This window comes from Pseudomonas fluorescens, from assembly GCF_018614775.1.
In the GTDB taxonomy this organism is placed as follows: domain Bacteria; phylum Pseudomonadota; class Gammaproteobacteria; order Pseudomonadales; family Pseudomonadaceae; genus Aquipseudomonas; species Aquipseudomonas fluorescens_BY.
The window spans coordinates 1-56295 of the sequence record NZ_JAGGOF010000040.1 but is presented as its reverse complement, the minus strand read 5'-3'; the positions used below and the strand labels follow the sequence as shown (position 1 = coordinate 56295).

General features: G+C 61.6%; 50 protein-coding genes, 5 tRNA genes and 1 pseudogene (1 of these 56 only partly in view). 45 read left to right on the top strand and 11 right to left on the bottom strand.

Annotated elements, in window-relative coordinates; translation table 11 throughout:
* From sctT to J7E36_RS11110, 16 genes are all read left to right on the top strand, one after another.
* On the top strand, positions 1-515 hold the 3' portion of the coding sequence (sctT, locus tag J7E36_RS11185) for a type III secretion system export apparatus subunit SctT (RefSeq protein ID WP_215002773.1). It extends 289 nt beyond the left edge of the window; only the last 515 of its 804 coding nucleotides appear in the window; its start codon lies off the left edge, out of view; it ends in the stop codon at positions 513-515.
* On the top strand, positions 490-1524 hold the full coding sequence (locus J7E36_RS11180; RefSeq protein ID WP_215002771.1) for an EscU/YscU/HrcU family type III secretion system export apparatus switch protein: 1035 nt from the start codon (positions 490-492) through the stop codon (positions 1522-1524). Before sctT ends, J7E36_RS11180 begins: the two co-directional genes overlap by 26 nt.
* A gap of 136 nt (positions 1525-1660) precedes the next feature.
* Positions 1661-2143: a type III secretion system translocator chaperone SicA gene (gene sicA / locus J7E36_RS11175; RefSeq protein WP_215002769.1), complete on the top strand. Its 483-nt coding sequence runs from the start codon at positions 1661-1663 to the stop codon at positions 2141-2143.
* A 2-nt stretch (positions 2144-2145) separates the two neighbouring features.
* Positions 2146-3906 carry a type III secretion system translocon subunit SctE gene (gene sctE / locus J7E36_RS11170; RefSeq protein WP_215002768.1) on the top strand — a complete coding sequence of 587 codons (1761 nt, stop codon included), beginning with the start codon at positions 2146-2148 and terminating at the stop codon, positions 3904-3906.
* A gap of 27 nt (positions 3907-3933) precedes the next feature.
* Positions 3934-4986: an IpaC/SipC family type III secretion system effector gene (locus J7E36_RS11165; protein ID WP_215002766.1), complete on the top strand. Its 1053-nt coding sequence runs from the start codon at positions 3934-3936 to the stop codon at positions 4984-4986.
* A 13-nt stretch (positions 4987-4999) separates the two neighbouring features.
* Complete coding sequence (locus J7E36_RS11160) at positions 5000-6091, top strand: IpaD/SipD/SspD family type III secretion system needle tip protein (RefSeq protein WP_215002764.1); 1092 nt, start codon at positions 5000-5002, stop codon at positions 6089-6091.
* Positions 6092-6383: 292 nt separating this feature from the next.
* On the top strand, positions 6384-7667 hold the full coding sequence (locus J7E36_RS11155) for a methyltransferase domain-containing protein (RefSeq protein ID WP_215002762.1): 1284 nt from the start codon (positions 6384-6386) through the stop codon (positions 7665-7667).
* Between the two features lie 352 nt (positions 7668-8019).
* The gene (locus tag J7E36_RS11150) at positions 8020-9201 is read left to right on the top strand and encodes a winged helix-turn-helix domain-containing protein (protein ID WP_231286515.1); all 1182 of its coding nucleotides are present in this window, start codon (positions 8020-8022) and stop codon (positions 9199-9201) included.
* Positions 9198-9662, top strand: coding sequence for a transglycosylase SLT domain-containing protein (locus J7E36_RS11145; RefSeq protein ID WP_215002758.1), 465 nt, complete (start codon positions 9198-9200; stop codon positions 9660-9662). Before J7E36_RS11150 ends, J7E36_RS11145 begins: the two co-directional genes overlap by 4 nt.
* A 264-nt stretch (positions 9663-9926) precedes the next feature.
* The gene (locus J7E36_RS11140) at positions 9927-11093 is read left to right on the top strand and encodes a PrgH/EprH family type III secretion apparatus protein (RefSeq protein ID WP_215002756.1); all 1167 of its coding nucleotides are present in this window, start codon (positions 9927-9929) and stop codon (positions 11091-11093) included.
* Between the two features lie 7 nt (positions 11094-11100).
* Positions 11101-11361 carry a type III secretion system needle filament subunit SctF gene (sctF, locus tag J7E36_RS11135; protein WP_215002754.1) on the top strand — a complete coding sequence of 87 codons (261 nt, stop codon included), beginning with the start codon at positions 11101-11103 and terminating at the stop codon, positions 11359-11361.
* A gap of 58 nt (positions 11362-11419) precedes the next feature.
* Entirely contained in the window at positions 11420-11728 is a 309-nt protein-coding gene (gene sctI, locus J7E36_RS11130; protein WP_215002749.1) for a type III secretion system inner rod subunit SctI, read from the top strand.
* Positions 11725-12447 carry an EscJ/YscJ/HrcJ family type III secretion inner membrane ring protein gene (locus J7E36_RS11125; protein ID WP_215002747.1) on the top strand — a complete coding sequence of 241 codons (723 nt, stop codon included), beginning with the start codon at positions 11725-11727 and terminating at the stop codon, positions 12445-12447. Before sctI ends, J7E36_RS11125 begins: the two co-directional genes overlap by 4 nt.
* The gene (locus J7E36_RS11120) at positions 12434-13000 is read left to right on the top strand and encodes a secretion system protein (RefSeq protein WP_215002745.1); all 567 of its coding nucleotides are present in this window, start codon (positions 12434-12436) and stop codon (positions 12998-13000) included. The genes J7E36_RS11125 and J7E36_RS11120 overlap by 14 nt, the downstream gene beginning before the upstream one ends.
* On the top strand, positions 12972-13664 hold the full coding sequence (locus J7E36_RS11115) for an oxygen-regulated invasion protein OrgB (protein ID WP_215002743.1): 693 nt from the start codon (positions 12972-12974) through the stop codon (positions 13662-13664). Before J7E36_RS11120 ends, J7E36_RS11115 begins: the two co-directional genes overlap by 29 nt.
* A complete protein-coding gene (locus J7E36_RS11110) occupies positions 13654-14079 on the top strand; it encodes a hypothetical protein (protein WP_215002742.1) in 426 nt (141 codons plus the stop codon). Before J7E36_RS11115 ends, J7E36_RS11110 begins: the two co-directional genes overlap by 11 nt.
* A gap of 45 nt (positions 14080-14124) precedes the next feature.
* On the opposite strand, the gene J7E36_RS11105 is transcribed toward J7E36_RS11110, so the two are convergent.
* Positions 14125-15627 (bottom strand): hypothetical protein, encoded by a 1503-nt coding sequence (locus tag J7E36_RS11105; protein WP_231286514.1) that lies wholly within the window; start codon positions 15625-15627, stop codon positions 14125-14127.
* 221 nt (positions 15628-15848) lie between these two features.
* On the opposite strand from J7E36_RS11105, the gene J7E36_RS11100 reads away from it, so the two are divergent.
* Positions 15849-16868, top strand: a complete 1020-nt coding sequence (locus J7E36_RS11100) for a quinone-dependent dihydroorotate dehydrogenase (RefSeq protein ID WP_215002740.1) — start codon at positions 15849-15851, stop codon at positions 16866-16868.
* A gap of 304 nt (positions 16869-17172) precedes the next feature.
* Here J7E36_RS11100 and rmf read toward each other — a convergent pair whose 3' ends face one another.
* A complete protein-coding gene (gene rmf / locus J7E36_RS11095) occupies positions 17173-17388 on the bottom strand; it encodes a ribosome modulation factor (protein WP_003223300.1) in 216 nt (71 codons plus the stop codon).
* 532 nt (positions 17389-17920) lie between these two features.
* On the opposite strand from rmf, the gene rlmKL reads away from it, so the two are divergent.
* From rlmKL to J7E36_RS11055, 8 genes are all read left to right on the top strand, one after another.
* Positions 17921-20191 carry a bifunctional 23S rRNA (guanine(2069)-N(7))-methyltransferase RlmK/23S rRNA (guanine(2445)-N(2))-methyltransferase RlmL gene (gene rlmKL, locus J7E36_RS11090; protein WP_215002738.1) on the top strand — a complete coding sequence of 757 codons (2271 nt, stop codon included), beginning with the start codon at positions 17921-17923 and terminating at the stop codon, positions 20189-20191.
* Between the two features lie 144 nt (positions 20192-20335).
* Positions 20336-22720 (top strand): sensor domain-containing diguanylate cyclase, encoded by a 2385-nt coding sequence (locus J7E36_RS11085; RefSeq protein ID WP_215002736.1) that lies wholly within the window; start codon positions 20336-20338, stop codon positions 22718-22720.
* A gap of 274 nt (positions 22721-22994) precedes the next feature.
* On the top strand, positions 22995-26228 hold the full coding sequence (locus J7E36_RS11080) for a transporter substrate-binding domain-containing protein (RefSeq protein ID WP_215002734.1): 3234 nt from the start codon (positions 22995-22997) through the stop codon (positions 26226-26228).
* A 158-nt stretch (positions 26229-26386) separates the two neighbouring features.
* On the top strand, positions 26387-26824 hold the full coding sequence (locus J7E36_RS11075; protein ID WP_215002732.1) for a response regulator: 438 nt from the start codon (positions 26387-26389) through the stop codon (positions 26822-26824).
* Positions 26825-26937: 113 nt separating this feature from the next.
* Positions 26938-27552, top strand: coding sequence for a response regulator transcription factor (locus J7E36_RS11070; protein WP_215002730.1), 615 nt, complete (start codon positions 26938-26940; stop codon positions 27550-27552).
* 217 nt (positions 27553-27769) lie between these two features.
* Complete coding sequence (locus tag J7E36_RS11065; protein ID WP_215002727.1) at positions 27770-28633, top strand: pirin family protein; 864 nt, start codon at positions 27770-27772, stop codon at positions 28631-28633.
* 148 nt (positions 28634-28781) lie between these two features.
* Positions 28782-30224: a mechanosensitive ion channel family protein gene (locus J7E36_RS11060; protein WP_215002725.1), complete on the top strand. Its 1443-nt coding sequence runs from the start codon at positions 28782-28784 to the stop codon at positions 30222-30224.
* 129 nt (positions 30225-30353) lie between these two features.
* Positions 30354-30794: a carboxymuconolactone decarboxylase family protein gene (locus J7E36_RS11055; protein WP_215002723.1), complete on the top strand. Its 441-nt coding sequence runs from the start codon at positions 30354-30356 to the stop codon at positions 30792-30794.
* A 150-nt stretch (positions 30795-30944) separates the two neighbouring features.
* Here the strand turns inward: J7E36_RS11055 and J7E36_RS11050 are convergent, their stop codons facing one another.
* Entirely contained in the window at positions 30945-32096 is a 1152-nt protein-coding gene (locus J7E36_RS11050) for an MFS transporter (RefSeq protein WP_215002721.1), read from the bottom strand.
* Positions 32097-32278: 182 nt separating this feature from the next.
* Here J7E36_RS11050 and J7E36_RS11045 point away from each other — a divergent pair, with 182 nt between their 5' ends.
* Positions 32279-33268 carry a diaminopimelate epimerase gene (locus tag J7E36_RS11045; RefSeq protein WP_215002719.1) on the top strand — a complete coding sequence of 330 codons (990 nt, stop codon included), beginning with the start codon at positions 32279-32281 and terminating at the stop codon, positions 33266-33268.
* Between the two features lie 169 nt (positions 33269-33437).
* Here J7E36_RS11045 and codA read toward each other — a convergent pair whose 3' ends face one another.
* From codA to J7E36_RS11025, 4 genes are all read right to left on the bottom strand, one after another.
* On the bottom strand, positions 33438-34685 hold the full coding sequence (codA, locus tag J7E36_RS11040) for a cytosine deaminase (protein WP_215002717.1): 1248 nt from the start codon (positions 34683-34685) through the stop codon (positions 33438-33440).
* A 12-nt stretch (positions 34686-34697) separates the two neighbouring features.
* Positions 34698-35969, bottom strand: a complete 1272-nt coding sequence (gene codB / locus J7E36_RS11035; protein WP_215002716.1) for a cytosine permease — start codon at positions 35967-35969, stop codon at positions 34698-34700.
* 293 nt (positions 35970-36262) lie between these two features.
* Entirely contained in the window at positions 36263-36619 is a 357-nt protein-coding gene (queD, locus tag J7E36_RS11030; RefSeq protein WP_003203918.1) for a 6-carboxytetrahydropterin synthase QueD, read from the bottom strand.
* A gap of 83 nt (positions 36620-36702) precedes the next feature.
* The gene (locus tag J7E36_RS11025; RefSeq protein WP_215002715.1) at positions 36703-37782 is read right to left on the bottom strand and encodes a patatin-like phospholipase family protein; all 1080 of its coding nucleotides are present in this window, start codon (positions 37780-37782) and stop codon (positions 36703-36705) included.
* A 246-nt stretch (positions 37783-38028) separates the two neighbouring features.
* On the opposite strand from J7E36_RS11025, the gene J7E36_RS11020 reads away from it, so the two are divergent.
* The 8 genes and pseudogenes from J7E36_RS11020 to J7E36_RS10990 all read left to right on the top strand — a co-directional run bounded on the left by J7E36_RS11020 (position 38029) and on the right by J7E36_RS10990 (position 45515).
* Entirely contained in the window at positions 38029-38337 is a 309-nt protein-coding gene (locus J7E36_RS11020; protein WP_215002714.1) for a PepSY domain-containing protein, read from the top strand.
* Entirely contained in the window at positions 38337-38648 is a 312-nt protein-coding gene (locus tag J7E36_RS11015; protein WP_215002713.1) for a PepSY domain-containing protein, read from the top strand. The genes J7E36_RS11020 and J7E36_RS11015 overlap by 1 nt, the downstream gene beginning before the upstream one ends.
* A complete protein-coding gene (locus tag J7E36_RS11010) occupies positions 38648-39316 on the top strand; it encodes a response regulator transcription factor (RefSeq protein WP_215002712.1) in 669 nt (222 codons plus the stop codon). The genes J7E36_RS11015 and J7E36_RS11010 overlap by 1 nt, the downstream gene beginning before the upstream one ends.
* A gap of 10 nt (positions 39317-39326) precedes the next feature.
* A complete protein-coding gene (locus tag J7E36_RS11005; RefSeq protein ID WP_215002711.1) occupies positions 39327-40640 on the top strand; it encodes a sensor histidine kinase in 1314 nt (437 codons plus the stop codon).
* Between the two features lie 256 nt (positions 40641-40896).
* Positions 40897-42213 carry a Na+/H+ antiporter family protein gene (locus J7E36_RS11000; protein WP_215002810.1) on the top strand — a complete coding sequence of 439 codons (1317 nt, stop codon included), beginning with the start codon at positions 40897-40899 and terminating at the stop codon, positions 42211-42213.
* 101 nt (positions 42214-42314) lie between these two features.
* A pseudogene (locus J7E36_RS25535) lies at positions 42315-43265 on the top strand (cache domain-containing protein); the annotation flags it as partial.
* Positions 43266-43301: 36 nt separating this feature from the next.
* On the top strand, positions 43302-44123 hold the full coding sequence (locus J7E36_RS25530; protein WP_406822828.1) for a methyl-accepting chemotaxis protein: 822 nt from the start codon (positions 43302-43304) through the stop codon (positions 44121-44123).
* A gap of 330 nt (positions 44124-44453) precedes the next feature.
* Entirely contained in the window at positions 44454-45515 is a 1062-nt protein-coding gene (locus J7E36_RS10990; RefSeq protein WP_215002707.1) for an AI-2E family transporter, read from the top strand.
* On the opposite strand, the gene J7E36_RS10985 is transcribed toward J7E36_RS10990, so the two are convergent.
* From J7E36_RS10985 to J7E36_RS10970, 4 genes are all read right to left on the bottom strand, one after another.
* The gene (locus J7E36_RS10985) at positions 45512-45694 is read right to left on the bottom strand and encodes a hypothetical protein (RefSeq protein ID WP_042728350.1); all 183 of its coding nucleotides are present in this window, start codon (positions 45692-45694) and stop codon (positions 45512-45514) included. The two genes, J7E36_RS10990 and J7E36_RS10985, sit on opposite strands and share 4 nt — an antisense overlap.
* Positions 45695-45782: 88 nt before the next feature.
* Positions 45783-45977, bottom strand: a complete 195-nt coding sequence (locus J7E36_RS10980; protein WP_215002705.1) for a hypothetical protein — start codon at positions 45975-45977, stop codon at positions 45783-45785.
* 249 nt (positions 45978-46226) lie between these two features.
* Positions 46227-46302 (bottom strand) — tRNA-Asn (locus J7E36_RS10975).
* A 164-nt stretch (positions 46303-46466) separates the two neighbouring features.
* On the bottom strand, positions 46467-47663 hold the full coding sequence (locus tag J7E36_RS10970) for an amino acid aminotransferase (RefSeq protein ID WP_215002703.1): 1197 nt from the start codon (positions 47661-47663) through the stop codon (positions 46467-46469).
* A 332-nt stretch (positions 47664-47995) separates the two neighbouring features.
* Between J7E36_RS10970 and uvrB the strand changes: the two genes are divergently transcribed.
* The 11 genes from uvrB to J7E36_RS10915 all read left to right on the top strand — a co-directional run bounded on the left by uvrB (position 47996) and on the right by J7E36_RS10915 (position 56212).
* Entirely contained in the window at positions 47996-50011 is a 2016-nt protein-coding gene (gene uvrB / locus J7E36_RS10965; protein WP_215002701.1) for an excinuclease ABC subunit UvrB, read from the top strand.
* 231 nt (positions 50012-50242) lie between these two features.
* The gene (gene gltX / locus J7E36_RS10960) at positions 50243-51724 is read left to right on the top strand and encodes a glutamate--tRNA ligase (protein ID WP_215002699.1); all 1482 of its coding nucleotides are present in this window, start codon (positions 50243-50245) and stop codon (positions 51722-51724) included.
* A gap of 146 nt (positions 51725-51870) precedes the next feature.
* Positions 51871-51946, top strand: a tRNA-Ala gene (locus J7E36_RS10955).
* Positions 51947-52025: 79 nt separating this feature from the next.
* Positions 52026-52101: transfer RNA gene (locus J7E36_RS10950), tRNA-Glu, on the top strand.
* Between the two features lie 53 nt (positions 52102-52154).
* Positions 52155-52230, top strand: a tRNA-Ala gene (locus tag J7E36_RS10945).
* A gap of 76 nt (positions 52231-52306) precedes the next feature.
* Positions 52307-52382, top strand: a tRNA-Glu gene (locus J7E36_RS10940).
* 183 nt (positions 52383-52565) lie between these two features.
* Positions 52566-53105: a TetR/AcrR family transcriptional regulator gene (locus J7E36_RS10935; RefSeq protein ID WP_215002698.1), complete on the top strand. Its 540-nt coding sequence runs from the start codon at positions 52566-52568 to the stop codon at positions 53103-53105.
* 28 nt (positions 53106-53133) lie between these two features.
* Positions 53134-53967 (top strand): alpha/beta fold hydrolase, encoded by an 834-nt coding sequence (locus J7E36_RS10930; protein WP_215002696.1) that lies wholly within the window; start codon positions 53134-53136, stop codon positions 53965-53967.
* A gap of 45 nt (positions 53968-54012) precedes the next feature.
* A complete protein-coding gene (locus J7E36_RS10925; RefSeq protein ID WP_215002694.1) occupies positions 54013-54471 on the top strand; it encodes an acyl-CoA thioesterase in 459 nt (152 codons plus the stop codon).
* A 209-nt stretch (positions 54472-54680) separates the two neighbouring features.
* On the top strand, positions 54681-55640 hold the full coding sequence (locus J7E36_RS10920; RefSeq protein WP_215002692.1) for a tRNA dihydrouridine synthase: 960 nt from the start codon (positions 54681-54683) through the stop codon (positions 55638-55640).
* Between the two features lie 119 nt (positions 55641-55759).
* A complete protein-coding gene (locus J7E36_RS10915) occupies positions 55760-56212 on the top strand; it encodes an Hsp20 family protein (protein WP_215002690.1) in 453 nt (150 codons plus the stop codon).
* Positions 56213-56295 lie beyond the last annotated feature (83 nt).

Sequence of the window (56295 nt, the reverse complement as noted above, 5' to 3'; positions counted from 1 at the left end):
CCATGGGCAACCTGATCGACAACCAGCGCGGCGCCATGCTCAGCAGCACGGTGGACCCGGCCAATGGCGTCGATACCTCGGAACTGGCGAACTTTCTCCAGCTGTTTGCCGCAGCGGTTTACCTCGAAGGCGGCGGCCTGTTGTTGATGCTCGAAACCGTCGCCCACAGCTACCGCCTTTGTGCGCCGGCCAATGACTGCGCGATGCACCTGTCGGCGATCCACCCGTTGCTGGACGCACTGGTGAGCAAGACGTTGGTGATCAGCGCGCCCGTTGTCGCGACCTTATTGATCAGTGAGGCTTTGCTCGGTTTGCTCTCGCGCTATGCGCCGCAGATGAACGCCTTTTCCGTGTCGCTGACCGTCAAGAGCCTGGTAGCGCTGGTGGTGCTGATGCTGTATTTCGGCGTGCACCTGCCGGACGAGGTCCTGCGCCTGGGCACGACGTCCGAAGCGTTGACCGATTACCTCGGCGAGGAGGAGGGCGAGCATGTCATCCAGCGCCACGAAAAGTGAAAAGCCCACCGCCAAGCGGCTCCGGGATGCGGCCCGCAAAGGGCAGACCTTCAAGGCCAAGGACCTGGTCATCACCTGCCTGACCCTGTGCGGCATCAGCTACATGGTCTTCAACAGCTCGCTGATCGAGGTCATGGAGGTCTACCGGCGGATCATCGCCAGCGATTTTGACGCGGACCTGCAAGCGTACTCGACGATGTGGGTGCTGATCGGCCTTGAAGCCTTGCTGCCGTTGTTGCTGGTGTGCGTGCTGACCAGCGCCGTGCCGGCGCTGCTGCAAAGCGGTTTTGCCCTGGCCAGTGAAGCGTTGAAGCTGAATGTTGGCGCGTTGAATCCCATCAATGGCTTCAAGAAACTGTTCAGCCTGCGCACCGTCAAGGACACGCTCAAGGCCCTGTTGTACCTGGGCAGTTTCGCCATGGCGCTGTGGATCGTCTGGGTCACCCAGCGGCAATTGCTCTTCGCCCAGCTGTTCGCCCAGGCGCCAGGGCTGTTCGCGATCTGGGGGCACCTGTTGCTGGTGCTGGTGCTGGCGTTCCTGGCCTGTGTGCTGTTGATCGTGGTGCTCGATGCGCTGTGCGAATACGGGCTGTTCATGAAAGACCAGATGATGGACAAGGACTCGGTCAAGCGCGAACACAAGGAGCGGGACGGCAACCCGCAGATCAAGGGCCGCCGCCGCGACCTGCACATGGAGCTGCTGTCGGAGCAGGTCAAGTCCGACGTGCGCGGCTCCCGGATGATCATCGCCAACCCAACCCACATCGCCATCGGCGTGTACTTCCGCCCGGAAATCACCCTGTTGCCGTTCATTTCCCTGATGGAAACCAACCAGCGCGCCCTGGCCGTGCGCGCCTACGCCAAGGAAGTCGGCGTGCCGGTGATCAACGACATCGCCCTGGCCCGACGGATCTTCAAGACCCACCAACGCTACAGCTTTCTCCAGGTACAGGAAGTGGAAGAAGTGCTGCGGCTGCTGATCTGGCTGGAGCAGGTGGAGCAGGCGTGAGACCGGCGCATTGGTCGATCGCCTGGCGAGGGAGCATCCGCCACGCCCCGATGAGCGCAATTTGGCAGCGCCCCCACCGGCGATTTGGCTCAATGCACCTGTCAGCAACGCTGACGCTTTTTCAGGAGTGTGGCCGATGAGTCGCAACAACAAACAAGACGAGCAAGTGGCGCTGGACGTCGTGGATGCGGTGCTCGCTGGTGCGGCGTTGAAAGACGTGCAAGGTATCAGCGACGAGCACATGGACAGCCTCTACGCCTTCGCCTTCGAGTTCTACGAACAAGGGCGCCTGGACGATGCGGAGAAGTTCTTTCATTTCCTGTGCATCTACGACTTCTGCAACAGCCATTACTGGATGGGACTGGCGGCCGTGCACCAGCTCAAGCAGAACCACCAGAAGGCGATCGACCTGTATGCAATCGCTTTCGCCCAGGGCAAGCACGACTACCGGCCGATGCTCTACACCGGCCAGTGTCACCTGGCCCTGGGGCGGTTCGGCAAGGCCCGGCTGTGTTTCGAATACGTGCTTGAGCGGGCCACCCAGGACGATCTGCGCGCCCAGGCCGAGGTGTATCTCGACACCCTGGCGCACATGGAACAGCAACGTTCGGAGGACTGAACATGAGTGAGATCACCCGCCCGGCCTACCCGGGCGCAACAACGAACCGCGCCGAGGCGTTTGAACGCTACGACGACGCGGCCAGCAAAGCCGCCAGGACTACCCAGTACCGCGAGGCCGGGCAGAAGGCGCTGGAAGCGTTGATGTCGGTGCGCTACGACGGCCGAGGCGCTCCGTCCACCGCCAGCCCGGGCAGGCCGGTGCTGCATCCGCCGCTACAGGCCGACGGCAACAGGCAAGAGGCCAATGGCGACCTGTTCACCTTGTTGATGGCGATGATCAGCGAGCTGATCGGTGAAGTCGACGTCAACAAACTGAAGAACCGCCTGGCGATGTTGCAGAGCATGGCCAGTGCCCGGCAGCAGGGACTGGAAAACCTCTCGGCCGAATACGCCGCCGCGCTCCAGGCCTGGGAGGCGGCCGAAGGGCAGGTCGGTGGCAGCCAGGAACACCTTGAGCAATTGCACGAACGAGTCATGCATTTCCAGGGACTGTTGGCGCAAAGCGAAGCCCGGCTGGCGCAATTGGACCCTGAGTCCCCCGAGTACGCCGAGGAACTGACCCGTCGCGACCAGCTCAAGAGCGAATTGGCGGGCCACACCCAGGCTTTTAACGCGGCGACTGTTGCTCACCTGAAGCTGATCGAAGTCGCCAATGCGGTTGCCAAAGCGCTGGCCGAGGTGGTCGCAAAGGTCCGGTTCTCCGCCGTCAGTAGCCAGGCTGTCAAGGAAACCGACGAAAAAGCCCTCAGCAGCAGCGCACTGGCCTTGCTCAATCGCCTGAAGATCATCGAGTTGCTCGGCGAGGCGGCGCAGAACAAGGAAGAACTCAGCCAGGAATTGTTCCAGGAGCTGCAGGCCAAGCTTCAGGAGCATATGAAGCGCGAGTCGGACAAGTACCTGGAGGAAGTCCGCAAGGCTGAGGCGTTGCAGAAAACCATGGGCTGCATCGGCAAGATCGTCGGGGCGATAGTGGCCGCTGTCACCATCGTTGCCGGGGTCATGACCGCCAATTTGCCGTTGATCGTGGTCGGGGTGGTTGGCATCGCAGTCATGATCGCCGACGTGGCGGTGGAGGCAAAAACCGGCAAGTCGTTCATGGCCGAGGCCATGAAACCGCTGACCATCGTCATGCAGGAAGCCATCAAGCGGTTTTCCGAGATCTATACCCAGCTATTGATCGATTTCGGCGTTGATCCTGAAAAAGCCAAGGACATCGCGCAGATCGCCGGCATGATCCAGGGCGTGATCTCGACGCTGGCAGCGGTGGCTCTGGTAGCCATGGTTGGGGCGCAGGTGATCGGGCCGATGATCAGCGCTGTCGCCTCCAAGCTCGCGTCGGTAGCCGCCCAGGCGGCGCCCGGCGCCATGCAAGTCATGAAGCAGATGGCGTCATCGATTGGTAACACCCTGACGCAAGCGCTTGCCCAACTACGCGGGTTCATCACCCACGGTGCCGACCCGGTGTCGCTGGCCCGGTACGCCGCCAACCTGGAGATCGCCCAGGCCGTCACCGAGTTTGGCAACGTGGTAGTGCAGGGCGGGTTGCAGATCCAGAGCGGCAAGCACCAGGCCCAGGCTGCGGTGCACCTGGCCGATGTCCGGGTGCGCATGGCGATCAGCGAGGAAATCAGCCGGTACCTCACGCAACTGGTCGAGGACTACGGGCAAGCCATGCAGTACCGGACCCGACAGATCGAACAGGTCTTCGCCGACCTGCAACGCAGCCATGCCGTGAGCCTGCAAATGGTTCGGCATGTTTGAAATCAATCACTGATCACAGGTACCAAGATGATCGCAATTCACGCTACGACGCAGATGGCTCCCGCAGCTGTCGATTCCAACCAGGAGCACCCGACAAAAGAGTATCGCTCCGGTTCAGCGCTTTTCGACAATGCCACTGTCCACCAGGTACTGGAAAACGACAGCTTCATAGCGGCAACTGAACTCGAACGTAGAATCAACGCCTACCAGCCCACCGAAGCGGATTGGCAAGACTTTCTGGCGGCGTCGACGACCCTCACCGATGAAGCACGCAACGAACTGATCTTCGACCCGGGCGCCTGGGAAAAGCACGCCAACGTACTGGTGGCCGCGATCATCGCGCTCAGTATCGCGCGTGTCGCCAATGCGCAACTGCGCGGTCATTTCACCGTCATGGCGTCCGATGCGGCCAAGGCCCAGGGCAGGGCCATCGTCGAGTCCGGCCAGGCGGCGCTGCACAGCGCCATTACCGCCGCCGTGGTGTCTGGCGCCGTCGCCGGGTTCGCCATGGTCAAGACCCTGCATGGTCAGACCCTCAAGCACGCCGACATCGACCTGCACAAACGTAACGCCCTGGACGCCGGCAATCTCGAACGCGACCTCAAGCTGGAGCGCAACCGCGAGGACTGGGACCCGAAGACCACCTACAAGATAAACACCCTGGATGACTTCGCCCGCCCGACGACCGTCGATTTCCAACCCAAGGGCGCGATCCTGACGCCCCAGGAACAAGCCTGGTTCGACGGTGAAATCCTCAAGGCCCAGAAGGTCGGCCAGACCTCCGACTGGCTGAGCCAGATGGGCAGCAAGGGGATCGAGAAAAAACTGGAAATCGGCCGCGCCCTCAGCGCCATGTCGACGAGCCTGAGCCAGGTGGTGGCGAATGTGGTGCGCCTCACCGAGCATGCCGCGCGGGAGCAGGAAGTGTTGCAGCAAAGCGCGCAAAACAGCCAGAAAAGCCTGGCCGAGGAAGTCGCCCAGAAAGACGCGGCCGAAGCGGCGTTGTTGCAGAAATTCATGGACATGGTGATGCAGCTTTTCCAATCGCGCGCCGACGTCATTCGTGCCGTGACGGCTTGAAGGAATTCCCAAGATGGACATTCAAGGTTTCACACCCACGAGTCGGCCACAGACCAACGCCGACGTTGCAAACCCCATTCCGGCCCCTCCTGAAGTGAGCGCCGCGACGCCACCGGCCTTTCATCCGAAGCAGGCATTGGAGCGTTCATTCAAAAGTCTCAATCGCCACCTCGACCGAATGCTCGATTGTTCGACGGACATTACCAAGGCGTTGAAGCGGCTGGCTGCCGACGGCGTGGAGAACATCACCCTCGCAGACCTCGTCGAGCAGATCCAGGCCAAGCGCACCCGCTCACAGATGTGGGCGTTGCAGCTGCGTCAGTGCGGCGGCGCAATGGCCGCCTGCATGAACGCCCTGGACGAAACCCGGCGTCGCCAGCTCGATGGCAAACAAGAGGAAATCCTGCGCTACCTCAAGACGTGCCTGGACAAGGACAAGCCCGTCGAGATCGCAGAAGCCCTGGATGCCTCGATCAATTCTTCGAACGACTTCTTCGAAAAACTCCTTGAACTGATCGACCTGATCAAGAACGGCTACCTCGCCGGCTACGAACACATCATCGCCGCCTATTCGGACTTCTTCGCCGACTTCAACGCCGAAATCACCGCGCAGATGAAGGACTGGGTCGAAGGTGCGAACGACGGCAAGGACGTCACGCTGGATGCTGGCGCGTTACGTGCGGCATTGACCCGCTTGATCGAAAAATACAGCCATCCCAACCCCGCATCTGTGTTGTTCCCGAAACCCGGCGAAGGCGGCGCCAGCAAGGATGAAGCCGAGAAGTGGCTCAAGGCTTTGAGCCTGCCCGCCAGTTGCCTCAAGCAAAACACCGACGGCACCTGGTGCGTGGTCATCGACCTCGGGCCGCTCACGACGATGAAGAACTGCCTGCCGGCGAGTGGCGGCACCGTGACCTGGGACACCGCCAAATACAACCAATGGCAAAACGGCTTCAACGCGCAGGAAGAGCGCATGAAGAACCTGTTGCAGTCATTGACGCAGAAATATTCGAATGCCAATTCGTACCATGACAACTTCAACAAGACGTTGTCGGCGCATTTGAATCAGTTTGCCGATATGTTGCGGGCGATGTTGAATTTTTAAGTTGGTGATTAAACGCTTTTTTGCGCGCATCAGGATGGAATGAGATTGATGGTTGTATTTCATCGTACCTGTACTTTCTAATGATGCCTTGAATGAGGAGATCTGATGTCGATCCGCCGGAGGTCGGTGTCGGGTATGTAACACTGTTTAGGGTGTTTGCCATTCGGTCGAAAGATACAAGGGCATGATTTAATGGATGTCTGTGAAAGTCGTCGTCTATCAGACTAGGCGGATCTTTATGTAAAGAGGGTTGACTGGTGCTTGGGTGGGCAGAGTTTGCGTGTCTGAGTGAATGTTGTTTTATAGCGCTAATAGAAGTGGAGGGTTTGTTGTGGTCGCGAATGCAAGCTTAAGTTCGCCAATTGTAGCTGCCTTTGATCGCAGCTTTTCGATGGCAGCGAAGTCCGATGTTGAAAGGAATTTAGAGGAGCGGCTCAACGTCAAAAGTGAGTACTTTATAGGGGATTTTTTACGAATACATGGCGCAAGAATTGAACGGGAGGGCGATGTAAGGCAGATTGTTACTTATCACTCTGATAATAATGATTGGTCTATAGCCCCTGAGTGCAAAGATCAATTGCTGGCTAAGCTTATGAAGGTTGTGAGGAGCGAAGGAGAACAAATCCATAATCGTGTATTTTTGGACGTGATTCGTGATTGGTACCATGGTTTAGACGCGACCAGTAAAATTGAAAACACCGCGGTGGCGGCAGATCACCTGAATTCGAAAGGGCAAAGTATCGCCAGGATGATCATGGAAGCTAATCACAGGCTTGGTCAAGGATCCGAGTTTATTCGGTTGCTGGACGTCGGTGGCAATGATGGAAAACTCACTTCGTATGTCGCCTCTCATATTGCCGATTACCAGAATTCTCCTGTGCATCCATACGTACTTGAGGTGGAGACGGGAATTAGCTGGGACCATAACAGTCATGAGGTGGTTGCCGCTCCTAATGGTAGAAATCCCTCTGTCAAGACTATTTATTACGACGGCGGCGATATGGCGTCAGGCAGAGTGTCAGGCGAGCATGGCAGTAATCCGTTGTTGGATGGCATTGGCTTTGATTGTGTCATGTATCAACATTCTCTTCATCATTTCCCAAGTTCGGAAGTACAGCAACAAAGTCTTATTCAGACGGCTGGCCTTTTAAAGGAAGGTGGCGTATTGACTGTTTCTGAGCATAGCAGCGCACTGGGTGGTGCGGAGCTTGATTTAATGCATATGGTAACGGAAATTTATTCTGATCTTCATCGCGACCCTGATATGTCAGGGGATGAACTCGAGGCTCGATATAATGCGTATGTTGAGAAGGAAACACCGGCTAACTATTTTTCTAAAACGAATTTAATGGACATGGCCCAGAAGGCTGGGTTAACCCCCGTTAGCGCTACGGCCATCAGCATGAAAGCCGAAAGGACCTACTCTATTACGTTTGTGAAATCGTCGGCTGAGGGTCTCGATCGTGATCGTTCATTGGATGCGTTGATAGATTCGGACGCCTTGAAGGCTGGAGTTCCAAAATACGTTACTGCACCTGTAAGTGGCTTGGCGAGGTCGTTGGATGGAGGGTTCTAACTTTTAGGGTTATCGATGGACTGGGAAGGTTCCTGGGCCCAAACTACATGAAAGGTTTTTGATGCTTGAATAGTTGCCTTGGATCTTGGATGCAAGGCATTTTTTTGCGCGATGGTTTTTCCTACAGCTTATGTCGTATTTTCTCAGGATCTTGGGTGCATCTACCTACGGAATCCCTTCACAAATCTTCCCTATAGTCACGCCCTTCATCATCCCGAGCCTGCCCCGGCAGGCTCAATCGCCTCAGTAACTTTCTATAGAGAAGTTTCCGATTATGGACAGTGCAGCTGATCAACCGCCGCTCGGGTCATTCATTTTTGACCACTGGCAACTGCAAAGCGATGGAACGCTGATGCGAGATGGACAAGGTGTCCATGTTCCCCCTAAAGAATTGCACGTATTACGCCTGCTGCTGGGTTCGGCGGGTAGGGTCCTCGGCAAGGACTATCTGCTGGACCATGTCTGGCCGCGCATGGACACCGCCGAGGAGTCGTTGACCCGCTGCATCTATGCACTGCGCAAGTTGCTCAAGGACAACAAGGATTTCATCGCGACGGTGTATGGCCAGGGTTATCGGTTCACTTGCCCGGTAGTTGAACTCGATGTGCCGACCCCAGCCGGGTTGGTGGCACCGTCCTTGGCCGTGTTGCCTTTTCGCAATCTGGACGAAACCGCAGCGCTGGACCTGCAGGATCTCATCATCCGTCAGCTGACCGTGGCATTCGGCGAGGCCTTGCGTGTCATTCCCTCGGGATTGATCACAGGTTGCGGAGACGCGGTTGGTGTGCGTTCGTGGGTCGGGCAGTTGTCGGTGGATTATTGCCTGAGTGGGCGTTCTACCGGTTCGGGCGGGGCGCGACTCTGGTCGGTCGAGTTGATCCGCGGCGGTGACCAGGCGCTGCTCCATGGGCAGACGCTGGACGCCAGCGATGCCGGCGAGGCGCTGGGTGCATTGACCTGCCTGGTCGCCCAGCGCGTCCCCGGTCTGCGCCCGGTGGGTGATCGCTGTAGCTCCTACCCGGTGGCGGTGGCTTATCTCAATGGGCTGTGCAGTGTGCAACAACACACATCGCAAAGCCTGCGCGATGCCGCCGTACTGTTCAGGCAGTGCTTGAAACTCGACGCCGGGTACGCGCCGCCGTGGTGCGGTCTGGCGGATGTCTGGTTGGGGCAGGCGATGATCGGCCTGGTCGATCAGGAACGGGCCATCGAAGAGGCACACGGGGCGGTATCCAATGCCTTGGCGCTGGACCCTGGCAGCCTCGCGGCGTTGACGCGACTGGCCTTGCTCACCAGTTTGCGCGGCTGCGAGCAGGCGGCCGAGGTGCTGTTTCGGCGCTGCCTGTTGTCGGCGGATCAGGCCGACGTGCTGTATTTTCACGCCTGGCACCACTGGTTCTGGCGGCGCAACGAGCTGGCGGCGCGCACGATCGACCACTGCCTGGTGCACGATCCCGGCTGTGTCCGGGCGCAGCTGTTGCAGGTGCGCATTGACGAGCAACTGACCTGGGCTGGCGAGCGGCGCCTGGCATGAAGAGGCGTCACAGCCTTTGGTTAGGTTGGCCGGTGTACCTCGGCCTGGGGCTTGGCATGGCCGAGGCCCACGCCTGGTGCTGGAGCCAGGCCGGACGGTTGCACGCCATCGAACCCGAGCTGCTGCAAGCGATTGCCGATGTGGAATCGGGACAGCAGCCGGACGCCATCCACCACAACCGCGACGGCACCCGCGACATCGGGCTGATGCAGATCAACAGCAGCCATCTGTCGCGATTGAAAGACCAGGGCATTACCGAGCAGCGTCTGTTGGACGAGCCTTGCCTGTCCGTGGAGGTCGGCGCATCGGTGCTGGCGGAGTTCATCGGCCGTTACGGTTACAACTGGACGGCGGTCGGCGCTTACAACGCCGGCAACTCACCCCATCGGCAGGCCGCGCGCCTGCGCTATGCGCGCAAGGTCTGGCAGCGTTATCAGGTGCTCACCCGGGACCGGCCGTGAGGCCCAATGCTGTTCACCCAGAAAAGCGAATGGGCCAGTGGGAGATGAGCCTGTGGGAGCAAAGCTTGCTCGCGATAGCGGTGGACCCGACAACTTTTTATCAACTGACCAGCCGCAATCGCGAGCAGGCTTTGCTCCCACAGGGTGATGCGGCCTGGCTCGAATTCTGATCCTTGCAAGGCACCATCGGCAGATTTCGATCAGGAACGCGGCGTTCGTGATTTCTACCATGGCCGCTCATTTGACTGCCCTGGAGTTTGGACGGTGACAGTCCCGACGGCACCCACGCCACAGCCCTGTGTCCTGCGGATACTCAATGGTCCGTTGCAGGGCTGTGAGTTCGCGCTTGGCGCAGGCACCACCTTGTTTGTGGTTGGGGCGATGGCGTCGCTGGGGGATGGGGCGCTTTCAGTGAGCGTTCCTGCCGAGGCGATCTTCATCCCTCTGGAAGAGGCGGGCTGCAACTTTGAGGTGCTGGCCGATCAGGCTACGGCAGACGGCGTGCCGTTGCGCCTGCTTGGCGAGTCGGTCGAGGTGCGTCACTGCGCTTTTCAGACCAGGGCCCAGGTCGGTGGCTTGCACATCGCCCTGCGTCCTGCGGGCCAGTGCTGGGCATCCGATCTTTTCCAGCCACCAACCGGCATGCCCGTCGATGCTGCGCTCATCCCATGTCACAGCCTGCGTACCCGATGGTTCGGCGGCGCCCTGGCGCTGTTGGCGTTGCTCGTTGCGGTCAGCTTCTGGTGGATGCCCGGGCCGGCGCCTGAAACCGATGTCCGTGCGCTGATCGCCGGGGTCAGTGCCCAGGTGCTGGCTGGACGTGACGGGACGGTTTACGCCTTTGTGTCGTCCGAGCGCGATGCCGGTTGGAGCCGACAAGTGCTGTCGCGTCATCACAGCCTGAACGGCGAGGTGCTGTTGGTAGACCACGAGCGTCGTCGGCTGGAGCAGGTACTGATCGACCACGACCCGCAACTGGCCTGGCATTACCTCGATCTCAAGGACCCCTCGCTGCCGCGCCTGTTGCTCAGCGCGCAACGCAATCTGCTGACGCCCGACCGCCAGGCGAGCCTGCTCGAAACGCTGCTGGCAGCAGCGCCCTATGCCCGGGACGTCGTGGTGCAGATGCAGGATGACGAGGTGCTGGCTGATCTTGCCCAAGGTGGTTTGCAACGCCTTTCGCTGGCCTTCAGCCGGGTTGATTACCAGGACAGTGTCACGTTTGCCGTCGAGGGTGATCTGCAGGATGCCGAGCTGGCCGCCGCTCGCCGGTACGTCGACGGTTTCTACCGGCAGTGGGGTGATCGCTACGTGCAGTTCACCGTCGCGCTCAAGGACGACGCGCTCAAGGGCAAGTCGTTTCAAACCGGCCCCCAGGGCTACGTCAAGACGAGTGCTTCGTCCTGGCATTTCTCAACACAGACAGAGTAGGTGACGCATGGCAGGTATCGGACTCCCCATCACATTCCCCGATGATTTTCTCGGGGAACAAGCCGCCGCATTCGAGGCCGGCGCCCAGAATCTCAAGATGGCCTTGGACAAGGCACTTGAAGAACTCAAGAAGGACGCTTCGGACCCCGGGCTGCTGGCGGCCTACCAGACCGCATTTTCCTCGTACACGGTCTTTCGCAACGCCCAGACCAACACGATCAAGGGGTTCAAGGACATCGACATGGCGATCATCCAGGCGGCTCGCTGAGCCTTTTTCCTTTGGCCGGCCATCGTCCGTGACGGTGGCCGTTTCATGAGTGCACCGTATGCCCATCCTAGATATGTCCCCGACCGCCGTTGCGCGGTCGGCCTTCATCGAATTGCGCGGCCCCCAGGAAGGTCCGATCGTTTCACTGGAATCGCGATTGATCGAAACCTTTGCCCGGTCAGCCGTCGACAGCGGGCAAGACGTCTCGGCGATCAGCCAGCTGCTGCGACGCCCGGACATCACCAATCCCGACGTATTGACCCAGTTGCAGGAGCTCACCGGGCAGTACAACGTTGACATCAACTTGCTCAACGTGATGGTGCGCAAAGCCGTGGGCACGGCTGAAACCTTGTTGCGTGCGTCATGAAAACGGCGGTGTGGGGGTTGCTGTTGTGCCTGGCGCTGGCGGGGTGTCGCCAGCCGAGCCTGCTGGAAGGGCTGGATCAGCAGCAGGCCAATGAAGTGCTGTCGGTGCTGCAGCGCAACAACATCGCGGCCGTGAAGGTCGACACCGGCAAAACCGGCTACGCGGTGAAAGTCGATCCGCTGGATTTTTCGGCGGCTGTCGATCTGCTCAACCTTTATTCATTGCCGTCTCGACCCCGGTTGCAAGTGTCGGAAATGTTTCCCAGCGATTCCCTGGTGGCATCGCCACGGGCTGAAAAGGCCCGGTTGTATTCGGCGCTGGAGCAGCGGGTAGAGCAGTCGTTGGGCGTCCTCGAAGGTGTGGTGTCGGCGCGGGTCCATGTCAGTTACGACCTGGATGCCGGCGAGGGCGGGCGTAAGCCGGCACCGGTGCACCTTGCGGCGGTGGTGCTGCATGAGCGCGACGTGGAACCGCAACTGCTGATCAGCGACATCAAGCGCTTTCTCAAGAACAGCTTTGCCGAAGTGGACTACGAAAACGTGTCGGTGGTGCTGTCCAGGCGGTCACCTATCCAGCACGTTGCGCCGTCGGTGGTTGCCACACCGTCGTATTCGCCCTGGCCGTGGTTGCTGGGGGTGATGAGCGGGGTGCTGGTGGCCGGCGGTGCGACATGGGTCTACCACTCGGCGGGCGTGAGGCGGCGTGATGTCGGACGTTGAATGCCTGCGGCGAATCTTCGCGGAGCCTTTGGGTTATCTGCACCCTCAGCGTCTGCTGATCCCAAGGGAATTCGAAGGCGCCGAGGCCCGGAGTCTGCTCAACCGAATGCTGCTCGACGGATTGTCGATGCCGGTGTGGTTGCCTTCGGTGCGGCTGACCGGCGTGGCGAAACAGTGGGTTCGTCATTGGCGACAGCTGCCCTTTATTGCCTTGCTGATGGGCGCCTATCGCCTGATGCCCGAGCTGGCGCGGGGCGCTGCGTTGCGGTGCCTGCCGGCGTCGGTACGCCGGTTCGCCGGCTATCACCTGGGCGCTCGCGGCGATCTGCCGATCGACCGCTTGCCGATTTCAATGGAACAGATCGAAGCGGCCGGCCTCAATGCGCTGTGGAGCTGGCATCAACAGGTGCCGCCCTGGCTGCTGGAGCGCCTGGCCCTGCAATTCTCCGAGCCGGTGGTGCGCTTGCACCGGCAATGGCCGGTCCCGAAACCGGTCCCGACGCTTTTTCTCCTGGCGGTGCAGCATGCTCGACTCGATCCGATCCCTGGTTGACTTGCCCGATGACGAAGAGGTGCGCCTGGCGCGCGAGGACATCGCCGCGGCACGCCGTCGTCATGCCTTGCAACGGGAGGCCCAGCGCCGCGCCCGCGAGTGTGTTGAACAAGCCCAGCGTGAAGCCGAGGCGGTACGCGCCCAGGCGTTTCAACAAGGCTATGGCGAAGGCATCCTGCGTGCGGCCGGGCATTTGGCGCAGGGCTTGTCGAGGTCGCAAAGCCTGGGGCTGCAACTGCGCAATGATCTGGCCCAGGCCGCGGGTGACTTGCTCAGGCAAGCCTTGAGCTGCCCGCAATGGCTGGAGGAAATGCTGGAGCGCTGGCTGGCCGGGCAACCCAGCGACGCCGGCGCAGTGTTGCAACTGGTGTTGCCGCAGCACTGCCGCTCCCGTGGTCCTGAACTGCGGGAGAACCTGCGCAAGCGCTGGGCCGGCGAACTGATCCTGGAATATCACCCCCAGGACCGCTACGTGCTGCGGCTCGCGGACCAGTTGCTGGAGTTCGACGTTGAAACCATCCGGGAGCGGCTGGCGCCACGGTTGTTGGCGAGCCTCGCCGATCTGCCGGCGTCGGTTCGGGCCCTGGACCAGGCCTCTTTGCAGGCGCTGACGGCGCTGTGTGCGAGCTTCAGCATTGCGGGCGATGTTCGTCATGAAGATTGAATCCTCATCCGCTTCCAGTGTGCAGGATCCCGGTGCGGCCCCGCCGGTTGAGACGCTGGAGTCACGCTTGCTGGCCGCGCCTGACAACAAGCGCCCGGACCTTGAGTTCGAACAGCTTTATCAATGGCTTATGGCGATGGAAGGGCAGGGCGAGAAGGCCATTTATGAATTTTTACGAGGGCTGCGTGGGGCTGATGGGGAAGCAGCGGCGTACCCGACCGCCAGCGCGTTGAAGGCGATCACGTTGCAGGTTCTGTTTCGGTTGAAGGATGAGGGGCTGGAAAAGTCGCCGCTCTATAAGGAGGTCAGCGGCGCCAACGGGTTGGCGTTTGCCATGGAGGTGTTTGTCACGGGGTGGATGCGTGATGTGTTTCAGCCGATGGCGGATGAGGCTTGGGAGAAAAGTGAATGGTGAGGGGCGCCTTGGCAGGAAGACAAGGCGCATGCAGCTTGAGAACATCTATGTGGTCTTGGGATTACGCTCGTTGATGTAGGTGCTGCCGGGACGTAAAGCGAACACCACGGCGGCGACGAGAAAATTGGCGATATGGTCAGCCGTACGTTTATCGACCAGATCCGAAAAGTACCGCGAAGCCGAGATGACCACGGCCATGATGACTTGCCCTACGGAGGTTCGTATCGCATTCGTGGACAGGAGTTGATTGCCTGTTTGCTCGGCAGTGGGCAGTCGCCAAGTGACAGGGTTGACCCGATAGCCCTTGTCAGAAGGATTTGCCTGGAGGGCATGCATCGCTTCGCCCATGAACAGTTGGCCCAGGAAATCGGCCAGGCCATTGTAGGTTCCTCGCCACACATCGTGCTCAAGGACTGGACCCAGGGATTCGACAATCTGGTTGGCTCGGGCCTCTGGTGACAGATTTACATCAGGTGCGGTTGCCTCCTGTTGTTCCATCCAGGCCAGAAGTTGAGAAGCCAGCCCTTCTCCTTCAGGTGAAGAAGGCTTGTTAGCTTGCCCCATGACATACCCGGGACCGGAGTGCGGGGCGGTGTAGTTCATTGCGGTGAACGACAGGAACTGGAGAATGCCATTAATCAGGCCTGCGGCTGCCGTACCGCCGGGGTTGGCTTTTGCATTGTCGCCGGCAGGGCAGAACAGGCTCACCAGATCCTGGGCAAATGTGTAGAAGGCCATTTGCGAGCCAAACGAAGCCAATGCCGGCAGCGCCGATGGCACGGTTGCCGCAGCGGCGAAGGCTAAGCCCGATAATGTGAGTGTAAGGAGGCGGGCCAGGCGCGTTTCCTGGTTCGCCGTGCCATTGCACTCGTCCCTGATCGCGCCGAGGATGTTCAGCAGTGGGCCGATGCTCTGGGCAACCGCGCCGATCACACTGCGGGTCAATGGCGAAGCCGCATTGGATTGGAGGGTTTTTTCCAGGGCGAACCCGACCAGTTGCCTGATCACCGTGAGGGTGCCGGTGACCAGGCCAGTGCGTAAAGCGGAGTGGGTCATGTTGCCGGCCCAGCGTCCAAGATCGCCTTCGAGTTCATTACGGGCCAGTTTGCCCAGTTGTTCGCCGAGGTACTCCAGGATGATTTGGCCGCGTTGTATGAAGGTGTCGGTATCTGACGAGTGACTTGAGCCTTCGAACAGCGCCAGGTCGGGAATGTTCAGAACGAAATCGTTGGTGAGCGTTGGGACGTCAGGGCCGCCGTCTATCTGCACGGCGATGGCGTCGATGAGCTGCTGAGTGAGGTTGTCGGCGCTATTCCTTTGTTCGGTAATGATTGTATCGAGCGCTTCCCCGGCGTTTATCAGCCTGGACTCCACGTCTTGGGATGGAAACGGGCTTCTCTGCCCGGCAGGGATGCTTTCACAGAGCATCTCTATAACGGTGTCGGTAGAGCTCCGTTCAATCTCGATGACGGTGTGCGGTTCCTTGGCGCGAATGGAATCGTTTGGAGTGTGTTGAGCGATAGAGGCGCCTGAAAATGAGACAGTCATTTTTTTATCCTGCGTGGCGAAGGGCTACTGGGTTGCTGCCGTTGCAGCTGCATCGGTCTTTTGCAGGCTTTTGGCATTTGCAACTATCAAATAACGCTCCAAGGCAAAGGGAGCGGCGCGTCGCCGCAAAGAGGGAGCCCGGAATCAAGCCGGTTCTCGCCGCTGGCCTTCCTGCCCGGTATACTCGCGTCACTTTTTATTGCCCAGAGTCAAACCCACCCATGTACACCCTGGCCCGTGAGCTGCTGTTCAAACTTTCCCCGGAAACCTCCCACGACCTGTCCCTGGACCTGATCGGCGCGGGTGGGCGGCTGGGGCTTAACGGTTTGCTGTGCAAGGCCCCGGCGAACTTGCCGGTGACGGTCATGGGCCTGCCGTTCCACAACCCGGTCGGGTTGGCGGCGGGGTTGGACAAGAATGGCGCGGCCATCGACGGGTTCGCCCAGTTGGGCTTCGGTTTCGTTGAAATCGGCACCGTCACCCCGCGACCGCAGCCGGGCAACCCCAAGCCACGGATCTTCCGCCTGCCGCAAGCCGAGGCGATCATCAACCGCATGGGCTTCAACAACCTCGGCGTCGATCATTTGCTGGCCCGGGTGGCAGCGGCCAAGTACAAGGGCGTGCTGGGTATCAACATCGGCAAGAACTTCGACACGCCGGTGGAGCTTGCCGTCGACGATTACCTGATCTGCCTGAACAAGGTCTACGCCCACGCCAGCTACGTGACCGTCAACGTCAGCTCACCCAATACGCCGGGGCTGCGCAGCCTGCAATTCGGCGATTCCCTCAAGCAACTGCTGGCTGATCTGGCCCAGCGTCGCGCCGAGCTGGCGGTGATTCATGGTCGGCACGTGCCGCTGGCGATCAAGATTGCCCCGGACATGACCGACGAAGAAACCACCCAGGTCGCCCAGGCGCTGATCGAGACCGGCATGGACGCGGTGATCGCCACCAACACGACCCTGGGGCGTGAGGGTGTCGAAGGGCTGGAACACGGTGACGAGGCGGGCGGTTTGTCCGGCGCGCCGGTGCGTGAAAAGAGCACCCACACTGTGAAAGTCCTGGCCGCCGAGCTGGCGGGGCGCTTGCCGATCATCGCCGCGGGCGGGATCACCGAAGGCCGGCATGCGGCCGAGAAAATCAGCGCCGGGGCGAGCCTGGTGCAGATTTATTCGGGCTTCATCTACAAGGGGCCGGCGTTGATTCGCGAGTCGGTGGATGCGATTGCGGCGTTGGGTTGATCGAGGGCCTGCACAGACCCATTGAAGTGGACAGATCCACCGTGGCGGGCAGATTTCCCGTGGGAGCAAAGCTTGCTCGCGATACAGGCGCCTCGGTTTCAGGTAGACCGCATTGCCTGCATCGCGGGCAGGCCTTGCTCCCACAGCATCTCAACAGCGTTGACTGGCAATAACCTGGGATTCCGGCATTAAAAAGGGCTCCTCAAAGGAGCCCCTGGGCCGTAGCCCGCCGTCCGGATGGGACGCGCGTGGTTAAATTGATTGGCACATCAGTTTGTCGAGTTCTTGAGTATTGAGCCCTGTGTCAGCCGACGGCGTGAAGTTCGTTGAGTCTATGGATACCCGCAGTGCCGGTCATACCGTCCCAGTTGTCGCCGCGTCCTTCTCGCCAGCCATTGATCCAGGCTTGACGTACCGACGGTAGAGTAAAGGGGCAAAGCTCACGGGATTTACCACCAACGCCATATTGGTAACCGCGTAAAAATGCTCTTTCCAACGGATCACGCTTAAGTCTTCTCATAGGGTGTTGCCCTCACTTGTTGACTGTTTCTTTAGCGTCGACCTCTCGCGAGGTCGGGGCAGAATCATTCTGCCGTTGGTGGCTCGTTGCCGGCGTGACGAGCCAAGGTGTTGGCGCCGTGGCGACGTCAACCTGTGTTGAGTTCTAACCAAAGCGTCACACGGATGGAATGATCGTTTTGTCATAAGCACGTAACAATAAAGACGCTAGGGCGATAAGTAACTTGATGTTCGGCGTCCGCTTTTGAGCAAGACCCCTGTATGATCGGCCCTGCGCTGAACGGCGCCATCCTCGCCTGGATGAGAATGTCCTCCGGTTGCACTCGGGTACTATTCGACGAAAGGGACGAGTTTTCATAATTTGTTGCACAGAATTTTTTATCTGCCCCCGCATCCAAGCTCTTTTAACCTGAGCAGCGAGGGTGGAACGGCACACGTTCGTGCCCCGCGGGTGTTCTTGAGAAAAGCACCTGATCGAACCCGACCCGGCAATGCGTTGCCCGGTCCACTTAGCCAAAGGCGCTGGAAATCCCATGTCCGACCGTTTCGAACTCTTCCTCACTTGCCCCAAGGGCCTCGAAGGCCTGCTCATCGAGGAAGCCGTCGGGCTTGGCCTTGAAGACGCGCGCGAGCACACTTCCGCCGTGCGTGGCATGGCCGACATGGAAACCGCGTATCGCCTGTGCCTGTGGTCGCGCCTGGCCAACCGCGTGTTGCTGGTCCTCAAGCGTTTCCCGATGAAGGACGCCGAAGACCTGTACCACGGCGTGCTGGACGTCGACTGGCAAGACCATATGCTGGCCGACGGCACCCTGGCGGTGGAGTTCAGCGGCCACGGCTCGGGCATCGACAACACCCACTTTGGCGCCCTGAAGGTCAAGGACGCCATTGTCGACAAGCTGCGCACCCCGTCGGGTGAGCGGCCTTCTATCGACAAGCTCAACCCGGATCTGCGCATCCACCTGCGCCTGGACCGTGGCGAAGCGATCCTTTCCCTGGACCTGTCCGGGCACAGCCTGCACCAGCGCGGCTATCGCTTGCAGCAGGGCGCCGCGCCGCTGAAGGAAAACCTTGCCGCCGCGATCCTGATCCGTGCCGGCTGGCCGCGCATTGCCGCCGAAGGCGGGGCGCTGGCCGACCCGATGTGCGGCGTGGGCACGTTCCTGGTGGAGGCCGGGATGATCGCTGCCGACATGGCGCCCAACCTGCGTCGCCAGCAGTGGGGCTTCACCGCGTGGCTCGGCCATGTGCCGGCGTTGTGGAACAAGCTCCACGACGAGGCCAGCGAGCGCGCCGCCGCCGGGCTGGCCAAGCCACCGTTGTGGATCCGCGGCTACGAGGCCGATCCACGGCTGATCCAGCCGGGCCGCAACAACGTCGAGCGTGCCGGCCTGAGTGAGTGGATCAAGATCTATCAAGGCGAAGTCGCCACGTTCGAGCCGCGTCCGGACCAGAACCAGAAAGGCCTGGTGATCTGCAACCCACCGTACGGCGAGCGCCTGGGCGACGAAGCCAGCCTGCTTTATCTTTACCAGAACCTCGGCGAGCGCCTGCGCCAGGCGTGCCTGAACTGGGAAGCCGCGGTGTTCACCGGCGCGCCGGACCTGGGCAAGCGCATGGGCATTCGCAGCCACAAGCAGTATTCATTCTGGAACGGCGCCTTGCCGTGCAAGTTGCTGCTGATCAAGGTGCTGCCGGACCAGTTCGTCACCGGCGAGCGTCGCACCCCGGAACAGCGTCAGGCCGAGCGCGAGCAAGCGCAGTACGATCAGGCCCCCGAAGTACCGCAAGAGCGCCAGTACAACAAGAACGGCAACCCGATCAAGCCGGCCCCGGCACCTGCCCCCGTGGTGGAGCAGGCACGCTTGAGCGAAGGCGGGCAGATGTTCGCCAATCGCCTGCAAAAAAACCTCAAGTTGCTGGGTAAGTGGGCCAAGCGTGAAGGCGTGGACTGCTACCGGGTCTACGATGCCGACATGCCGGAATACGCCATGGCCATCGACCTGTACCACGACTGGGTGCATGTGCAGGAATACGTCGCGCCAAAATCCATCGACCCGGAAAAAGCCTCGGCCCGGCTGTTCGATGCCCTGGCGGCCATTCCCCAGGCGCTGAACGTCGACAAGAGTCGCGTGGTGATCAAGCGTCGCGAACGCCAGAGCGGCACCAAGCAGTACGAGCGCCAGAGCGCCCAGGGCAAGTTCACCGAGGTCAACGAGGGCGGCGTGAAGCTGTTGGTCAACCTCACCGACTACCTGGACACCGGGTTGTTTCTCGACCATCGGCCGATGCGCCTGCGGATCCAGAAAGAGGCGGCCGGCAAACGCTTCCTCAACCTGTTCTGCTACACCGCGACCGCCAGCGTCCACGCGGCCAAGGGCGGTGCCCGGAGCACCACCAGCGTCGACCTGTCGAAAACCTACCTGGACTGGGCGCGGCGCAACCTGTCGCTCAATGGTTTCTCGGACAAGAACCGCCTCGAGCAGGGCGACGTGATGGCCTGGCTGGAAGCCAGCCGTGACGAGTACGACCTGATCTTCATCGACCCGCCGACCTTCTCCAACTCCAAGCGCATGGAAGGGATCTTTGACGTGCAACGCGATCACGTCCAGCTCCTGGACCTGGCCATGGCCCGCCTGGCACCGGGCGGCGTGTTGTATTTCTCCAACAACTTCCGCAAGTTCCAGCTCGAGGACAACCTCGGCGAGCGCTACGCAGTGGAAGAGATCACGGCCAAGACCATTGATCCGGATTTTGCCCGCAACGGCAAGATCCACCGTGCCTGGAAGATCATGGCCCGCTGACAGATTGTCGATTGGATCCACGCAAGCCTTGTAAATCAAGGCTTTCAGCCGCATTTTGGGGCTGGTCAAACTAATGGCTAATAGCTATAACTTAGCCTGCGGCCGGGCGGAGCTTACCGCCTGGTTCCTTTCTGAGTCGTGTCTATGGCCTTGCATCAGGTGCGCCCCAGGATCCTGGGCTTTATCAGCGAAGACGTCTCGGCCTGGCTTGTGGCAACGCTGGTCTTGCTGGCCGGTACGTTTCTGACCGGTATGCTGAGTTGGGCGATGTTGAATCTGTTCAACCAGCAGTTACGCCAGCGCTTCGAGCTGCAAGCCGAGGAGCGGTTCAGCCGGGTCGAAGAACGATTCCAGGAGCAGGAGCAACGCCTTGACGGGCTGAGGCGTTTCTTTGCCAACTCGGAAGGGGTTTCCGAACAGGAGTTTCATGGCTACGCCGAAACGTTGCTGCGCCATACCCAGGCCTACGCCTGGGTGCCACGGGTGCTTGGTGACGAGCGGCAGGTATTCGAGCAACAGGCCCGCAATGACGTGGGTGCCAACTTCATCATTCGTGAAGCGGACGACTCCGGTGGCCTGCGACAGGCTACAGAGCGGGCTGAATACGCGCCGATCCTCTATGTGCAGTGCAAGAATGCCTACGAATCAACGCTGGGTTTCGACCTGCTTTCCCATCCCTTGCGTCGTGCAGTGCTCGAGCGGGCTCATCGCCAGAAAAAAACGGCGGTGTCGGAGCCGCTGGATCTGGTGGGTGTCGACCCTGCCTTTGTCCGTGGTGTGTTGCTGGTAGCGCCGGTTACCCGGGCACCCGCCACGGAGCCCTTCGGTTATGTGGTGGCCGCCATCAGCATGCGCCAACTGGTGGGCGATGGCCTGCCGGCTTCCGGTCATGACAATCTCTCGATGCGGGTCATCGACCTGTCTGCCGAGGACCGTGAGGAAGCCCTGTTCGAATCTCCCAGCCCGGCGGGCCAGAGTGATCTGTCGGCGACGCGCCTGGTACGCCTGGCCGATCGGGATTATCGGATAGAGTTGCGACCCAGCAAGATGTTCCTGTCGACCAACCACTCTTCGGTCACGAGCCTGGTGGTGTTGGGCGGCTTGCTGAGCCTGCTGCTCAGCGCCTTGCTCTATGTGCTGGTCAGCCAGCGGCAACGGGCCCTGAAACTGGTGGAGCAACGGACCGGTGAACTGCGTGCCAGGGAGCAGGAGTTGCGCGGTACCCATGGCCAGTTGCGTGGGGTACTGGATGCCGCGACTGAAGTGGCGATCATCGCCACCGACCTGCGCGGTGTCATCACCACCTTCAACGTCGGCGCCGAACAGATGCTTGGCTATCCAAGCTGCGAGGTCCTGCAAAGCATGACCCTGGAGAGCCTGCATGTGCCCCGCGAGCTTCAGGCCCGGGCCGCCCAGCTCGGTGCACGTTTTGGCAAGCCGATTCCGACGTGCCACGCGATGCTGCTCGAAGGCGGCGAACAGGGCGGGCAGCAGGCGCGGGAATGGACCCTGGTGCGCCGCGATGGCAGTCATCTGACCGTGAACATGCTGGCCACGCCAATGCTTGATGATCAGGGGCTGTGGGTCGGACACCTGGCGATCTGCATCGACATCACCGAACGCAAGCGTGTCCACGAAGCGCTGGCCGCCCGCGACCTGTTGCTGAAGAAACTCAGCGCCCATGTGCCTGGGGGAATCTACCAGTTCAAGATGGATTTCAACGGCCGTTTCAGCGTGATCTATGCCAGTGACGGCATTCGCGACATCTACGAACTGGAACCTGATGTGCTGGTGCAGAATGCCGAAGCGGTTTTTTCGCGCATTCACTGCCTGGATACCGAAAGGGTCCGTGCCTCGATCCGTGCTTCGGCCAATACCTTGAGCCCTTGGCGCGAAGAGTATCGACTTCAACTGCCGCAACGCGGGTTACGCTGGGTGCGCGGTGAGGCCACGCCCGAGGAGCTGCCCGGGGGCGGGGTGTTGTGGCACGGTTATATCTCGGACATTTCCGATCTCAAACGGGTGGAGGAAGAGCTGCGGGCCCTGTCGGTGACGGACGCCCTGACCGGCATTCGCAACCGCCGTTATTTCCAGGAGCGGCTGACGTCGGAGATGGCCCGGGTCGAGCGCGGATCCGGCGGCCTGGCAGTGATCATGCTCGATATCGACCACTTCAAGCGCATCAACGATCAGCACGGCCATGCGGTCGGCGACCGGGTGTTGCAAGCGGTCTGCCAGCGCGTTGCCCAGCGGTTGCGACGCACCGACGTGTTCTGCCGGCTGGGAGGGGAAGAGTTCGTGGTCTTGTGCCCGGACACCGACGGCGAGAGTGCCTATGCCCTGGCCCTGGGTTTGTGGGAAGGCTTGCGGGCTGCTCCCATGGAGGGCGTAGGCGTCGTCACCGCCAGCTTCGGTATCGCCACTTGGCGCGCCGGCGAGGGCGCCGACTCCCTGCTGCTGAGGGCGGACTCGGGCGTGTATGCGGCCAAGCAGGCCGGCCGGGATCGCGTGGAAACGCAGTTGGGATAGCGGCGTGGCTCACTTGCGCTATCGCGAGCAGGCTCCTACAAGGGTTGAGGGAGCCGTGATTGTCGGGCTTCGTACCTGCATGGTTGCGATGCATTTCAGGCAATTCCTCAGAAATTTCCTACACTCATTCCACGCCTGCCGTCACAGGGCAGGCCCATGGACGGTTCGCTGTTCTCCCGCATTGGCAGTCCGAACCCATCAGCCGGTCGCCCTGACTTGACGTGAAGTCGGTGGTGTTCCGGGCCGACTACGCCAAGCGAAACACCTGATCCTGATGATGCAGCTTCTACGCACAGGCCTGGCGGCGCTGTTGCTGGGCTCATTGAGCGTGACGCCAGCGGTTGCGGCGGCCCCCGAGACGCTGCAAGTGCTTGGGCGTTCGATAGTGGATGACTATTCAGTCTCCCTGGGGGCGGCGGACCGGGCCTGGCTGCGCCAGAAGGGCACGCTGCTGCTGGGCGAATCGGCGCCGGACTACGCGCCTTTCGGCATGACCGGGGATGGTCGCAGCTATGAGGGCCTGACCGCCGACTATGCGCAATTGCTGGGGCAGTTGTTGCAGGTCAAGGTGCTGGTCCAGCGCTATCCGTCCCGGGCCGAATCGCTCCAGGCCTTGCGTGGTGGGGAGATCGACATGCTCGGCAATGCCAACGGCTTCGAGGCCGGTGACCCTGGCCTGGCAATGTCCCAGGCCTACGCCGATGACCTGCCCACCCTGGTGGCCCGTATCGACGATAGCCAGGATCTGCCCCCGGACCTGGCGGGCAAGCGGGTGGCGATGCTTTATCACTACCTGCCGCCGGACACGGTCGAGGCGTTCTACCCCGATGCGACCTTGCAGCTTTACCCCTCGACCCTGAGCGCTATCGGCGCCGTCGCGTTCGGTCAGGCCGACGTCTACCTGGGCGATTCGATCAGCGCCAATTACCTGATCAGCAAGAACTACTTGAACAATGTCCAACTCGCGGACTTTTCCCGCCTGGAAGTGCAGCCGTTCGCCTTCGCGGTCAGCCGCGACAACGCACGCCTGTTGCGCATTCTCAACGCTGCCCTGCAAGCCATTCCCGCCGCAGAGCGCATGACCATCCTGCGCCGCTGGAGCGCAGGTGGCGCGAGCATGCCGGGACAGCAGGCCTTGCAGTTCAGTGTCAGGGAGCAGCGCTGGCTGGACGCCCACCCGCGGATCAAAATGGCGGTCAACGAAAACTTCCCGCCGCTGACGTTCATCGATGATCAAGGCCAGTTGCGCGGCATCAGTGCCGATGTACTGGCAAGGATCAGTCTGCGCACCGGCCTGAAATTCGATCTCCAGCGCGGCCATTCGCTCAACGAGCTGATCGAGCAGGTCAGGAGCGGCAAGGCCGATGTGCTGGCGGCCGCGCTGGTCAGTCCCGAACTGGAGGAGCAGTTGCGCTTCACCCGGCCGTACCTGACCCCTCCATTTGTGTTGGTGGCGCCGCGCAAGGCTGCGGTCGCGTTGACCTTGGACCAGATGGACGGCAAGCGCCTGGCATTGCCCCGTGGTTATGTGCTGAATGAGTACCTGCTGGAAGCCTTTCCCCACGTGCAAGTCGTACCGGCTGAAAATGCCACCGACGCGATGGCGATGGTCGCCGCTGGCACGGTGGATGGCGCAGTCAACTCGCTGATCAGTGCCCGCTACCTGATTTCCCGCCAGTACCGCGACCGGCTGCAAATCACCAGTACCGTGGGCACCTTGCCGGCCCGTGTGGCCCTGGTGACCCAGCGCGATTCGGTGGAGCTGCATTCGATCCTGGACAAGGCACTGCTGAGCATTTCCCCCGAAGAAATGGACGAACTGACCAACCGCTGGCGCAGTGAAGTGGTGATCGACAACAGCTATTGGCTGCGCAACCGCACCACCATTCTCCAAGGGTTTGCCATCGCCGCATTGTTATTGCTGGTGACCTTGGGCTGGGTCGTTTACCTGCGACGGTTGCTGGAGCAATTGCGGGTGGCGAAGCAAAGCGCCGATGACGCCAATCGAGCCAAGACCACGTTCGTCGCGACCATGAGCCATGAAATCCGTACGCCGATGAATGCGGTGATCGGCATGCTGGAACTGGCGCTGAAAAAAGCCGACCAGGGTGTCATCGACCGGTCCGCCATCGAAGTCGCTTCGGGGGCAGCCCGCGGCATGCTCGGCTTGATCGGCGACATTCTCGACATCGCTCGCATCGAGTCGGGAAAGCTCTCGTTGACGCCGGAGCAGGCCAGCTTGCGCGAGCTGATCGAGGCGGTGGTGCGGATGTTCGAAGGCCTGGCCCGACAGAAACACCTGCGCTTGCAACTGACCGTAGATGCCTCGATCGACCGCGACGTGTCAATCGATCCGCTGCGCTTCAAACAGATCGTGTCGAACCTGCTGGGCAACGCGATCAAATTCACCGACCAGGGCGAGGTGCGTCTGACGGTGCACGGCGAACCAGGACTCGAGGACGAACGCCTGGACATTTGCCTGCGGGTCGAAGACACCGGCAGCGGTATTACCGTCGAGGATCAGCGACGCCTGTTCAGCCCGTTTACCCAGGGGGGCCATCACCCACAGTCGGCCCGTGGCGGCTCCGGGTTGGGGCTGGTCATCAGCCGCACCTTGTGCGAAATGATGGGCGGCACCCTGACCTTGAGCAGCGTGCCGGGGCAGGGCACCCAGGTGGAGGTATTGCTGAGCCTGCCCGTGCTTGACGCGCGGGCACCGGCGCCGCTCGTCGAGGCCGAGGCGCTGGTGGCGGTGCGGCCGCTGAAGATCCTGGTGGTCGACGATTACCCGGCCAACCGCCTGCTGCTGACCCGGCAACTGAGCTACCTGGGGCATCGCGTCCGGGACGCGCAGGACGGGGTCCAGGGGCTGAACGCCTGGCGCAGCGAGCACTTTGATGTGGTCATTACCGACTGCAACATGCCGTTGATGAGCGGCTACGAACTGGCTCGCACGCTGCGCGACGAGGAGCGCGGCCGCGGCTTGCCGGCGACGGTGATCCTCGGGTTGACGGCTAATGCCCAGCCCGAGGAAAAACGCCGCTGCGCCGAAGCCGGGATGGACGATTGCCTGTTCAAACCCATTGGCCTACGGGAACTCAATGCGCATCTGGCCTCGGCCATACCGGATGCAGCAATGTCGTCATCCACTGGCGACTTCGATGTGTCCAGCCTCGAACAATTGACGGGCAGCGACCCGATTGCCATCAACCAACTGCTGGAGCAATTGCTCAGCAGCAACGTTGAAGATGAAGCGCGGTTGCTGCGTTTATCCAGCCAACACGACCTGCCGGGCCTGGCGGACCTGGCGCATCGGATCAAGGGCGGGGCGCGGCTGATCAAGGCGCAACGCCTGGTCGACGCCTGCGAGGCGCTTGAAAGCGCCTGTCGTGGCCCCGACCGGGCCTCGCTCGCCCAAGCCGTGGAGGACCTGCGCGACGCCATGGGTCAATTGGCTGAACGATTGGAGATCCATATGGCGGGAACTTCCGGTTTCAGCGAATCATGAAACGGTTTCCTAGGATGGATCCCATCGCCACAAGGAATATGTCCTGCTTTATTTTGGGAATCGTCCTACAGCGCCCCACAAACGCTTCCTCTAGCCTGACGCCCCTCAATGTTTACGAGCCGGTTCCTGCCGGGCGCGTTGCCAGTGGAATGCCTGCCATGCCGAACAAAGCACTACGTATCCTGATTGCCGACACCCAACACACCTATCGAATCGTGCTGGAGCGCCTGTTCAACCAGCTGGGCTATTTCCGGATTGTACCGGTCAGTGATGTGCAAGCCTTGTTGACGCTGGTGGAGTACGGTAGCGAACCGTTCGACCTGGTGATCGTCAACGCCGGGCTGGCGCAAGGAGCGCTGGACCTGCACGGTTTCGCTCTCTACAACCCGCAGATCCGTCACGCCATGATCTATAACGTCCCGTTGATCGGTCTGGCGCCGGTTCCGGTTGCGCGCAGGTCCAGCCTGCACTCCAGCCATGCTCCACTGCCTGATCTCGCTTCACTGCGGCGCTTGATGGAACGGGTCGATCCTCCGTTCAGTGAATCGCTGCAACCATCGCGGTCGCGGTCCTTGAAACAGGGCCGCGGAGGCTGATGCGGGCCGTTGGTCTGCACTGTCGGAGCTGACAGGTGGCAAGGACCTGTCGTGTGTGGAAAAGTCCGCTGCAATCAAGCATCGGCACCTTTTATATTGACGAGGGAACGGCCTTGAAAGACGTATTGATCGTGGATGACCATCCCGTCATCCGAGGGGCGTTGCGACTCATCTGCCAGAATGAGGGCTTCAACCGCGTCAGGGACGCCAGCGGCGTGGCCGATGCCCGGGACCTCATAAAGGAGGATGGGCCTGACCTGGTGATCCTCGACCTGGTGATGAATGGCTTCGACGGCCTGGACCTGCTGGTCTGGATCATGGGCCAGTTTCCCGCGTGCAACGTGCTGGTGTTCACCGCCCAGGATGCGCAGCACTTCTGCAACCGCTGCATCTCCGCCGGGGCCCGGGGCTTCGTCACCAAGAAAAGCGACCTGAAGGAGCTGATCAAGGCCATTCATGCATTGAAGTCCGGTTATGCCTACTTTCCCCAGCTGTCCGTGCGGCTCGACTTCCAGCAGCGCAGCGAACAGCAGGCCCTGGAAAGCCTCTCCACCCGCGAGTTGTCCATCCTGCGCATGCTGGCGATGGGCATGCGCGGCAAGGACATCGCCGAAAGCCTGTTCCTGAGCCCGAAAACCGTCAGCACCTACAAGACCCGCCTATTGGAAAAACTCGGGTTGAAATCACTGGTGGGCCTGTCGGATTTCGCCAAGCGTAATCATCTGTAGAAGCTTTTTGTGGGAGCGGGCTTGCTCGCGAATCCGGAGTGTCAGACGACTTGATGTTGACTGGTACGACGCCTTCGCGAGCAAGCCCGCTCCCACGGGGTTTGTGTTTATCGTTCCTTGCATAGAACGCAAAGACTGATTTTTGCCGTCTAGTGCATTCACCTGCTTGGTTTTAAGCTGTGCCATCGAATCGCAACACCTGATTTGGAGACACAGCATGAAGAACATCATCGGCCTCTACACCAGCCCACGGCCCCATTGGGTGGGCGACGGCTTCCCGGTCCGCACGCTGTTTTCCTACGACAACCTGGGCAAACACATCAGCCCGTTCCTGCTGCTGGACCATGCCGCGCCCAGCGAATTCGCCCCTACGACCGAGCGCCGCGGCGTCGGCCAGCATCCCCATCGCGGTTTCGAAACCGTAACCATCGTCTACCAGGGCGAACTGGAACACCGTGATTCCACCGGCAGCGGCGGCAAGATCGGACCCGGCGATGTGCAATGGATGACCGCTGCTTCCGGCATCATCCACGAAGAATTTCATTCCGAAGCGTTCGCCCGTCAGGGCGGCTTCATGGAGATGGTCCAGCTGTGGGTCAACCTGCCCGCGAAGGATAAGATGGCCCCGGCCGGCTACCAGACGATCCTCAAGGCAGACATTCCCAGCATCGCCCTCAAGGACGACGCCGGCAGCCTGCGCCTGATCGCCGGGCGTTTCCAAGGGCAGCAAGGCCCGGCGAAGACGTTCACGCCGATCGACGTCTGGGACATCCGCCTGAATGCTGGAAAAAACCTCACCCTCGACCTGCACGAAGGCCACAACACAGCCTTGGTGGTGCTGCGCGGCTCGGTGCAAGTCAACGGCCGCGAACGGGTCGAGGCCGGGCAGTTGGCCCTGTTCGACCGGGCCGGCGACCAGTTGACGCTGCAAGCCAATAACGATGCGGTGGTGCTGCTGCTCAGCGGCGAGCCTATCGACGAACCGATTGTCGGCCATGGCCCGTTCGTGATGAACAGCGAGCAGGAAATCCACCAGGCGTTCAGTGATTTCCATTCCGGGCATTTTGGCCGGATGGAATGACCTGCCCTCTGTGGGAGCGAGCTTGCTCGCGATAACGGTTTGTCTGTTGATACAGCGTTGACTGATACACCGCTATCGCGAGCAGGCTCGCTCCCACAGGGATTTGTGTGCCAATCTCTGCGCCAATGACCCTCCTGGAGCTGTCCCGATGCCGTCTCTGATCTCCGACCACCCGCTGCTCTGTGCCTTGGTGCTGCTGGTGCTCGACCTTCTGTTGTGGCGACTGGTCAGCGCGGAGCGGGCCTATTGGAAAATCGGCGCGCGGCTGGTGATTTTCTTGTTGTTCAGCGTGCTGCTGTTCAACGAAGGCCTCAACCCCATGGAGCCGGCGCAGTGGGTCGACGACGTGCCGCGGCACCTGGCGGCCACCGGTTTGCAGATTGTCTGGTGGTTGTTTGCCGCGCGAACCCTGACGGCGCTGATTGGCGCGGCGATGATGCAGCGGGTCGGCCATACCGGGCGGTTGTTACAGGATTTGCTCGGTGCAGTGATCTTCCTGATCGCCGTCATCGCGGCCCTGGCCTATGTGCTGGATTTACCGGTCAAGGGCGTGCTGGCGACGTCCGGCGCGATGGCAATCATCGTCGGCCTGGCCTTGCAGAGCACCCTGAGCGATGTGTTTTCCGGGATCGTGCTCAACACCACCAAGCCTTATCAACTCGATGACTGGATTTCCATCGACGGCACCGAAGGCCGGGTCACCGACATCGATTGGCGGGCCACGCGGCTCCAGACTGCCCAGGGCAGCATGGCGGTGATCCCCAACTCTTTGGCGGCCAAGGCCAAGGTCATCAACTTCAGCCGACCCAGCGACGTGCATGGCTTGTCCATCAGCGTCCAGGTCAGCCCGCACGCCCGGCCGCAAAAGGTCATCGAAGCGCTGGAGCGCGCGATGATCGGCTGCCGTAGCCTGCTCGCCAGCCCGATCCCCTGCGTCACGCTCAAGACCTCCAGCAGTAGCGGGGCGGAGTACGAAATCAGTGGGTTCGTGGCGTCGATGAGCCAGAAGCGTGACGTGCGCAATCAACTGTTCGACCTGGCGTTCCGGCATCTGCGGGCGTCGGGTATCAGCCTGTTGTCCACCACCGAAAGTGTGTCCGCGAGTGCGTTCTCACGGCCCAGGGCGTTGCTGGAAAGCTCGAGCATTTTTTCCACCCTGCGCCAGGAGGAAAAAGACACCTTCAGCCAGAACATGACCCTGCAGACTTTCCGCGCCGGCGACATGATCCTGCCGGCGGGGGAGGTCAGTGATCATCTGTTCATCATCGAGTCTGGCGTGGTCAGCGTGACCCTCGTGCGCAACGGCCAGATACTCGAAGGTGGGCGCATGGGGCCGGGTGAAGTGATTGGCGAAGCGGGTATCGTCGCTGACCAGGCCACACTGGCGGATTTTTCGGCAAAGACCTTCTGCAGCCTTTACCGCATCGAGAACAGCTACCTCAAACCCTGCCTCGACGCTCGTCGCGACATCAACGACGCCATGAAGAACCTGCTGGATTTTCGCATGCACCTGGCCCAGAACCTGACTCGCGAAATGCCCAAGCCGATTGCCAAGAAACGCTTCCTGCAATGGCTGCGTACCCGGGCCTGATGAATCGGTGCTGGAGTTCGGTGTGTGATCGAGCTTCATTGGCCTCCCGGACTTCCCAACAATTGGCTATTTGTCCCGCACCACGCCAGGGCTACCGTAGCGCTACACCCAATTGTTCTGGAGCTCACCATGCAACCGCGTATCGATTTCTACACCGCCTCCCCTGACGCTCTCAAGGCCATGCTGGCCCTGGAAACCGCTGTTTCGAAACTGGGCCTGGAGAAGTCCCTGCTCGAACTGGTCAAGCTGCGTTCTTCGCAAATCAACGGCTGTGCCTTCTGCATCGACATGCACACCGCCGACGCCCGCAAGGGCGGCGAGACCGAACGTCGCCTGTACGCCGTGACCGCCTGGCGCGAAGCGCCCTTCTTCACCGGTCGCGAACGCGCCGCGCTGGCCTGGACCGAAGCCCTGACCCGCCTGAGTGACAGCCATGCGCCGGACGCCGACTACGAACTGCTGAACGAGCATTTCAACCCCAAGGAAATGGTCGACCTGACCGTGGCGATCAACACCATCAACGGCTGGAACCGCCTGGCGGTAGGCTTCCGCAAGATGCCCGAGGCATAAGCCACCGCAACCAACTGCAAATCCCTCCCTGTGGGAGCGAGCCTGCTCGCGATTGCGGTGTATCAGTCGAATGAATGCCGGCTGACACTCAGCTATCGCGAGCAGGCTCGCTCCCACGCAGGTATTGCTGCCCTGCCAGGTAACGAAGGCTCAGACCTTCAACACTTTCCCACTGCCCGCCACCGCCACCAGCGATAACGCAATCAACCCGAAAGCCACGCTCAAGCTGCTGCCATGGGCAACGAAGCCGATCAGCGCGGGGCCGGCGAGGATGCCGGCGTAGCCGATGGTGGTGATGGCCGGCACGGCGATCGCTTCAGGCATCAGGGTCTGTTTGCCGACGGCGGTGTACAGCACCGGCACGATGTTCGAACAACCGGCGCCCACCAACGCGTACCCCAGCAACACCGCTTGCCACATCGGCGCCAGGGTTGCCAGCACGAACCCGGCGGCAGCGGTCGCGCCGCCGTAGATGATCACGCGCCTGGCGCCCAGGCGATGCACCACCGCGTCACCCGTCAGCCGGCCAACGGTCATGGTCAGCGCGAAGGCGGCATACCCCAGCCCGGCGTAAGCGGTGTCGACTCCACGCTCGGTGGTCAGGAACACCGCGCTCCAGTCCAGCACTGCGCCTTCAGCCAGGAACACGATGAAACACAGGACGCCGATAAACAGCACCACACCGTGGGGGATGGCAAACGCCGGTCCCGAGCTTTCGCTGCCATAGGGCAGCAGATGCGGCGCTGCCTTGAACAACGCCACCAGCAACACGCCGTTGACCACCAGCGTCGCGCCCAGGGGGGAAAGCCCCAGGCCGAGCAGGGCGCTTACCCCGGCGGCACCGATGATGCCGCCGAGGCTGAACATGCCATGGAAACCCGACATCATGGTCTTGCCGCTGGCCCGCTCGACGATCACCGCTTGCAGGTTCACGGTGGAATCCACCGTGCCGAGCCCGGCGCCAAACAGGAACAACGCCGCCACCAGCCAGGGGAACGAGGTCATCGTCGCCAGCAGGGGCAGCGCCAGGCAGATCAGGAGCGTGCCGCCGCTGAGTACCCGACGGCAGCCGAACCGCGCCGCCAGTGCGCCGGAAACCGGCATCGCCAGGATCGATCCCACGCCCAGGCACAGCAACAGCAAGCCGAGGGTGCCTTCGTCCAGGTTCGCCCGCACCTTGGCGTACGGCACCAGCGGTGCCCAGGCGGCGATGCCGATGCCGGCGATGAGGTAGGCGATGCGGGTGGACATCTGTTCCAGGCGTCCGGGAGCAAAGGTGGGTGGGGGCGTGATGGCGGTCATGAATCGTCCTTGGTTGGCGTGCGATGCGGTGATGTGGGCGCAGGCCTATGCTGGCATATCCACTGACCGCTCCGCGACCCCAAGGTGCTAACCGATGCACCTGCGGCGCGAGCAGGCTTTGCTCCAGCGGGCGTGAACGGCATACAGTGGCGCCCCTTGCTGGTTGATCGCGGATCGGGTCCATGACGCAGTTTTATGATGCACGCGGCAATATCTATGGTGTGGTTTCACCGCAACGGGTTCGTGCCCAGGGTGTGGACTTACCGCCATCGGCGGCCCTGGCGGCACAGGCCCGCGAGTCCTGGGCCATGGCTGCCGTGCACGCGTTCTGCGCCTGGGCGCCGGGTGAGCAACCGCCGGGCGCCAAGGCCCATCGCAGCGACGGTCTGCTGATCGGGCCGTTCCAGAGCGAGCCGCCCTTCGACGTGCTGATCGTCAACACCGACGGCACCCTGGCCGAGCGCAGCGGCAACGGCCTGACGATATTCTCCCAGGCTTTGCAGGCGCAGGGCCTGATGCCGGGGAAGGATGATTGTGTGTTGCAGGTTCATCACGACAAACACGATGGCCTGTCACCGCTGCAAACGTCGGTGCGAGCCGCTGAGTTCGAGGGTGAGCAGGGTTTCTGGCTGAACCTGGGACAACCGTTGTTCGGACCGCGAGCCGTCGCCGCGCAACCGTTGGAAAACGTGCGCTTCAACCAGCGCGAAGTCAGTCGAGTGGCGGCGCTCAATGCGTTGAATCCGGGGTGGGGCTACAGCCAGTTCGTGAATATCGGCAACCCGCATTGCGTGACATTGGTGGACGGCGCTGCTGCGCTGCCGAGCAACGCGCAGATGCGCGCCCCGGTCCTTTCTGAAAGCCTGACCCGCATCGCCTATGCCGCGCCCGGTGGCGCGGGGATTCCATGCCTGGCGGGGGTGAACCTGCAATGGGCCTGGCTTGAAGCCGAGGGACGAATCGCTGCGAGGGTATTTGAGCGGGGCGAAGGGCCTACCGCCTCCTCGGGCACCAGCGCCAGCGCCGTGGCGAGCGCTGCCTGGCGGGTGGGGTGGGTAAAGGCGGGGCCGGTGAGGGTGGTGATGCCGGGCGGCACGGCGCCGATCCTGTTGCAGGAGCAGGCTGGGGAGCTGGTGCGGGTCAGTTTGTTTGGGGTGGCGCGGGAGCTCTAGCTGATATTTCTGTGTTGGAGCGGATGACGCTATCGCGAGCAGGCTCGCTCCCACATTGGATCTTCAGGGGGCACATATTATTGTGTCTGGCACTGTCCCCTGTGGGAGCGAGCCTGCTCGCGATAGCGGCGGCACATCCAACCTTAATGCAACTGACCCACTGCTACTGTCAACCCACCGTCGCCGCAAACTCCACCACCGGCATCTGCCGCTTCATCAACACTTCACCGTTGCGGATCGAGTAGAGCGGCAATCCCTGGCTGCGGATCACTTCGTAGTCGCTGTCGGCCGAGAGGATCAGCAGGTTCGCCGGGCGGCCGGGTTCCAGCCCGTAGCGCTCGCCCAGGGCCATGGCCTTGGCGCTGTTGTCGGTCACCAGGTCGAGGGCGCTCTGCAGGTTGCGGTAGCCGAGCATGTGGCAAATGTGCAGCCCGGCTTCCAGGACCCGCAGGATGTTGCCGTTGCCCAGGGGGTACCAAGGGTCGACGATGGAGTCCTGGCCGAAACACACGTTCATCCCGGCTTCGAGCAATTCATTGACCCGGGTGACGCCGCGGCGTTTGGGGAAGGTGTCGAAGCGGCCTTGCAGATGAATGCTTTCGGTGGGGCAGGAAACGAAGCTGATGCCCGAGTGCCCGAGCAAGCGGAACAGCTTGGCGCAGTAGGCGTTATCGTAGGACCCCATGGCGGTGGTGTGGCTGGCGGTGACCCGGGAGCCCATGTCGCGGCTGCGGGCTTCTTCGGCAAGCACTTCGAGAAAGCGCGAGTGCGGATCGTCGGTTTCATCGCAGTGCACATCCACCAGGCAGCCGGTGCGTTCGGCCAAGTCCATCAGGAACTTCACCGAGCTGACGCCCTGGTCGCGAGTGTATTCGAAGTGCGGAATACCACCCACCACATCGGCGCCCATGCGGATCGCTTCTTCCATCAGCTCGCGGCCGTTGCGGTAGGACTCGATGCCTTCCTGGGGAAACGCGACGATCTGCATGTCGATCAGGTGACGGCTTTCCTCACGCACCTGCAGCATCGCCTTGAGGGCGGTGAGCTCGGGGTCGGTGACGTCGACGTGGGTACGCACGTGCTGGATGCCGTGGGCGGCGAGGGCCTGGATGGTTTTCCTGGCGCGGGTCCGGGTGTCTTCTTCGGTGATGGTGGCCTTGCGTTCGCCCCAGCACTCGATGCCTTCGAACAAGGTGCCGCTCATGTTCCAGCGCGGCTCGCCGGCGGTGAGGGTGGCGTCCAGGTGAATGTGCGGCTCGACAAAGGGTGGCACCACCAGGTTGCCGCCGGCATCGAGGTCCTGCGGCCCGAGACTGGGGGCCTCGGTCTGACGGGCGACGCTGGCGATCAGGCCATTTTCCAGGTGCAGTTCATGCAAGCCTTCGCGGTTGCGCAGGCGGGCGTTGATGATGTGCATCAGGCGAGTCCTTTAGAGGTCTTGTAGGGGTGCATCAGCGGTGCGGGTACCCATGACGCCGATCAATAGCACATACGTTAGCGCGCCGGTGGCGATTCCTACCAGTGGCGCCACCCAGGGCGAATTGAACGCGGCGACGGTCCCCAGCCCATAGGCAACCAACCCCGGCCAGTTGAACGCCGGCAGTTGCGTGTCGGCCAGGCGTGGGTAACGACCGCGCCAGCGGAAAAAGAAATCGGCCATGATCACGCCGCCAATCGGCGGGATCACCGTGCCCAGCAGGATCAGGTACGGCACCAGCATGTCGTACATGCCCAGCAGCGCCAGCAGGGTGCCGATCACCGCGCCGCCCAGGGTCACGGTCTTGCGCCGGCGGGTACGCAGCAGGTTGCACCCGGCCACGGCGAAGTTGTAGATGGTGTTGTCCTGGGTGCTCCAGATGTTGAGCAGCAGCATCGCCATCGCCGCCATGGCGAAGCCTTGCAACAGCAGCACTTCGACCACGTCGGGCTGCTGATAGACAATGGCCCCGTAAGCGCCGATCAGCACCATCAGACCATTGCCGAGGAAGAAGCCGATCAGGCTCGCCAGCACCGCGACCCTGGCCGAACGGGAAAATCGCGTCCAATTGGTCGCCTGGGTTGCACCACTGACGAAGGTGCCGAATACCAGGGTGATCGCGGTGGACCCATCGAGGCTTCCCGTGGGCACCACCGCCAGCAAACCCTCCAGGCCACCGACCTTCACCGTTGCCACCCACATTGACAGCATCAGCAACAACATCATGGCCGGCACGGCGATGTAGGAGAGGATTTCCAGGCCGCGATAACCGACGTAGGCCGTGGCGCAGAAACCCAGGCCGAAGAGCACCATCAGGCCCAGCACCGTGCCTTCGCCCAGCTCGAAATATCTGCCCAGTACGACGGCGGCGGTCGCCGTGCCCCAGGCATACCAGCCGATCTGGGTGAAGCCCAGGATCAGGTCGCTGAGCTTGCTGCCCACCTCACCAAAACAGAAACGCCCCATCAAGACCGAGTTGAGCCCGCTCTTGAAGGCGATGTAACCCAGGCCCGCGGCGTAGAGCCCCAGCAACAGATTGCCGATCACGATCACGGTGAGCATCTCGGCAAAACCGAACGCCACGCCCAGCTTGCCCCCGGCAAACATCGTCGCGGTGAAAAAGGTGAAGCCCAGCAGCACCATGGCCGTGGAGGCCAGGCCTTTGCGGGCGTGCATCGGTACTTCGCTCAAAGGGTAGTCGTTGCCCGATTCATTCTGAGTCATGTGGCGGTCCTTGCGCGGGAGGGGAGATGTCGCAAGCGTGCAGCGGCCGTGCCAAGCGAGTGATCGCGAGGTTATGTATAGACAATCCAGGGAATCAGGCGGGAGAAAGGCGCGAAAGCGGTGCGGGGGGTGGTTCAAATTGGAACACGGTTCTCATTGTGTGCGCGTGCTCTTTGTGGGAGCGAGCCTGCTCGCGATGGCGCCGGATCAGCCGCATTCATTTCAACTGATAGGCCGCCATCGCGAGCAGGCTCGCTCCCACAGGGATACGGATTTCTTCTGGAGGGACCGTTTTATTCGCCGTGATAAATGCAGCCGCTGGTGCATGTCTCATGGATGCGGATGGCGCTGAGTTCCGGCAGCAACGGCTTCAACTCGTTCCAGATCCACTTGGCGAGGACTTCGCTGGTGGGGTTTTCCAGGCCGGGGATGTCGTTGAGGTAGTTGTGGTCCAGGCGCTCGTAGAGCGGCTTGAAGATCGCCTTGATTTCAGAAAAGTCACGGATCCAGCCGGTGTGCGGATCAATGTCGCCGCTCAGGTGGATCGCCACTTTGAATGAATGCCCGTGAAGGCGCCCGCACTTGTGGCCGTCCGGCACGTGGGGCAGGCGGTGGGCGGATTCGAAGGTAAATTCTTTGAAGATTTCCACAGGTTCGGGCTCTTTGAAATATCGGTCGCAAGGCAGGCGGCGCAGTTTATCAGTTTGCTTGCGGCGCTGCGCGACCGTGCTGACTAAAGGGTCAGCAAACGCTCGCCCAGGCCACCGCTGGCCGTCAGTTCGAGAAACTCGTCACCGAGCCGGCGACTCTCGTCCATCGCCGTACGCCAGTATTTGCGGCGGCTCGGGTCATCCCCCATGAAACGCTTGAAGTCGTTACGGTCCGGCAGCTTGCCGTAGGGCAGGCGGGCCAGGTATTCACGCGATGGCGCCAGCAACAGCACGTCCCGCAGGCGTTCGGTGTTGCCCCGGCGCCACGGCAGACCTTTATCGAACCAGCCGGGAATGACCCGGTCAGTGAAGTGCGGGTAAAGCACGATGTCGTCGCCGCTGTAGGGCAGGTCCAGGTGATAATCCAGCAAGCCGCCGTCGCGGTAGGTGCCGGCACCGGCGCCGGGCAGGTCGCGCACGCCTTCCATCACCATCGGGATCGAGCCCGACGCCAGCAGCGCCTGGCGCAGGTTGGCGGCCTCCAGAGGCACGAACCGTGATGGAAAGTCCTTCAATGGATGCAGCGGTGGGGCGAGACGCGGGTCATGGATGATCAAGCGTTCGAAGTGCCGTGACAACCGCGCACGGCCACGCAGGTTGTCGGCGAGCACCGAGGACAGTCCCAGGCCCAACCGTCCGCGATGGTCCTGCGCCAGCAAACCGTGGCTCTTGACCACCATGATGTTGAGTCGATAGTGCGGGTTGTCGAGGATCGCGCTGTCGCGGCCTTCGAGCAGATCGTCGAGCATGCGTTGCGAACTCTGGCTGACGCCGGCCATGGTCACGCCTTTGGCGAAGCTCTGCGCATTGTACAAGGTGCCCAGGCGTCGGATCCCCTCGGCGGCATCCGGCAGGCAGGCGCTGGCGAAGCGCCAGGAACCCACCGAAGCGCCGATCAACGAGCGTTCCCGAGGCGCGGCGGGCAGCCATTCGCCGAACAGCGCCAGGTCCAGCCCTTGGATGCCCAACGCCTTCGGTCCTCCAGCGGCGCCTGGCAACGTGCCGACGTCGGCGGCGTTCAGGCCGGCCTCGCGAATGCGCGCGAACGCACGGGGGCCGGCCTTGAGGGTGAGGGCGGGGAACTTGATGTGGATGGCGGTCATACCGGTCTCGTGACGTAAGCAAGCAGAGGATTATAGCGATACCAAACCCTGTGGGAGCGAGCCTGCTCGCGATAGCGGTGTATCAGTCGAATGAATGCTGGCTGACACGGCGCTATCGCGAGCAGGCTCGCTCCCACAGGGAAGGAGGTTCACCCCTTGACCTGGGTTCCATGATGGCAATTCAGTTTCAGTTAAGTTCGCACCGATAAAGTGCGTCCGATGCACATTATAAGAAGGAGACAATCCGTGAACCCGTTGACTGCCGTTTTCATCGCGACCCTCATGACCGTATGCACTGGCCTGGCCCAGGCGCGGGACCTCGGTGCCGACGAATCCCGCAAGCTGCAGGACGCTGGTACCATCCTGAGCTTTGCAAGACTCGACGCCGCCGCCCTGGCTGAACACCCAGGCGCCACCGTGACCGATGCCGAGCTGGAAGAGGAGTACGGCAAGTACATCTATCAGCTGGAGCTGCGCGATGCCGAGGGCATTGACTGGGACATGGAACTGGACGCCGTTACCGGCAAGGTACTCAAGAATCATCAGGATACGTAATGAAGCTTAATTTACGCGCCCGCAGCCGCTGGGCGCTGGCGCTGCTGGCGTTCTGTTCGGTGGTGATGGCCCGGGACCTTGACCAGGACGAAGCCCTGCAACTGCGCCAGCAGGGCGTGATCCTGCCGTTGGAACACCTGCTGCAACAGGCGCTGGATCGCCATCCCGGTGCCAAGCTGCTGGAGGCCGAGCTGGAAGAAAAGCACGGCGTCTATATTTATGAGGTCGAGCTGCTGGACACCGACGGCGTCGTGCGCGAGCTGGACCTGGAGGCCGCGACCGGCCGTCTACTCAAAGATAAGGAAGACTGATGCGCCTGCTTCTGGTGGAAGACCACGTGCCCCTGGCCGACGAACTGATGGCCGGGCTGACGCGACAGGGGTACGCCGTCGATTGGCTCGCCGATGGACGCGACGCGGTGCATCAAGGCAGCAGCGAGCCCTACGACCTGATCATCCTCGACCTTGGCCTGCCGGGGGTGCCGGGACTCGACGTGCTGGCCCAATGGCGTGCCGGTGGGCTGGCGACGCCGGTGCTGATCCTGACCGCCCGCGGCTCCTGGGCCGAGCGCATCGAAGGCCTCAAGGCCGGGGCAGATGATTACCTGACCAAACCCTTTCACCCCGAGGAGCTGCACCTGCGGGTCCAGGCGCTGCTGCGCCGCTCCCATGGCCAGTTCAACCAACCGACGCTGCAAGCAGCCGGGCTGCATCTGGATGAAGGTCGCCAGTGCGTGGTCCGTGATGGTGCGGACATCCAGCTGACCGCCGCCGAATTTCGCCTGCTGCGCTATTTCATGCTGCACCCCGAGCAGATCCTTTCCAAAAGCCACCTCGCCGAGCACCTGTATGACGGTGAAACCGAGCGCGACTCCAATGTGCTGGAAGTCCACGTCAATCACCTGCGGCGCAAATTGGGCCGCAGCGTGATCGAAACCCGTCGCGGCCAGGGCTACCTGTTCGGCGGGCAGGCCCAGTGAGTGACATAACGTGAGGTCCATCCAGCGCCGCCTGAGCCTGGGCCTGATCGGTGTGATGGTGGTGGTCGGCCTGGTCCTGGCGCAGACCAGCCTGTGGCTGTTCGAGCTGGGTTTACAGCGTTACCTGGAAGCCGGGCTGCGCAACGACAGCGAGAACCTGCTGGTGGCCCTGGTTCGCGGCCCGCAAGGTTTGCAGCTGGATGAGCGACGGTTGTCCCCGGCCTATCAGCGACCGTTTTCCGGGCATTATTTCCGCATTGATTTTGCCGATGCTCATTGGCGCTCGCGCTCGTTGTGGGACCAGGAATTGCCACGTCTGGACCATCCGGGCTTGCACAGCAACCTGCAACTGGGGCCTGACGGGCAGAAGCTGCTGGTGCTACGCACCGACTACCGGCGCCTGGGCCAGGCGATTTCCATCAGCGTGGCCCAGGACTACACGCCGGTGCGCGATAGTTTCCGCCGGATGCAGCAGATCGGCCTCGGCCTGGGATTGGCGGGGCTGTTGCTGATTCTGTCGTTGCAACGGCTCACCGTGCGCCGCGCCTTGCGTCCGCTGGATCGGGCCCGGGAGCAGATTGCGCAGTTGCAGCGCGGCCAACGTTCGCAGCTCGACGAGCAGGTGCCCCGGGAGCTGGAACCGCTGGTGGCGCAGATCAACCATCTGCTGGCCCACACCGAAGACAGCCTGAAGCGCTCGCGCAATGCCCTGGGCAACCTCGGCCATGCCTTGAAAACCCCGCTGGCGGTGCTGCAAAGCCTGGCGTCGAACGAGAAACTCGACCCGTACCCTGAATTGCGCACGCTGTTGCTTGACCAGCTGGAGCAGGTTCGCCAGCGCCTGAACCGCGAACTCAACCGCGCCCGGCTGGCCGGCGATGCCTTGCCCGGTGCGCACCTGGACTGCGACGCCGAATTGCCTGGGTTGCTGGCGACGCTGAACATGATCCACGGCGAGCACCTGCAACTGAGTTACCTCGGGCCACCCGGCTTGCATCTGCCCTGGGACCGTGAGGACCTGCTGGAACTGCTGGGCAACCTGCTGGACAACGCTTGCAAATGGGCCGATGCCGAGGTGCGTCTGACGGTGACCGAGACGGCCGAGGCGTTCATCCTGGCGGTGGAGGACGACGGCCCGGGCATCCCCGAGGACCGCCGCGCCCAGGTATTCAGCCGCGGCACGCGGCTGGATGAGCAGACCGATGGGCATGGCCTGGGGCTGGGCATCGTGCGCGACATCGTCGACAGCTGGGGTGGCACGCTCGCGCTGCACGACAGCGAGTGGGGCGGGCTGAAGGTGCTGATCGAACTGCCGCGGCGTTGACGTACCTTCAACCATCCCAAATCCCCCTGTGGGAGCGAGCCTGCTCGCGATGACGTCGGGTCAGTCACCTTGCATGCAAGCTGATAGGCCGCCATCGCGAGCAGGCTCGCTCCCACAGGGGGCTGCTGTAGTGTCTGCAAATATCGCGAACCCCTTGAAACCCGCCGCATGGCCCTTGCAGCTTGCCGCCGCTTGCGGCAAAGTCGCGCCCTTTTTGTCCGGTGGCTTTCCATCGCTGTGCTTTGAGGTAACGATGATAAATGCAGTCATTGCCGCGGTTGGCATCATGCTGGTGCTCAGCCTGGCCCGCGTGCATGTGGTGATCGCGCTGATTATTGGCGCGTTGGTGGGTGGTTTGACCGGCGGCCTGGGAATCGAAGCGACGCTCAAGGCGTTCAATGCCGGCCTGGGTGGCGGTGCGACGGTAGCGCTGTCCTACGCTTTGCTCGGCGCGTTCGCGGTAGCGATTGCCAAGTCCGGCATGGCCCACGCCCTGGCTGACAAGGCCCTGGCGCTGGTGGACCGCCAGGATGCCGCTGGCGGCTCCGGCGTCAAATGGGTGCTGATCGGCCTGCTGGGAACCGTCGCGGTCGCCTCGCAGAACGTCTTGCCGATCCACATCGCCTTCATTCCACTGCTGGTGCCGCCGTTGCTTTACGTGCTGACCAAGCTGCAACTGGATCGCCGGTTGATCGCCTGTGTCATGACCTTCGGCCTGATCACCCCCTACATGTTCCTGCCGGTGGGCTTTGGCAACATCTTCCTCAATGAAATCCTGCTCGCCAACATCGCCCGCAGCGGGGTCGACGTCAGCGGCATCAACGTCACCCACGCCATGGGCATCCCGGCGTTGGGCATGGTGTTCGGCTTGCTGCTGTCGTTGTTCAGCTACCGCAAGAAACGCGTCTACGACTTGAAGAAAATCGCCCGGGTCGAGCAAGTGGCGGTGCGCTACAACCCGATGAGCCTGATGGTGGCCGGGTTTGCCGTGGCTGCGGCGTTCGCCATTCAGTTGCTGGTGGATTCGATGATCATCGGCGCCCTGGTCGGCTTCCTGATTTTCTCGCTGTCGGGGGTGGTGCGCTGGCGCGAGACCGACGATCTGTTCACCGAAGGCATGAAGATGATGGCAATGATCGGTTTCATCATGATTGCTGCCTCGGGGTTTGCCGAAGTGATGAAGGCCACCGGTGAAGTCCAGAGCCTGGTGCAAACCTCGGCGGCCTGGATCGGCCACAACAAGGGCATCGGTGCGCTGATCATGCTGCTGGTCGGGCTGCTGGTGACCATGGGCATCGGTTCGTCGTTCTCGACGGTGCCGATCCTGGCGACGATTTTCGTGCCGCTGTGCCTGCAACTGGGTTTCAGTCCGCTGGCGATCGTCTGCATCGTTGGCACCGCCGGCGCCCTGGGCGATGCCGGCTCGCCCGCCTCGGACTCGACCCTGGGCCCTACCTCCGGCCTGAACATCGACGGCCAGCACCATCACATCTGGGACACCGTGGTCCCGACCTTCATCCACTACAACCTGCCGTTGCTGGCGTTTGGTTGGGTGGCGGCGATGGTGTTGTAGTTCAAGACCGCGTCGCCTCCATCGCGAGCAGGCTCGCTCCCACAGTTTGATCGGGTTGCTCAAGTTCACCCGATCCCCCTGTGGGAGCGAGCCTGCTCGCGATGGGGCCTTCAAATCCGGCGTTCCTGTGCCTGACTGCGCGCGATCGCCTTGAATCTTGTCCTACAGTTTTGCCCCGGCATGCCGTTAACCCGTTTAACCACGCCATAACACCAACAAGAGTGAACAGCATGCGCCTGAGCCTGAAGGCTAAAGTCCTGTCGCTGGCAATATTGCCGGTACTGTTGTCCGCCGTGATCATCAGCCTGACCACGGCTTTCATCTTGAGGGAACAGGCCGGTAAAGAGGTCCAGCAGACCCGCGAACGCCTGCTTGCCGAGGCCAAGGCGACACTGCAGAACTACGTAGCGGTGGGGCTGACCGCCATCAAGCCGCTGTACGATGCCGCCGCTGCCGGTGACAACGAGGCGCGGGCCCAGGCGATCAAACTCCTGTCGAACGTCAGCTACGGCAAGGACGGTTACTTCTTCGGCTACGATTCCGAAACCGTGCGCCTGTTCAAGGCCAACAGCCCCGATGGCGTGGGCAAGAGTTTCAAGGACAACCGCGATCCGAACGGCGTCTACGTCAACCGTGACCTGGTGAAAGTCGCCAAGGACGGGACCCATTACCTCGAATACAGCTCGCCATTGCCCAACAGCCAGGCGTTGGTGCCCAAGCTGGGCTACACCGAATACCTGCCCAAGTGGGACATGGCGGTCGGCAGCTCGGTCAACCTCGACGGCATCGAAGCCCAGGTCGCCCTGGTGGAAACCACGGTGCATGAGCGCCTACAGGGCGTGATCCTGAGTATTGTCGGCATCGCCGCCGTGGTGTTGCTGGTGATTGCAGTGGTTGGCCTGTTGCTGGCGAACACCATCCTGCGACCGTTGCACCTGATGAAGGACAGCCTCGATGATATCGCGGCGGGTGAGGGCGACCTGACCCGGCGCCTGGCAATCACCAGCCAGGATGAACTCGGCCAGTTGGCCGGCTCGTTCAACCGTTTCGTCGACAAGATCCACGGCCTGGTGCGGCAGATCACCGACATGACCTCGCAACTGACCGGGCTGGTGACGCAAGTCTCCGAGCAGGCCCAGCGCTCCGAGCAAGCCATGGAGCGCCAGCGCCACGAGACCGACCAGGTCGCTACGGCGATCAACGAAATGTCGTCGGCCGCCCAGGAAGTGGCGCGCAGCGCCCAGGGCGCCGCCGTCGCCGCCCAGCAGACCGACGAAGAAGGCCAGTCGGCCAAGCGCGTGGTGGCCGGCAGTATCCAGCAGATCCATGCGTTGGTGAACGATATCCGCAGCAGTGGCGTGTCCCTGGACAGCCTGCAACAGGACGTGGCCTCGATTGTCAGCGTGCTCGGCGTGATCCGCTCGATCGCCGAGCAAACCAACCTGCTGGCCCTCAACGCCGCTATCGAAGCCGCGCGTGCCGGGGAAGCGGGGCGTGGCTTCGCGGTGGTCGCCGATGAAGTGCGGGCCCTGGCCAGCCGGACCCAGCAGAGCACCCAGGAAATCCAGGGGATGATCGATCGCCTGCAATCCGGCACCCATGCGGCCGTGGAAGCGATGCGCCGTTCCAGCGAAGCCGGCGACGGCACCTCGGTAAGGGCCAACGAAGCGGGCGCCTCGCTGGACACCATGGCGCAGTTGATCGGCACTATCAACTCGATGAACGCCCAGATCGCCAGCGCCGCCGAAGAACAGACCGCCGTGGCCGAGGAAATCAACCGCAGCGTGCATCAGATTGCCGTGGCGGTGGACAGCGTCGCTGATGAAACCCAGCTCGGCGCCCAGACCTCCCGCAGCCTCAATGACCTGGGCCAGCGCCTGGGCAAACTCGTGGGGCAGTTCCGAATCTGACCGCAGGAGCTGCCGAAGGCTGCGATCTTTCGCTTTCGATCCAGATGTCATGCCCGGGCAACCGGGCCCTATCGGGAGCGGAGGATCGCAGCCTTCGGCAGTTTCTGTGGCGACCCAAAGGCCGAGACAGTCCCCCTGTGGGAGCGAGCCTGCTCGCGATTGCTGCCGATCAGTCAATAAAGATATGGAATGTGCAGCCGTCATCGCGAGCAGGCTCGCTCCCACATTTGTTTCGCGCTCAATCGAATAGCTGCAGGGAGCGCAGCATCGACGGCACTCCGGCGATTCCTGGCTGACTAACGTGTATCCCGCCTCAGGACATGGAAGCTGATGAATCGAAAGATGCTGCAAAACAAAGCCCAGATGCTGTTGCTGATCCTGGTCACTGTCGCCTTTATCTGGATTCTGTTGCCGTTTTACGGCGCGGTGTTCTGGGCGGTGATCCTGGGCATCGTCTTCGCTCCGATGCAACGACGGCTGCAAATGAAATTCGGTTGGCAGCGCAACATCACCTCGCTATTCACCCTGAGCACTTGCGTGGTGATTGCGATTTTGCCGGTGATCGTCATCAGCATGCTGTTGGTCCAGGAAGGCACGGCGTTATACAAGAGCCTGGAAAGCGGGGAGTTGGACATCGCCGATTACCTGGCCCGCTTCAAGGACGCGCTGCCGCCGTACTTCCAGCACTTGCTGGATCGCTTCGGCATGGGCAACTTGAGCGGACTGCGGGACAAGATCGTCAAGGGTGCGATGCAGGGCAGCGAATTCTTCGCCACCCAGGCGTTCAGCTTCGGCCAGGGTACGTTTCAGTTCCTTGTCAGCTTTTCAGTCATGCTGTACTTGCTGTTCTTCTTTTTGCGCGATGGTCCGGAACTGGTGCGCAAGGTCCGCGCAGCCGTGCCCCTGGGCGAGCACCAGAAGCGCCGCCTGCAACTGAAATTCAACCGCGTAGTGCGCGCGACGGTGAAGGGCAACCTGCTGGTCGCCATTACCCAAGGCGCGCTGGGTGGGCTGATCTTCTGGATCCTGGGGATTCCGACGGTGTTGCCGTGGGCGGTGTTGATGGCCTTTCTGTCGCTGTTGCCGGCGGTGGGAGCGGGTATCGTCTGGGCACCCGTGGCAGCGTATTTCCTGCTGTCGGGGGCGATCTGGCAGGGGGTGGTGCTGATCCTGTTCGGGGTCTTTGTGATCGGTCTGGTGGATAACGTCCTTCGACCTATCCTGGTGGGCAAGGACACCAAGATGCCTGACTACATGGTGCTGGTCTCGACGTTGGGCGGGCTGGCCGTGTTCGGGCTGAACGGCTTCGTGATCGGGCCGTTGATCGCCGCGCTGTTCATGTCGTGCTGGGCCTTGTTTGTCGAAAGCACGCCCCGTGTGCAACTGCCCTAGGCGGTCAGCAGGTACGGCCCGATGCGTTGGGACATGGCTTGGGCGGCGGGCAATGAAGTCAGCGGCCCGCTGATGGTCACGCCATCCTGCACCAGATACCAGCAGGCCAGCAGACCGCGCTCCCTGAGGGGGGCGGGGACGGCACTGCCAATGACAGACATGATTTGAACCTTGGGCATGGGAACCTCCATCAATCGATGGGGTTACCTTACGACTCAGCCGAGGTAACGAAAAATCAACCGGCTCAATAGTGGGAATCGATGCCGCTCAATCGACCACGAGGTCGAGCATGTGCACAACCTCCTGCTCGTGGAGCACGCCCTTGCGCACCAGGTTTTCCGCCAGCAGTGAAAGGAACTTGGCGGTGCGGTGGCCTTCCAGGTGCTTGAGTTCAGTCAGCACGTTGTAGACCTTGCTGGAAGTGCACAGGCCAACGATACGATGGGGGTTTTGCGTGGGCATACCTTCGTCCTTGTTGTTATGAAGCTGTTGTTAACGGACAGCACCCGTTTGCGGCGCGGTCATGACGCTCACGTGACAGCTCAGGTTGTAGGAAAAAGAAAGCAGGATTCAGACCATCATGCCTTTTTGGCGCCGGATTATTGTTCCGGTAACGACCTCGGGCAGGCTGATACGGTCATTCGCTTTTTGCCGTGCGCACAAAAAAAGCCCCTGGATCTTTCGATTCAGGGGCTTTTTTGTCTTGCTGTCTGGCTCCACGACCTGGACTCGAACCAGGGACCCAGTGATTAACAGTCACTTGCTCTACCAACTGAGCTATCGCGGAATGACGCGTATGTTACTGATTGGAAAAGAGAAGTCAAGCGTTGCTGCATAGCTTCTGTGGGGGCGAGCTTGTTCGCGATGGCGGAAGGTCAGTCAACGTTGTTGTTGAATGATGCTCCGCTATCGCGAGCAGGCTCGCTCCCACAGGTTGCAGGCTGTATTTCGTCAGATCACCTGAACAATCGCCTGGGTCACCGCCTCGATGTTGTTCTGGTTCAGCGCCGCCACGCAGATGCGGCCGGTGTCCAGGGCATAGATGCCGAATTCGTTGCGCAGGCGCGTCACTTGTTCAACGGTCAGGCCGGAGTAGGAGAACATCCCGCTCTGGCGTGCGACGAAGCTGAAGTCGTGCTGCGGTGCAGCCTTGGCCAGCATGTCGACCATCTGGTTGCGCATGCCGCGGATGCGCAAGCGCATTTCTGCCAGTTCGGCTTCCCACTGGGCCCGCAGCTCCGGGCTGTTGAGCACGGCGGCGACGATGCTGGCGCCGTGGGTTGGCGGGTTGGAGTAGTTGGTGCGGATCACGCGCTTGACCTGGGACAGCACGCGGGCACTTTCTTCTTTCGATTCACTGACGATCGACAGGGCGCCGACGCGCTCGCCGTACAGGGAGAACGACTTGGAGAACGAACTGGAGGCAAAGAAGGTCAGGCCCGACTCGGCGAACAGGCGCACGGCCGCGGCGTCTTCGTCGATACCCGCGCCAAAGCCCTGGTAAGCCATGTCCAGGAACGGCACATGGTTCTTGGCCTTGACCACGGCCAGCACGTTTTTCCAATCTTCCGGGCTCAGGTCCACGCCAGTAGGGTTGTGGCAGCAGGCGTGCAGCACGACGATCGAGCGCTCGGGCAGGGCGTTGAGGTCTTCCAGCAGGCCGGCGCGGTTCACGTCGTGGGTGGCGGCGTCGTAGTAGCGATAGTTCTGTACCGGGAAGCCGGCGGTTTCGAACAGCGCGCGGTGGTTTTCCCAGCTCGGGTCGCTGATGGCCACGACGGCGTCAGGCAGCAGTTGCTTGAGGAAGTCGGCACCGATCTTCAGGGCGCCGGTACCGCCTACGGCCTGGGTGGTGATGACGCGGCCGGATGCAATCAGCGGGGAGTCCTTGCCAAACAGCAGGGTCTGGACCGCCTGGTCATAGGCCGCAATGCCGTCGATCGGCAGGTAGCCCCGGGAAACGTGCTGAGCCACGCGAGCCGTCTCGGCTTCGACCACGGCGCGCAGGAGTGGAATGCGCCCCTCCTCGTTGCAGTAAACACCTACGCCCAGGTTGACCTTATTGGTACGGGTGTCGGCGTTGAATGCTTCGTTAAGGCCCAGGATAGGATCGCGGGGTGCCAATTCGACAGCGGAAAACAGGCTCATTATTGCGCGGCTCTGAATGGAGTGAGGAGGGACGTGTCGCGCTCCAGCCGGATGCACTAGAGCGGTGCACAAACGGGGAGCTAGTATAGAGGCCATCACAGGGCGGGGCGACAGGCGATTCAGCTTTTGCCGTAAGTATTTTCGATTTTTTTCGACCGTTAGTCCCTTCGCAACGTCAAAGTCTCCAAGGCGTGTAGGACGTTCGCCTTGAAAGCGAAGGCATTCACCTCCACATTGTGTGCATTCCAGCTTTTTCCTCGGGCGACATCAGTCGTTTCGGTCTTTCTCGTTCCTGTTGGCTGGCCGACAGGAGTGAACCCAGAGGTTATGTCATGTCTGAATTCCAGCTAGTCACCCGATTCCAGCCAGCCGGCGACCAGCCGGAAGCTATCCGCCTGATGGTAGAAGGCATCGAGGCCGGGCTCGCGCACCAGACGCTGCTCGGTGTGACCGGTTCGGGCAAGACCTTCAGCATCGCCAACGTGATTGCCCAGGTACAGCGCCCGACCCTGGTGCTGGCGCCGAACAAGACCCTGGCGGCGCAACTGTATGGCGAGTTCAAGGCATTCTTCCCGAACAACGCCGTGGAGTACTTCGTTTCTTATTACGACTACTACCAGCCCGAGGCCTACGTGCCGTCATCGGACACCTTCATCGAGAAGGATGCCTCGATCAACGACCACATCGAACAGATGCGACTGTCGGCGACCAAGGCGTTGCTCGAACGCAAGGACGCGATCATCGTCACCACCGTCTCGTGCATCTACGGCCTGGGCAGCCCGGAAACCTATCTGAAGATGGTGTTGCACGTGGACCGCGGCGACAAACTCGACCAGCGTGCCTTGCTGCGACGCCTGGCGGATCTGCAGTACACCCGCAACGACATGGATTTTGCCCGGGCGACGTTCCGGGTGCGTGGCGACGTGATCGACATCTACCCGGCGGAATCCGACCTGGAAGCGATCCGCATCGAGTTGTTCGACGATGAGGTGGAGAGCCTCTCGGCGTTCGACCCGCTGACCGGCGAAGTGATTCGCAAGTTGCCACGCTTCACGTTCTACCCCAAGAGTCACTACGTGACACCCCGGGAAACCCTGCTGGGCGCCATCGAGGGGATCAAGGTCGAGCTGCAGGAACGCCTGGAGTACCTGCGTTCGAACAACAAGCTGGTGGAAGCCCAGCGCCTGGAGCAACGGACCCGGTTCGACCTGGAAATGATCCTCGAACTGGGCTACTGCAACGGTATTGAAAACTACTCGCGCTACCTGTCGGGGCGTCCGGCGGGCGCGCCACCACCGACCTTATACGATTACCTGCCGGCCGACGCCTTGCTGGTGATTGACGAGTCCCACGTCAGCGTGCCCCAGGTCGGCGCCATGTACAAAGGCGACCGTTCGCGCAAGGAAACCCTGGTGGAATACGGTTTTCGCCTGCCGTCGGCCCTGGACAACCGGCCGATGCGCTTTGACGAATGGGAAAGCGTGAGCCCGCAGACGATTTTTGTCTCGGCCACCCCCGGCAACTACGAGGCGGAACATGCTGGCCGCGTGGTCGAGCAATTGGTGCGGCCGACCGGGCTGGTGGACCCGCAGATCGAAGTGCGTCCGGCGCTGACCCAGGTTGATGACCTGCTTTCGGAAATCACCAAGCGCGTCGCGCTGGAAGAGCGGGTGCTGGTGACCACGCTGACCAAGCGCATGGCCGAAGACCTCACCGATTACCTGGCCGACCATGGCGTGCGGGTGCGTTACCTGCACTCGGACATCGACACGGTGGAGCGGGTCGAGATCATCCGCGACCTGCGCCTGGGCACCTTCGATGTGCTGGTGGGCATCAACCTGCTGCGTGAAGGCCTGGACATGCCGGAAGTGTCGCTGGTGGCGATTCTCGACGCTGACAAGGAAGGTTTCCTGCGTTCCGAGCGTTCGCTGATCCAGACCATCGGTCGGGCCGCGCGTAACCTCAATGGCCGGGCGATTCTTTACGCCGACCGCATGACCGGCTCCATGGAACGGGCCATCGGCGAGACCGAACGCCGTCGCGACAAGCAGATCGCTTTCAACCTGGCCAACGGCATCACCCCCAAAGGGGTGTTCAAGGACGTTGCCGACATCATGGAAGGCGCCACCGTGCCGGGTTCGCGCAGCAAGAAGCGCAAGGGCATGGCCAAGGCCGCCGAAGAGAGCGCCCGCTACGAAGCCGAACTGCGTTCGCCAAGCGAGATCACCAAGCGTATCCGCCAGTTGGAAGAGAAGATGTACCAACTGGCTCGCGACCTGGAGTTCGAAGCCGCGGCGCAATTGCGCGACGAGATCGGCAAGTTGCGGGAGCGGTTGTTGGCGGTCTGAGTTTTTTGCGTCGGTCTTCAGGGCCCCATCGCGAGCAGGCTCGCTCCCACACTGGATCGCGTTCAGCCCGAACAACGCGGTCCACTGTGGGAGCGAGCCTGCTCGCGATGAAGGCGACGCGGTCTGACGGTTCCCGCTGATATCCGCCTCCGACTGGAGCCCGCCCGCCATCGCCTGTTACCATTCGCCCCCTGTTCGATCTTCGCTTTTATCTTCTTTCCGAGACATGCCATGACCACCGTCCGCACCCGCATCGCGCCTTCGCCCACTGGCGATCCCCATGTCGGCACCGCTTACATCGCTCTGTTCAACTATTGCTTTGCCAAGCAGCACGGCGGTGAATTCATCCTGCGCATCGAAGACACCGACCAGTTGCGTTCGACCCGTGAGTCCGAACAGCAGATTTTCGACGCCCTGCGCTGGCTGGGGATCGACTGGAGCGAAGGTCCGGACGTCGGCGGCCCCCATGGCCCGTATCGCCAGAGCGAGCGCGGTGCCATCTATCAGCAGTATTGCCAGCAACTGGTGGACATGGGTCATGCGTTCCCGTGCTTCTGCACCGCCGAAGAGCTGGACCAGATGCGCGCCGAGCAGATGGCCCGTGGCGAAACCCCGCGCTACGACGGCCGCGCGCTGCTGCTGTCCAAGGAAGAAGTTGCCCGTCGCTTGGCCGCCGGCGAACCCCATGTGATCCGCATGAAGGTGCCAAGCGAAGGCGTCTGTGTGGTCCCGGACATGCTGCGTGGCGATGTCGAGATCCCGTGGGATCGCATGGACATGCAAGTGCTGATGAAGACCGACGGCCTGCCGACGTACTTCCTGGCCAACGTGGTTGATGATCACCTGATGGGCATCACCCACGTATTGCGCGGTGAAGAATGGTTGCCTTCGGCGCCGAAACTGATCCTGCTCTACGAGTATTTTGGCTGGGAACAGCCGCAGTTGTGCTACATGCCGCTGCTGCGTAACCCGGACAAGAGCAAGCTGTCCAAGCGCAAGAACCCGACTTCGGTGACGTTCTATGAGCGCATGGGCTTCATGCCCGAGGCGATGCTCAACTACCTGGGGCGCATGGGCTGGTCGATGCCGGACGAGCGCGAGAAGTTCTCGTTGCAGGAAATGGTCGAGCATTTCGACCTGTCGCGCGTTTCCCTGGGCGGGCCGATCTTCGACGTGGAAAAACTTTCGTGGCTCAACGGCCAGTGGCTGCGAGACCTGCCGGTGGAAGAGTTCGCCGCACGCGTGCAGAAGTGGGCACTCAATCCTGAGTACCTGATGAAGATCGCCCCCCATGTGCAGGGCAGGGTAGAGACCTTCAGCCAGATCGCGCCGCTGGCCGGCTTCTTCTTCGCCGGTGGCGTGACGCCGGACGCGAAGTTGTTCGAGTCCAAGAAGCTCTCGGGCGACCAGGTGCGCCAGTTGATGCAATTGATCCTGTGGAAGCTCGAAAGCCTGCGCCAGTGGGAGAAGGACAGCATCACCGCGACCATCCAGGCCGTGGTCGAATCCCTGGAACTGAAGCTGCGCGACGCGATGCCGCTGATGTTCGCCGCGATTACCGGGCAGGCCAGTTCGGTTTCGGTACTCGATGCGATGGAAATCCTCGGGCCGGACCTGACCCGTTTCCGCCTGCGCCAGGCCATCGATCTGCTCGGTGGCGTGTCGAAGAAGGAAAACAAGGAGTGGGAAAAACTGCTCGGCGCGATTGCCTGAGCAGTCGATGAGGCAGGGCACACCCCGGTTTTCCGGGGTTTGTCGGTAAGTGATTGTTATCCCGGCAAAAAATTTTCAAATTTGTTGAAAATAAATTTGACAGCCCTCCGATACGCCCTTAAGATTCGCCCCGTCCTCAGCGATGAGGGGCTATAGCTCAGCTGGGAGAGCGCTTGCATGGCATGCAAGAGGTCGACGGTTCGATCCCGTCTAGCTCCACCAATTTACACTTCAAGGCCTGGCCACACCGGCTTTGAAGCGATCAGCACTTAGCGTTGATCAGTTGTATGGAAGGGTTTGCGTCCCCTTCGTCTAGTGGCCTAGGACACCGCCCTTTCACGGCGGTAACAGGGGTTCGAGTCCCCTAGGGGACGCCAGTTTTACAGAAGCGATGTTGCAAGATGTCGCTCCGCCGCGAGGCGAAAAATCCGGGGCTATAGCTCAGCTGGGAGAGCGCTTGCATGGCATGCAAGAGGTCGACGGTTCGATCCCGTCTAGCTCCACCAATTTACACTTCAAGGTCTGGCCACACCGGCCTTGAAGCGATCAGTCCTCAGCGCTGATCATGTTCAGAAGGTTTGTGTCCCCTTCGTCTAGTGGCCTAGGACACCGCCCTTTCACGGCGGTAACAGGGGTTCGAGTCCCCTAGGGGACGCCACGATTACCCGCTCTGCGGGATTTTATAGGGGTCATTCAATTATTGAATGGCCCTTTTGTTTGTCTGGCGTTCAGCCAATTCTCCCTTCTCAAAAAATGGTGCCCCGGGCGGGCGGACTGAATTTTCCGCTTGCAGAAAATTATTATGCGAATAATATTGTGATCGTAATATTCGGAGGCGACGATGAGCGATAAAAAAGCACAAACCCGTGAGCGCATTATCAAGGCCGCCAGCGCCGCGCTGATCCAGCGTGGTCCGGCCGAGCCAAGCGTGGGCGAGGTGATGGGCGCGGCCGGGCTGACGGTGGGCGGGTTCTACGCCCATTTCGAAAGCAAGGATGCGTTGATGCTGGAGGCTTTCAAGCAATTGCTCGGCCGGCGCCGTGGCTTGATCGCCGACATGGACGCTGACCTGACCGGTGAGGAGCGCCGTGCCCTGGTAGCAGCGTTCTACCTGTCGCGCAAACATCGGGACTCCACTGAGAACGCCTGTCCGATCCCGGCATCGATTGGTGAGCTGGGGCGGCTGCCGGATCCGTTTCGTGAAGTCCTCAATGAGCACATTGAATTGATGGCCGCGCAATTGTCGGCCAGTCCGGAAGACGCCGACAAAGCGCTGGCCGACATTGCCTTGATGGTGGGAGGCCTGGCCTTGGCGCGGGCGTTGGGCCCGGGAGAGTTATCGGATCGTTTGCTGCGCGCTGCCAAATCGGCGGTGCGGTGAGCTAAGGCGCAAGCCCTGGAGATGAGCGATGGACAGGTTGAGCTGGATTCGCGGTGTCAACGGCACGCTGGGACGGGTCGCGCCGCGCCTGGTGGCGAAGAAAATGCGCACGCTGTTCATGCGCCCACGCAACTTGCCGCCACGGGACTGGGAGTTGCCATTGCTGGCATCCTCCGAGCGCATCACCCTGCGTTTCGGGCTCTCGGCCCTGCGCTGGGGCAAAGGTCCAAGCGTCCTGCTGATGCACGGTTGGGAAGGGCGGCCCACCCAATTTGCAGCGTTGATCACCGCGCTGGTGGATGCCGGCTATACGGTGGTGGCGCTGGACGGCCCGGCCCACGGTCGTTCGCCGGGGCGTGAGGCGAATGTCTTGTTGTTCGCCCGGGCCATGCTTGAAGCCGCCGCCGAATTGCCGCCGCTGCAGGCCGTGATCGGCCATTCCATGGGCGGCGCCAGCGCCATGCTGGCGGTGCAACTGGGGCTGCGCACCGAGACGCTGGTCAGCATCGCGGCGCCCGCGCGCATTCTCGGAGTGCTGCGCGGTTTTGCCCGGCTGATGGGCCTGCCGCCCGAGGCGCGTTCAGCATTCATTCGCCAGGTGGAAAACGATGTGGGCATGCGGGCCTCGACGATGGACGTGGCACATTACCAACTGGACCTGCCGGGGTTGATTGTCCATGCCGAGGACGACACCTTTGTCTCGGTCAAGGAATCGCAGTTGATTCATGAAGCCTGGTTCGACAGTCGCTTGCTGCGTCTGCCCGAGGGTGGGCACCAGCGGGTGCTGGCCGATCCCCGTGTGATTGATGGTGTGTTATCACTGCTGGCCGGGCGCAGCTTGCAAGCGCGGCAATCAGCTTAGGCATCCGGTACACTGCCCCGATCCACATTCGACCGGGAGAGGGGCATGGGCTGGGATCGGGCAACGCCGTTCATCATTGATCTTCAGGTAAATGCCGAAGACATCGACGGGTTGGGCCACGCCAACAACGCGGTGTACGTCAGTTGGCTCGAACGCTGCGCCTGGCGCCACTCCCAGCGATTGGGGCTGGACCTGGTGGAGTATCGACGCCTGGACCGGGCCATGGCCGTGGTGCGGCATGAAATCGACTACCTGGCGGCGGCCTATGAAGGCGACGAACTGCAACTGGCGACCTGGATCGTCGACTGGGACCAGCGCTTGAAAATGACCCGGCAGTTCCAACTGGTGCGCCCCAGTGACAACACCACCTTGCTGCGGGCCCAGACCACATTCGTCTGCATCGAACTGTCTACCGGCAGGCCCAAGCGCATGCCCGTGGAGTTCATCGAAGGCTATGGCCCGGGGCTGAACTCCGCTACCGCCTCCGAAACCTTCGCAAACTGATCCGCCGCCATCGCGAGCAGGCTCGCTCCCACAGGGTTTTGCGGGATGGCTGCTGAATCATGGCCACCACAGATCCTGTGGGAGCGAGCCTGCTCGCGATGACGTCGGCACATTCAACATCTCTGCAAACAGGCCCACCGCTTTCGCTAACAGGCTTGCCTTCGAAATCCGGTAAACTGCCGCACGTTTTTCCGCTGAGTGTGTTTTCCATGCAAATTGCCCTGGCGCCCATGGAGGGGCTGGTCGACAACATCCTGCGCGATGTCCTGACCCGCGTTGGCGGGATCGACTGGTGTGTCACCGAGTTCATCCGCGTCAACGACCGTCTGCTCACGCCGGCCTACTTCCACAAGCTCGCCCCTGAGCTGCTGACCGATGCTCGCACGGCAGCCGGCGTGCCGTTGCGGGTGCAATTGCTGGGCTCCGACCCGGTGTGCCTGGCGGAAAACGCGGCGCTGGCCTGCGAGCTGGGCTCGCAGGCCATCGACCTGAACTTCGGCTGCCCGGCCAAGACCGTGAACAAATCCCGGGGCGGGGCGGTATTGCTCAAGGAGCCGGAACTGCTCAACCAGATCGTCGAGCACGTGCGTCGCGCGGTGCCCAGGCACATTCCGGTGACCGCCAAGATGCGCCTGGGTTTCGATAGCCCGGACGGCGCGCTGGTCTGTGCCACGGCGCTGGCCGAGGGCGGTGCAGAGCACATCGTGGTGCATGCGCGGACCAAGACCGACGGCTACAAGCCGCCGGCGCACTGGGAGTGGATTCCCCGGGTCCAGGAAGTGGTCAAGGTGCCTGTGTTCGCCAATGGCGATATCTGGAGCGTCGAAGATTGGCGCCGTTGCCGCGAGATCAGCGGCGTTGAAGACATCATGCTCGGTCGCGGCCTGGTTTCCCGTCCTGACCTGGCCCGGCAGATCGCCGCTGCCCAGGCCGGAGAGGCGGTAGTCGCGATGTCCTGGGCCGAGCTGCAACCGATGCTGCAGGACTTCTGGGTGCAAGTGGTCGAACAACTGACGCCTCGCCAGGCCCCTGGCCGATTGAAACAATGGCTGGCAATGCTGACCCGCAACTACCCCGAGGCGGTCGAACTGTTCACGGCCTTGCGCCGGGAAACCGAGCTGGAGACGGTGGGGCATTTGCTCGGTGTGCAGCGCACCGAAGCGGCCTGAAAAAAAATTAAAAAAAACGCTTGAAAAGTATTTGGCGGACCCTAGATAGGGGTTACGCGATGCCGAACTCGGGTCGCGGAGACAAAAAACCTTGCTGAACTTTTCAGGAGATTTGAATCATGAGTACTGCATTTTCGCTGGCCCCGCTGTTCCGTTCCTCGGTGGGTTTCGACCGTTTCAACGACCTGTTCGAAACCGCCCTGCGCAACGAACCGAGCAGCAGCTATCCACCCTACAACGTGGAAAAATACGCTGATGATCAATACCGTATCGTGGTCGCCGCCGCGGGTTTTCGTGAGGAAGACCTGGACCTGCAGGTGGAAAAAGGTGTGCTGACCATCAGCGGTGGCAAGCGCGAGGCCAGCAACGACAGCGTGACCTACTTGCATCAGGGCATCGCCCAGCGCGCGTTCAAGCTGTCCTTCCGGTTGGCGGATCATATCGAGATCAAATCCGCCGGCCTGAGCAACGGTCTGTTGAGCATCGACCTGTTGCGGGTGATCCCGGAAGAGGCGAAAGCCAAGCGCATCCCGATCAACGGGGCGCAGCAACAACCCGCACTGCAACACTGATTGCATTGCAAATGAAGAAGGGCGCCGAATGGCGCCCTTCTTCATGCCGGTGTCTCATTTGTAGATCGTTCCCACGCTCTGCG

What these genes read in the sequence shown, in the direction of transcription:
- J7E36_RS10980 (WP_215002705.1), bottom strand. Translation starts at nt 45,977, where the DNA reads ATGCCCACGCAAAACCCCCATCGTATCGTTGGCCTGTGCACTTCCAGC.
- J7E36_RS10920 (WP_215002692.1), top strand. Translation starts at nt 54,681, where the DNA reads ATGCAAATTGCCCTGGCGCCCATGGAGGGGCTGGTCGACAACATCCTG.
- J7E36_RS11105 (WP_231286514.1), bottom strand. Translation starts at nt 15,627, where the DNA reads ATGACTGTCTCATTTTCAGGCGCCTCTATCGCTCAACACACTCCAAAC.
- J7E36_RS10935 (WP_215002698.1), top strand. Translation starts at nt 52,566, where the DNA reads ATGAGCGATAAAAAAGCACAAACCCGTGAGCGCATTATCAAGGCCGCC.
- codB (WP_215002716.1), bottom strand. Translation starts at nt 35,969, where the DNA reads ATGACTCAGAATGAATCGGGCAACGACTACCCTTTGAGCGAAGTACCG.
- J7E36_RS11125 (WP_215002747.1), top strand. Translation starts at nt 11,725, where the DNA reads ATGAAAACGGCGGTGTGGGGGTTGCTGTTGTGCCTGGCGCTGGCGGGG.
- sctF (WP_215002754.1), top strand. Translation starts at nt 11,101, where the DNA reads ATGGCAGGTATCGGACTCCCCATCACATTCCCCGATGATTTTCTCGGG.
- J7E36_RS25530 (WP_406822828.1), top strand. Translation starts at nt 43,302, where the DNA reads ATGACCTCGCAACTGACCGGGCTGGTGACGCAAGTCTCCGAGCAGGCC.
- J7E36_RS11145 (WP_215002758.1), top strand. Translation starts at nt 9,198, where the DNA reads ATGAAGAGGCGTCACAGCCTTTGGTTAGGTTGGCCGGTGTACCTCGGC.
- gltX (WP_215002699.1), top strand. Translation starts at nt 50,243, where the DNA reads ATGACCACCGTCCGCACCCGCATCGCGCCTTCGCCCACTGGCGATCCC.
- J7E36_RS11165 (WP_215002766.1), top strand. Translation starts at nt 3,934, where the DNA reads ATGATCGCAATTCACGCTACGACGCAGATGGCTCCCGCAGCTGTCGAT.
- uvrB (WP_215002701.1), top strand. Translation starts at nt 47,996, where the DNA reads ATGTCTGAATTCCAGCTAGTCACCCGATTCCAGCCAGCCGGCGACCAG.
- J7E36_RS11045 (WP_215002719.1), top strand. Translation starts at nt 32,279, where the DNA reads ATGACGCAGTTTTATGATGCACGCGGCAATATCTATGGTGTGGTTTCA.
- J7E36_RS11050 (WP_215002721.1), bottom strand. Translation starts at nt 32,096, where the DNA reads ATGACCGCCATCACGCCCCCACCCACCTTTGCTCCCGGACGCCTGGAA.
- J7E36_RS11120 (WP_215002745.1), top strand. Translation starts at nt 12,434, where the DNA reads ATGTCGGACGTTGAATGCCTGCGGCGAATCTTCGCGGAGCCTTTGGGT.
- J7E36_RS11150 (WP_231286515.1), top strand. Translation starts at nt 8,020, where the DNA reads ATGCGAGATGGACAAGGTGTCCATGTTCCCCCTAAAGAATTGCACGTA.
- J7E36_RS11180 (WP_215002771.1), top strand. Translation starts at nt 490, where the DNA reads ATGTCATCCAGCGCCACGAAAAGTGAAAAGCCCACCGCCAAGCGGCTC.
- J7E36_RS11025 (WP_215002715.1), bottom strand. Translation starts at nt 37,782, where the DNA reads ATGACCGCCATCCACATCAAGTTCCCCGCCCTCACCCTCAAGGCCGGC.
- rlmKL (WP_215002738.1), top strand. Translation starts at nt 17,921, where the DNA reads ATGTCCGACCGTTTCGAACTCTTCCTCACTTGCCCCAAGGGCCTCGAA.
- J7E36_RS10990 (WP_215002707.1), top strand. Translation starts at nt 44,454, where the DNA reads ATGAATCGAAAGATGCTGCAAAACAAAGCCCAGATGCTGTTGCTGATC.
- sicA (WP_215002769.1), top strand. Translation starts at nt 1,661, where the DNA reads ATGAGTCGCAACAACAAACAAGACGAGCAAGTGGCGCTGGACGTCGTG.
- sctI (WP_215002749.1), top strand. Translation starts at nt 11,420, where the DNA reads ATGCCCATCCTAGATATGTCCCCGACCGCCGTTGCGCGGTCGGCCTTC.
- J7E36_RS11115 (WP_215002743.1), top strand. Translation starts at nt 12,972, where the DNA reads ATGCTCGACTCGATCCGATCCCTGGTTGACTTGCCCGATGACGAAGAG.
- sctE (WP_215002768.1), top strand. Translation starts at nt 2,146, where the DNA reads ATGAGTGAGATCACCCGCCCGGCCTACCCGGGCGCAACAACGAACCGC.
- rmf (WP_003223300.1), bottom strand. Translation starts at nt 17,388, where the DNA reads ATGAGAAGACTTAAGCGTGATCCGTTGGAAAGAGCATTTTTACGCGGT.
- J7E36_RS10915 (WP_215002690.1), top strand. Translation starts at nt 55,760, where the DNA reads ATGAGTACTGCATTTTCGCTGGCCCCGCTGTTCCGTTCCTCGGTGGGT.
- J7E36_RS11075 (WP_215002732.1), top strand. Translation starts at nt 26,387, where the DNA reads ATGCCGAACAAAGCACTACGTATCCTGATTGCCGACACCCAACACACC.
- J7E36_RS10970 (WP_215002703.1), bottom strand. Translation starts at nt 47,663, where the DNA reads ATGAGCCTGTTTTCCGCTGTCGAATTGGCACCCCGCGATCCTATCCTG.
- J7E36_RS10985 (WP_042728350.1), bottom strand. Translation starts at nt 45,694, where the DNA reads ATGCCCAAGGTTCAAATCATGTCTGTCATTGGCAGTGCCGTCCCCGCC.
- J7E36_RS10925 (WP_215002694.1), top strand. Translation starts at nt 54,013, where the DNA reads ATGGGCTGGGATCGGGCAACGCCGTTCATCATTGATCTTCAGGTAAAT.
- J7E36_RS11085 (WP_215002736.1), top strand. Translation starts at nt 20,336, where the DNA reads ATGGCCTTGCATCAGGTGCGCCCCAGGATCCTGGGCTTTATCAGCGAA.
- J7E36_RS10930 (WP_215002696.1), top strand. Translation starts at nt 53,134, where the DNA reads ATGGACAGGTTGAGCTGGATTCGCGGTGTCAACGGCACGCTGGGACGG.
- J7E36_RS11055 (WP_215002723.1), top strand. Translation starts at nt 30,354, where the DNA reads ATGCAACCGCGTATCGATTTCTACACCGCCTCCCCTGACGCTCTCAAG.
- J7E36_RS11015 (WP_215002713.1), top strand. Translation starts at nt 38,337, where the DNA reads ATGAAGCTTAATTTACGCGCCCGCAGCCGCTGGGCGCTGGCGCTGCTG.
- J7E36_RS11110 (WP_215002742.1), top strand. Translation starts at nt 13,654, where the DNA reads ATGAAGATTGAATCCTCATCCGCTTCCAGTGTGCAGGATCCCGGTGCG.
- J7E36_RS11065 (WP_215002727.1), top strand. Translation starts at nt 27,770, where the DNA reads ATGAAGAACATCATCGGCCTCTACACCAGCCCACGGCCCCATTGGGTG.
- J7E36_RS11080 (WP_215002734.1), top strand. Translation starts at nt 22,995, where the DNA reads ATGATGCAGCTTCTACGCACAGGCCTGGCGGCGCTGTTGCTGGGCTCA.
- J7E36_RS11060 (WP_215002725.1), top strand. Translation starts at nt 28,782, where the DNA reads ATGCCGTCTCTGATCTCCGACCACCCGCTGCTCTGTGCCTTGGTGCTG.
- J7E36_RS11100 (WP_215002740.1), top strand. Translation starts at nt 15,849, where the DNA reads ATGTACACCCTGGCCCGTGAGCTGCTGTTCAAACTTTCCCCGGAAACC.
- J7E36_RS11155 (WP_215002762.1), top strand. Translation starts at nt 6,384, where the DNA reads ATGTTGTTTTATAGCGCTAATAGAAGTGGAGGGTTTGTTGTGGTCGCG.
- J7E36_RS11010 (WP_215002712.1), top strand. Translation starts at nt 38,648, where the DNA reads ATGCGCCTGCTTCTGGTGGAAGACCACGTGCCCCTGGCCGACGAACTG.
- codA (WP_215002717.1), bottom strand. Translation starts at nt 34,685, where the DNA reads ATGCACATCATCAACGCCCGCCTGCGCAACCGCGAAGGCTTGCATGAA.
- J7E36_RS11160 (WP_215002764.1), top strand. Translation starts at nt 5,000, where the DNA reads ATGGACATTCAAGGTTTCACACCCACGAGTCGGCCACAGACCAACGCC.